The sequence below is a fragment of the Cryobacterium sp. TMT2-18-2 genome, from assembly GCF_004402245.1.
GTDB lineage: Bacteria > Actinomycetota > Actinomycetes > Actinomycetales > Microbacteriaceae > Cryobacterium > Cryobacterium sandaracinum.
The window spans coordinates 1-57,480 of record NZ_SOFU01000037.1 but is presented as its reverse complement, the minus strand read 5'-3'; the positions used below and the strand labels follow the sequence as shown (position 1 = coordinate 57,480).

At 68.5% G+C, this 57,480-nt stretch carries 55 protein-coding genes (1 of these 55 only partly in view); 45 read left to right on the top strand and 10 right to left on the bottom strand.

All coding sequences use genetic code 11. From position 1 onward, the window contains the following. Positions 1-518: the 3' portion of a 4-hydroxy-tetrahydrodipicolinate reductase gene (gene dapB / locus E3O22_RS13335; RefSeq protein ID WP_134394651.1), read on the top strand. It extends 265 nt beyond the left edge of the window; only the last 518 of its 783 coding nucleotides appear in the window; the start codon falls outside the window, past its left edge; its stop codon occupies positions 516-518. After that, positions 515-952, top strand: coding sequence for a tetratricopeptide repeat protein (locus tag E3O22_RS13330; protein ID WP_134394649.1), 438 nt, complete (start codon positions 515-517; stop codon positions 950-952). Before dapB ends, E3O22_RS13330 begins: the two co-directional genes overlap by 4 nt. Before the next feature lie 123 nt (positions 953-1,075). Here the strand turns inward: E3O22_RS13330 and E3O22_RS13325 are convergent, their stop codons facing one another. From E3O22_RS13325 to E3O22_RS13310, 4 genes are all read right to left on the bottom strand, one after another. Next, positions 1,076-1,966 (bottom strand): TIGR01777 family oxidoreductase, encoded by an 891-nt coding sequence (locus E3O22_RS13325; RefSeq protein ID WP_134394647.1) that lies wholly within the window; start codon positions 1,964-1,966, stop codon positions 1,076-1,078. 16 nt (positions 1,967-1,982) lie between these two features. Continuing rightward, entirely contained in the window at positions 1,983-2,408 is a 426-nt protein-coding gene (locus tag E3O22_RS13320) for an OsmC family peroxiredoxin (protein WP_134375124.1), read from the bottom strand. 99 nt (positions 2,409-2,507) lie between these two features. Next, positions 2,508-3,032 (bottom strand): DUF4395 domain-containing protein, encoded by a 525-nt coding sequence (locus tag E3O22_RS13315; RefSeq protein WP_134394646.1) that lies wholly within the window; start codon positions 3,030-3,032, stop codon positions 2,508-2,510. Continuing rightward, positions 3,013-3,486, bottom strand: a complete 474-nt coding sequence (locus tag E3O22_RS13310; protein WP_134394644.1) for a thioredoxin family protein — start codon at positions 3,484-3,486, stop codon at positions 3,013-3,015. Before E3O22_RS13310 ends, E3O22_RS13315 begins: the two co-directional genes overlap by 20 nt. 78 nt (positions 3,487-3,564) lie before the next feature. On the opposite strand from E3O22_RS13310, the gene thyX reads away from it, so the two are divergent. The 13 genes from thyX (at position 3,565) to dapF (ending at position 17,833) form a co-directional block, all read left to right on the top strand. After that, positions 3,565-4,302 carry an FAD-dependent thymidylate synthase gene (thyX, locus tag E3O22_RS13305; RefSeq protein ID WP_134394643.1) on the top strand — a complete coding sequence of 246 codons (738 nt, stop codon included), beginning with the start codon at positions 3,565-3,567 and terminating at the stop codon, positions 4,300-4,302. Positions 4,303-4,353: 51 nt separating this feature from the next. Continuing rightward, on the top strand, positions 4,354-5,331 hold the full coding sequence (dapA, locus tag E3O22_RS13300; RefSeq protein WP_134394641.1) for a 4-hydroxy-tetrahydrodipicolinate synthase: 978 nt from the start codon (positions 4,354-4,356) through the stop codon (positions 5,329-5,331). 61 nt (positions 5,332-5,392) lie between these two features. Further along, positions 5,393-7,036, top strand: coding sequence for a ribonuclease J (locus tag E3O22_RS13295; RefSeq protein WP_134394777.1), 1,644 nt, complete (start codon positions 5,393-5,395; stop codon positions 7,034-7,036). A 124-nt stretch (positions 7,037-7,160) separates the two neighbouring features. Further along, entirely contained in the window at positions 7,161-10,106 is a 2,946-nt protein-coding gene (locus tag E3O22_RS13290; protein WP_134394639.1) for a DNA translocase FtsK, read from the top strand. A 3-nt stretch (positions 10,107-10,109) separates the two neighbouring features. Then, a complete protein-coding gene (pgsA, locus tag E3O22_RS13285; protein WP_134394637.1) occupies positions 10,110-10,709 on the top strand; it encodes a CDP-diacylglycerol--glycerol-3-phosphate 3-phosphatidyltransferase in 600 nt (199 codons plus the stop codon). Continuing rightward, positions 10,702-11,259 (top strand): CinA family protein, encoded by a 558-nt coding sequence (locus E3O22_RS13280; protein ID WP_370448406.1) that lies wholly within the window; start codon positions 10,702-10,704, stop codon positions 11,257-11,259. Before pgsA ends, E3O22_RS13280 begins: the two co-directional genes overlap by 8 nt. 189 nt (positions 11,260-11,448) lie before the next feature. Then, a complete protein-coding gene (locus tag E3O22_RS13275) occupies positions 11,449-11,754 on the top strand; it encodes a helix-turn-helix domain-containing protein (RefSeq protein WP_134394636.1) in 306 nt (101 codons plus the stop codon). Between the two features lie 9 nt (positions 11,755-11,763). Further along, positions 11,764-11,985, top strand: a complete 222-nt coding sequence (locus tag E3O22_RS13270; RefSeq protein WP_134394634.1) for a DUF3046 domain-containing protein — start codon at positions 11,764-11,766, stop codon at positions 11,983-11,985. 259 nt (positions 11,986-12,244) lie between these two features. Next, on the top strand, positions 12,245-13,378 hold the full coding sequence (recA, locus tag E3O22_RS13265) for a recombinase RecA (protein WP_134394632.1): 1,134 nt from the start codon (positions 12,245-12,247) through the stop codon (positions 13,376-13,378). A gap of 3 nt (positions 13,379-13,381) precedes the next feature. Then, entirely contained in the window at positions 13,382-14,167 is a 786-nt protein-coding gene (locus tag E3O22_RS13260; protein WP_134394631.1) for a regulatory protein RecX, read from the top strand. Between the two features lie 61 nt (positions 14,168-14,228). Beyond that, on the top strand, positions 14,229-15,947 hold the full coding sequence (miaB, locus tag E3O22_RS13255; RefSeq protein ID WP_134394629.1) for a tRNA (N6-isopentenyl adenosine(37)-C2)-methylthiotransferase MiaB: 1,719 nt from the start codon (positions 14,229-14,231) through the stop codon (positions 15,945-15,947). A 4-nt stretch (positions 15,948-15,951) separates the two neighbouring features. After that, positions 15,952-16,941 (top strand): tRNA (adenosine(37)-N6)-dimethylallyltransferase MiaA, encoded by a 990-nt coding sequence (miaA, locus tag E3O22_RS13250; RefSeq protein WP_241976650.1) that lies wholly within the window; start codon positions 15,952-15,954, stop codon positions 16,939-16,941. A 10-nt stretch (positions 16,942-16,951) separates the two neighbouring features. Beyond that, positions 16,952-17,833 carry a diaminopimelate epimerase gene (gene dapF, locus E3O22_RS13245; RefSeq protein ID WP_134394627.1) on the top strand — a complete coding sequence of 294 codons (882 nt, stop codon included), beginning with the start codon at positions 16,952-16,954 and terminating at the stop codon, positions 17,831-17,833. Positions 17,834-17,866: 33 nt separating this feature from the next. Here the strand turns inward: dapF and E3O22_RS13240 are convergent, their stop codons facing one another. Further along, positions 17,867-18,478, bottom strand: a complete 612-nt coding sequence (locus tag E3O22_RS13240; RefSeq protein ID WP_134394625.1) for a class I SAM-dependent methyltransferase — start codon at positions 18,476-18,478, stop codon at positions 17,867-17,869. 41 nt (positions 18,479-18,519) lie between these two features. Here E3O22_RS13240 and hflX point away from each other — a divergent pair, with 41 nt between their 5' ends. From hflX to metE, 3 genes are all read left to right on the top strand, one after another. After that, a complete protein-coding gene (hflX, locus tag E3O22_RS13235; protein ID WP_134394623.1) occupies positions 18,520-20,058 on the top strand; it encodes a GTPase HflX in 1,539 nt (512 codons plus the stop codon). A 215-nt stretch (positions 20,059-20,273) separates the two neighbouring features. Then, positions 20,274-21,269 (top strand): methylenetetrahydrofolate reductase, encoded by a 996-nt coding sequence (locus E3O22_RS13230; protein ID WP_134394621.1) that lies wholly within the window; start codon positions 20,274-20,276, stop codon positions 21,267-21,269. Next, complete coding sequence (gene metE / locus E3O22_RS13225; protein ID WP_134394619.1) at positions 21,266-23,608, top strand: 5-methyltetrahydropteroyltriglutamate--homocysteine S-methyltransferase; 2,343 nt, start codon at positions 21,266-21,268, stop codon at positions 23,606-23,608. The genes E3O22_RS13230 and metE overlap by 4 nt, the downstream gene beginning before the upstream one ends. Before the next feature lie 207 nt (positions 23,609-23,815). Here metE and lexA read toward each other — a convergent pair whose 3' ends face one another. Further along, on the bottom strand, positions 23,816-24,520 hold the full coding sequence (lexA, locus tag E3O22_RS13220) for a transcriptional repressor LexA (RefSeq protein ID WP_104101199.1): 705 nt from the start codon (positions 24,518-24,520) through the stop codon (positions 23,816-23,818). A 283-nt stretch (positions 24,521-24,803) separates the two neighbouring features. Here lexA and E3O22_RS13215 point away from each other — a divergent pair, with 283 nt between their 5' ends. From E3O22_RS13215 to E3O22_RS13180, 8 genes are all read left to right on the top strand, one after another. Beyond that, a complete protein-coding gene (locus E3O22_RS13215; protein WP_134394617.1) occupies positions 24,804-25,160 on the top strand; it encodes a LysM peptidoglycan-binding domain-containing protein in 357 nt (118 codons plus the stop codon). Between the two features lie 40 nt (positions 25,161-25,200). After that, on the top strand, positions 25,201-26,289 hold the full coding sequence (locus E3O22_RS13210) for a histidinol-phosphate transaminase (protein WP_134394615.1): 1,089 nt from the start codon (positions 25,201-25,203) through the stop codon (positions 26,287-26,289). A gap of 26 nt (positions 26,290-26,315) precedes the next feature. Beyond that, entirely contained in the window at positions 26,316-26,939 is a 624-nt protein-coding gene (gene hisB / locus E3O22_RS13205) for an imidazoleglycerol-phosphate dehydratase HisB (protein ID WP_134394614.1), read from the top strand. Next, entirely contained in the window at positions 26,936-27,568 is a 633-nt protein-coding gene (gene hisH, locus E3O22_RS13200; protein WP_134394612.1) for an imidazole glycerol phosphate synthase subunit HisH, read from the top strand. The genes hisB and hisH overlap by 4 nt, the downstream gene beginning before the upstream one ends. 57 nt (positions 27,569-27,625) lie before the next feature. Continuing rightward, positions 27,626-28,372 carry a bifunctional 1-(5-phosphoribosyl)-5-((5-phosphoribosylamino)methylideneamino)imidazole-4-carboxamide isomerase/phosphoribosylanthranilate isomerase PriA gene (priA, locus tag E3O22_RS13195; protein WP_134394610.1) on the top strand — a complete coding sequence of 249 codons (747 nt, stop codon included), beginning with the start codon at positions 27,626-27,628 and terminating at the stop codon, positions 28,370-28,372. Continuing rightward, a complete protein-coding gene (locus E3O22_RS13190; RefSeq protein ID WP_134394608.1) occupies positions 28,356-29,156 on the top strand; it encodes an SseB family protein in 801 nt (266 codons plus the stop codon). The genes priA and E3O22_RS13190 overlap by 17 nt, the downstream gene beginning before the upstream one ends. A gap of 191 nt (positions 29,157-29,347) precedes the next feature. Continuing rightward, positions 29,348-34,048 carry an ATP-dependent helicase gene (locus E3O22_RS13185; RefSeq protein WP_134394606.1) on the top strand — a complete coding sequence of 1,567 codons (4,701 nt, stop codon included), beginning with the start codon at positions 29,348-29,350 and terminating at the stop codon, positions 34,046-34,048. Then, positions 34,041-34,820: a DNA-formamidopyrimidine glycosylase family protein gene (locus E3O22_RS13180; RefSeq protein ID WP_134394604.1), complete on the top strand. Its 780-nt coding sequence runs from the start codon at positions 34,041-34,043 to the stop codon at positions 34,818-34,820. Before E3O22_RS13185 ends, E3O22_RS13180 begins: the two co-directional genes overlap by 8 nt. A gap of 223 nt (positions 34,821-35,043) precedes the next feature. On the opposite strand, the gene E3O22_RS13175 is transcribed toward E3O22_RS13180, so the two are convergent. Together E3O22_RS13175 and E3O22_RS13170 are read right to left on the bottom strand one after the other, a co-directional pair. After that, complete coding sequence (locus tag E3O22_RS13175; RefSeq protein WP_134394602.1) at positions 35,044-35,313, bottom strand: hypothetical protein; 270 nt, start codon at positions 35,311-35,313, stop codon at positions 35,044-35,046. A gap of 25 nt (positions 35,314-35,338) precedes the next feature. Continuing rightward, positions 35,339-35,686 (bottom strand): DUF1844 domain-containing protein, encoded by a 348-nt coding sequence (locus E3O22_RS13170; RefSeq protein WP_134394600.1) that lies wholly within the window; start codon positions 35,684-35,686, stop codon positions 35,339-35,341. Positions 35,687-35,972: 286 nt separating this feature from the next. Between E3O22_RS13170 and infC the strand changes: the two genes are divergently transcribed. From infC to E3O22_RS13080, 18 genes are all read left to right on the top strand, one after another. After that, the gene (gene infC, locus E3O22_RS13165) at positions 35,973-36,599 is read left to right on the top strand and encodes a translation initiation factor IF-3 (RefSeq protein WP_104101226.1); all 627 of its coding nucleotides are present in this window, start codon (positions 35,973-35,975) and stop codon (positions 36,597-36,599) included. Next, positions 36,592-36,786, top strand: a complete 195-nt coding sequence (gene rpmI, locus E3O22_RS13160) for a 50S ribosomal protein L35 (protein WP_104101228.1) — start codon at positions 36,592-36,594, stop codon at positions 36,784-36,786. The genes infC and rpmI overlap by 8 nt, the downstream gene beginning before the upstream one ends. A gap of 27 nt (positions 36,787-36,813) precedes the next feature. After that, a complete protein-coding gene (gene rplT / locus E3O22_RS13155) occupies positions 36,814-37,200 on the top strand; it encodes a 50S ribosomal protein L20 (RefSeq protein WP_104101231.1) in 387 nt (128 codons plus the stop codon). A 152-nt stretch (positions 37,201-37,352) separates the two neighbouring features. Beyond that, on the top strand, positions 37,353-38,153 hold the full coding sequence (locus E3O22_RS13150; protein ID WP_134394598.1) for an RNA methyltransferase: 801 nt from the start codon (positions 37,353-37,355) through the stop codon (positions 38,151-38,153). Positions 38,154-38,220: 67 nt separating this feature from the next. After that, entirely contained in the window at positions 38,221-39,009 is a 789-nt protein-coding gene (locus E3O22_RS13145) for an amino acid ABC transporter ATP-binding protein (RefSeq protein ID WP_104101236.1), read from the top strand. Between the two features lie 37 nt (positions 39,010-39,046). Continuing rightward, positions 39,047-39,916 (top strand): glutamate ABC transporter substrate-binding protein, encoded by an 870-nt coding sequence (locus E3O22_RS13140; RefSeq protein WP_134394597.1) that lies wholly within the window; start codon positions 39,047-39,049, stop codon positions 39,914-39,916. Between the two features lie 133 nt (positions 39,917-40,049). Next, positions 40,050-40,697, top strand: a complete 648-nt coding sequence (locus E3O22_RS13135; RefSeq protein ID WP_134394595.1) for an amino acid ABC transporter permease — start codon at positions 40,050-40,052, stop codon at positions 40,695-40,697. Then, positions 40,694-41,617, top strand: a complete 924-nt coding sequence (locus tag E3O22_RS13130; RefSeq protein ID WP_134394593.1) for an amino acid ABC transporter permease — start codon at positions 40,694-40,696, stop codon at positions 41,615-41,617. Before E3O22_RS13135 ends, E3O22_RS13130 begins: the two co-directional genes overlap by 4 nt. Positions 41,618-41,637: 20 nt before the next feature. Next, positions 41,638-42,678 (top strand): phenylalanine--tRNA ligase subunit alpha, encoded by a 1,041-nt coding sequence (pheS, locus tag E3O22_RS13125; protein ID WP_134394591.1) that lies wholly within the window; start codon positions 41,638-41,640, stop codon positions 42,676-42,678. After that, positions 42,678-45,212, top strand: coding sequence for a phenylalanine--tRNA ligase subunit beta (gene pheT, locus E3O22_RS13120; protein ID WP_134394590.1), 2,535 nt, complete (start codon positions 42,678-42,680; stop codon positions 45,210-45,212). The genes pheS and pheT overlap by 1 nt, the downstream gene beginning before the upstream one ends. A 124-nt stretch (positions 45,213-45,336) precedes the next feature. Then, on the top strand, positions 45,337-46,380 hold the full coding sequence (argC, locus tag E3O22_RS13115; RefSeq protein ID WP_134394588.1) for an N-acetyl-gamma-glutamyl-phosphate reductase: 1,044 nt from the start codon (positions 45,337-45,339) through the stop codon (positions 46,378-46,380). Next, complete coding sequence (gene argJ, locus E3O22_RS13110; protein WP_134394586.1) at positions 46,377-47,549, top strand: bifunctional glutamate N-acetyltransferase/amino-acid acetyltransferase ArgJ; 1,173 nt, start codon at positions 46,377-46,379, stop codon at positions 47,547-47,549. The genes argC and argJ overlap by 4 nt, the downstream gene beginning before the upstream one ends. Before the next feature lie 86 nt (positions 47,550-47,635). Then, complete coding sequence (gene argB / locus E3O22_RS13105) at positions 47,636-48,481, top strand: acetylglutamate kinase (RefSeq protein ID WP_370448407.1); 846 nt, start codon at positions 47,636-47,638, stop codon at positions 48,479-48,481. Beyond that, positions 48,478-49,707: an acetylornithine transaminase gene (locus tag E3O22_RS13100; protein ID WP_134394582.1), complete on the top strand. Its 1,230-nt coding sequence runs from the start codon at positions 48,478-48,480 to the stop codon at positions 49,705-49,707. Before argB ends, E3O22_RS13100 begins: the two co-directional genes overlap by 4 nt. A 38-nt stretch (positions 49,708-49,745) precedes the next feature. Next, positions 49,746-50,675: an ornithine carbamoyltransferase gene (argF, locus tag E3O22_RS13095; RefSeq protein ID WP_134394581.1), complete on the top strand. Its 930-nt coding sequence runs from the start codon at positions 49,746-49,748 to the stop codon at positions 50,673-50,675. A 62-nt stretch (positions 50,676-50,737) separates the two neighbouring features. Then, the gene (locus tag E3O22_RS13090; RefSeq protein ID WP_134394580.1) at positions 50,738-51,937 is read left to right on the top strand and encodes an argininosuccinate synthase; all 1,200 of its coding nucleotides are present in this window, start codon (positions 50,738-50,740) and stop codon (positions 51,935-51,937) included. Positions 51,938-51,944: 7 nt separating this feature from the next. Further along, positions 51,945-53,387 (top strand): argininosuccinate lyase, encoded by a 1,443-nt coding sequence (gene argH, locus E3O22_RS13085; protein WP_134394579.1) that lies wholly within the window; start codon positions 51,945-51,947, stop codon positions 53,385-53,387. Next, positions 53,384-53,995 carry a DNA-3-methyladenine glycosylase gene (locus tag E3O22_RS13080; protein ID WP_134394578.1) on the top strand — a complete coding sequence of 204 codons (612 nt, stop codon included), beginning with the start codon at positions 53,384-53,386 and terminating at the stop codon, positions 53,993-53,995. Before argH ends, E3O22_RS13080 begins: the two co-directional genes overlap by 4 nt. A gap of 236 nt (positions 53,996-54,231) precedes the next feature. Here the strand turns inward: E3O22_RS13080 and E3O22_RS13075 are convergent, their stop codons facing one another. Next, complete coding sequence (locus tag E3O22_RS13075; RefSeq protein WP_134394577.1) at positions 54,232-54,927, bottom strand: hypothetical protein; 696 nt, start codon at positions 54,925-54,927, stop codon at positions 54,232-54,234. Beyond that, on the bottom strand, positions 54,924-55,574 hold the full coding sequence (locus E3O22_RS13070) for a DNA-binding protein (RefSeq protein ID WP_134394576.1): 651 nt from the start codon (positions 55,572-55,574) through the stop codon (positions 54,924-54,926). The genes E3O22_RS13075 and E3O22_RS13070 overlap by 4 nt, the downstream gene beginning before the upstream one ends. A 146-nt stretch (positions 55,575-55,720) precedes the next feature. Here E3O22_RS13070 and tyrS point away from each other — a divergent pair, with 146 nt between their 5' ends. Beyond that, on the top strand, positions 55,721-57,022 hold the full coding sequence (gene tyrS, locus E3O22_RS13065) for a tyrosine--tRNA ligase (RefSeq protein ID WP_134394575.1): 1,302 nt from the start codon (positions 55,721-55,723) through the stop codon (positions 57,020-57,022). Positions 57,023-57,480: the final 458 nt, after the last annotated feature.

Sequence of the window (57,480 nt, the reverse complement as noted above, 5' to 3'; positions counted from 1 at the left end):
CCCGCCTCGCCGGGCAGAATGAGATCGGCGTCGTCATCATCCCCAACTTCTCGATGGGGTCGGTCATCGCGACAGGCCTGTCGGTGCTCGTCGCCCGCTTCTTCGACTCGATCGAGATCGTCGAGGCCCACCGGGCCGGCAAGGTGGACTCTCCGTCGGGCACGGCCGTGCGCACAGCCGAACTGATCGGGCGGGCCAGGGCCGAAATCGGGCCGGTGTCGGCGCCGCACACCGACCAGCGCGCCCGTGGCCAGCAGGTCTCGAGCATCCCCGTGCACAGCCTGCGCCTCGACGGCATGCTCGCCCGCCAGGACGTGTTCTTCGGCGGTGCGGGGGAGACCCTCACGATCAGCCACAACACCCTGTCGGCCGCATCCTACGAACGTGGCATCCTGCTGGCCCTGGCGGCCACGCGCACGGCCGTCGGCGTCACAGTCGGGCTCGACCAGATCATCGATCTCGGACTGGGTGCGCCCACGACGGTCACGACTGCCCACCCGGGTGAGGCCGCCGAATGAAGGGCCGGCTTGCCGCCGGCCTGATGGCCCTGCTGCTGGTGTTCTACCTGGTCCTCGTCGGCTGGCGAGCGGTGTTGTTCCTGCAGAGCGGCGAAATCATCGGCATCGTGATCGGGGTGGCGCTTCTCGTACTCCCGTTGGTCGGAGTCTGGGCGCTGGTCGCCGAACTCCAGTTCGGGCGCAACTCCGAGCGGCTCGTGCGCCGACTGGAGGCCGAGGGCGGACTCCCCGTCGAAGAACTGCCGATCCGGCCGAGCGGACGCCCCATGCGGGACGAGGCCGACGCCGAATTCCCGATCTACAAGGCGGCCGTCGATGCCGCCCCCGACGACTGGCGCGCCTGGTTCAGGCTCGGCCTGGCCTACAACTCCTCGGGGGACCGCCGCCGCGCCCGCGGCGCCATCCGTACCGCGATCGCCCTCGAGCGCTCCTAGCCTCCGCCGGTGCGTGAGCCCGCCGAAACCCGGTGACCCGGCCCTCGAACCAGCTCACCCGCATCCATCACCGCGCGCTAAAGGGGTGGCGCCTCGGCCGTCCACGGCCGCGAACGGTCAGAACTACGGGCGGCTGAGCATCCAGGCCACGGCCTCGGCCGCGGTCGTGTGGGTGAAGACGAAACCGTCTGTGTGCAGCTTCTCCGGCACGATCTGCTGGTCGGCGAGCAGCAGTGCGCGAGCGGCATCCTGCAGTGCGAGCGTCAGCACGAATTCCGGCACCGGCACCAGGAACGGGCGGTGCAGCCCGGCCGAGACGGCCCGGATGACGTCGTTCGCGGTGGCCGGTGTCGGGCCGACCAGGTTGACCGGACCCGACAGCGTCGAGGTGAGCAGGTGCACGACGGCCGCGGCCTCATCGTGCAGGCTGATCCACGGCCAGTGCTGGGTGCCACGGCCGAGCGGGCCGCCCAGGCCGAGCTTGACGATCGGCAGAAGCGGCTTCAGGGCGCCGCCGCGGGCGATGACCAGCCCGGTGCGGAGGGTGACGACACGGGTCAACTCCGGCGCACGTTCGGCCTCGGCCTCCCAGTCTCGGGTGACCTTCGCCAGAAAATCGTTGCCGGCCGGGGAGTTTTCGGTGAGTACCTCACTCGGACGGTCGCCGTAGATGCCCACCGCCGACGCATTGAGCAGCACGGCCGGCGGTGTCGCCTGCCGGCCCATGGCATCCGTCAGCGTGCGTGTGGCCTGCACCCTCGAGTCACGGATCTCCCGGCGATAGGCCTTCGTCCATGGCAAACGGGCGATGGAAGCCCCCGACAGGTTGATCACGGCGTCGACGCCGTCGAGGGCGCCCTTGTCCAGGCTCAGCGCGGCCGGGTCCCAGCGGAATTCGTCGGCCCCGCGCGGGTCGCGGCGCACCAGGTGGGCCACGGTGTGGCCGGCCGCGCGCAACTGTGCGCTCAGCTCGGTGCCGATCAGTCCGGACGCGCCGGAGACGAGAACTCGCATTGTGTGCGGGCCGCGCCTACGCCAGCTCGGCTTCGATGGTGATCGGGATGCCCGCGAGCGCCTTCGAAATCGGGCAGTTGGCCTTGGCGTCCTCGGCGTAGACCGCGAACTCCTCTTCGGTCAGGCCGGGGATCTTGGCGCTGACCAGGAGGTGGCTGCCCACCACGCCGACGCCGGCTTCGAAGGTGACGGCCGCGGTGGTCTGGATGCTGTCGGGGGTGTGTCCGCCGGCGCTGAGGCCGTTGGCCAGGGCCATCGAGAAGCAGGCCGCGTGGGCGGCTCCGAGAAGCTCTTCCGGGTTGGTGGTGTTCGGGGTGCCGACGGACCGGGCCTGCCAGGTGACCGGGAACTCGGCGGTCTTGGAGGAGTCGAGGGTGACGGTACCGCTGCCGGACTTCAGATCGCCGGTCCAGACAGTTGTTGCTTCGCTGGTGAGTGCCATGGTGTTGCCTCCTGAAAGTGGAGCTTCAGCCTAACTGTCGCCTCGGCCCACAGGGGGTTCACTCTCAGCCAATGATCAGGGATGAAGCCGCGGCAGCCATCAGCTCCCGGCCACGGCCGTCGGCCCGCGTCCGAGGATGCCGGCACGCACCAGGAGCAGGTACAGCTGGCAGCCGAGGCAGTAATCGAACACGGCGTTCAGGAACGCCGCGACGAATGCGACGGCGGCAGCGACGCCCACAGCGGGCGTCAGCCCGGCCAGACCGAGCAGCACGCCGGTCACGGTGACCAGCAGCCCTACCCCCTGCGCAAACGTCGGCGCGGCCGATTTCTCCAGTGCGACGGGCGGGCCGAGCCGCGGCCGCACGACGGTCTTGAACAGCACGCCGTACGGGTGCCGCCCGGCGCCGGCGAAGGCACCCCAGGCAAAGAGGGCCGCGAGAATCGTGAGGAGGACGAAGGCGGCGACGGATGCCCCGGTCAGCGACAGGAACACCACCACCAGGAGCAGAACGGCCGTGATCGCGGCGCCGAAGCGTGGTCCGCGCGGGTCGAGGTCCGGGCGATCCAGGCGGACCCGGCGCGCGGAGGGCTGCGGCCGGGGTTCAGCGGGCGAGCTGGGCATGGCTGCTCCCGGTGAGGTCGTCGAGTTGCCGGAGGACGCCGGCCCGGTTCGGAACGCCGCCGATCCGGGCGCGCACCTGACCGGTTCCATCGAGGATGAGTGTGGTCGGGGTTTGCAGGATCCCGAACCGGTTCGCGAGGTCGCGGCGGTGGGTCAGGTCGACGTCCAGGTGCGCGACGCCGGGACGTGACCGGGCCAGGCCGGCGAGGAGCACCTGGGTGCCGGGGCAGCGGGTGCAGTGACTGGTGGAGAACTGCACGAGCGTGGCGTTCGCCCCGAACGGAACCCGGCTGCTGACATCCGCCGGCGTGAGCGCGTCCGGCACACCGAGCGCTTCCGGAGCCGCCGGGGCGACCACGATGGGGCGCCCCTGGCGGGACCGCCAGACGAGGCCCAGCACGGTGGCGCCCGAGACGAGAACCAGCACGAGAATCAGGGCGGAGATCGGACTCATGCTGCGACGATACAAGGATCTCGGACCGGTCGGGTCCGTGTGACGACAGGTTACGCGTGCAGCAGGTATCGTTTAGCCGTGTCTGAAATTGAGTTCCGCTCCGATGTAACCGTCGAACTGGTGCGCGCGAGCGCCCACGACTCCGATGTGCTGTTCGCCGCACGGGTGTCGACTCAGGGGGAGCAGACCCTGACTAAGGCCCTGCTCGAGGAATCGGACGGCGACGCCGCGAGCACGGGTGACGCCGGGCTGATCAACTACCTCATGCGCGACCGCCACGGCTCGCCGTTCGAGCACAACTCGATGACCTTTTACGTGCAGGCGCCGATCTTCGTGTTCCGCGAGTTCATGCGGCACCGCATCGCCTCCTATAACGAGGAATCGGGCCGCTACCGAGAGCTGAACCCGGTCTTCTACGTTCCGGCCCCGACCCGCAACCTCGTGCAGGTCGGCAAGCCCGGCGCCTACGACTTCCTGCCCGGCACGGCCGAGCAGGCCGCGCTGGTCGACCAGCTGACCCGCGAGGCCTCCGCGCACGCCTACGCGTCGTATCAACGGATGCTCGAAGCCGGCGTGGCCCGCGAGGTTGCCCGCATCGTGTTGCCGCTCAACATCTTCTCCTCGATGTACGTGACCATGAACGCCCGGTCGCTGATGAACTTTCTCAGTCTGCGCACCAAGCGCGAGGGAACCCACTTCCCGTCGTTCCCGCAGCGCGAGATCGAGATGTGCGCCGAGAAGATGGAAGACCAGTTCGCGGCCTTGATGCCGCTTACCTACGCCGCTTTCAACAAGAACGGTCGCGTCGCCCCGTAACGTGACGCCGCGGCGGTGCGGGGCCCCACGCTGACCGGTAGCCTGTCCCTCGTGTCTATGTCTCAGAATCCCTTCGGCCAGGTCCTCGTTGCCCTGGTGACTCCCTTCACCGCCGACGGCGAAGTCGACTGGGCGGGCGTGGCCCAGCACATCGACGACGTCATCAACGCCGGAGCGGACGGCATCGTCGTCACCGGCACCACCGGTGAGACGTCTACCCTCACCGACGCGGAGAAGATCCGCCTGGTCGAGGTCGGCAGGGATATCTCCGGCGGACGCGCGAAGATCATCACCGGCGGCGGGTCCAACGAGACCGCCCACGCCATGCAGCTTGCCAAGCAGAGCGAGAAGGCGGGCGCCGACGGCAACATGATCGTCACCCCGTACTACAACAAGCCCACCCAGGCCGGCGTGCTCACCCACTTCCGCATGATCGCGGATGCCACGGATCTGCCCGTGATCCTCTACGACATCCCCGGACGCACCGGTATCCCGATCGAATACAAGACGATCCTGCGGGCCGCGAAGCACCCGAACATCCTCGCCGTCAAAGACGCCAAGGGTGACCTGGCCCAGGTCAGCCGCGTGCTCAACCAGACCGACCTGATGTACTTCTCCGGCGACGACCCCAACGTTCTGCCGCACCTGTCGATCGGGGCGACCGGCCTGATCGGGGTCACGGCGAACATCGCCGCGACCCCGTATCGCCAGATGGTCGACGCCGTGAATGCGGGAGACCTGAAGGCGGCCACCGCCGCGCACCAGCAGCTCGAACCGCTGGTGCGGGCCTGCATGACGCACGTTCCGGGTACGGTCGCGGTCAAGTACATCCTGCACGGCCTCGGCCGAATCAACAGCCCGCGCGTGCGCCTGCCCCTCGTCGGCCCGGAGGAGTGGGAAGCCGCCCAGATCGAAGACGAAATAGACCTGGTCAAGAACATCCCCGGGGTCGACTTCTCCAACTTCCGCCCGGACCGCAATGCCGCGGCCGGCGGCGCCCTGCCGAAGGTCGCCGGAACGACACGCTAACCGCCCCACCGAACCCCGAGGAGGGCTTGTGCCCATCGATGTGTACGACCCGGCCCCGCTCATGGCGGGAACCCTCCGCATCACGCCGATCGGTGGCCTCGGCGAAATCGGCCGCAACATGACCACGTTCGAGATCGACGGCAAGCTGCTGATCGTCGACTGCGGGGTGCTGTTCCCCGAGGAGCACCAGCCGGGCGTCGACCTGATCCTGCCCGACTTCAGCCCCATCCGGGACCGCCTCGACGACATCCTCGCGGTCGTGCTCACGCACGGCCACGAGGACCACATCGGTGCCGTCCCCTACCTCTTGAAGCTGCGCGCGGACATCCCGCTGATCGGTTCGGGCCTGACCCTCGCCTTCATCGAGGCGAAGCTCAAGGAACATAAGATCATCCCGTACACGCTGCAGGTCCGGGAAGGCCAGAAGGAACGGCTCGGCCCGTTCAACCTCGAATTCGTCGCCGTGAACCACTCCATCCCCGACGCCCTGGCCGTGGCCATCAAGACCGTCGGCGGCACGGTGCTGCACACCGGCGACTTCAAGATGGACCAACTGCCGCTCGATGACCGCCTCACCGACCTGCGCGAATTCGCGCGCCTCGGCACCGAGGGCGTCGACCTGTTCCTGGTCGATTCCACCAACGCGGATGTCCCCGGCTTCACCCCCACGGAACGCTCCATCGGCCCCGTGCTCGACGATGTCATCGCCCGGGCTCCGCGGCGGGTGATCGTGGCCAGCTTCTCCAGCCACGTGCACCGGGTGCAGCAGGTACTCGACGCCGCCCACGCGAACGGACGCCGGGTCGCGCTCCTGGGCCGCTCGATGGTGCGCAACATGACCATCGCCGCGGACCTCGGCCACCTGCGGGTGCCGGAGGGCGTGCTGGTGGACTTCAAGAAGGCCGGCAACATCGCGGGTGACAAGATCGTCTACATGTCGACGGGCTCACAGGGTGAGCCGATGGCCGTGCTCAGCCGGATGGTGAACCAGGACCACCAGATCGAGGTCGGCCCCGGCGACACCGTCATCCTGGCCTCCAGCCTGATCCCCGGCAACGAGAACGCTGTCTACCGCATCATCGACGGCCTGACCAAGCTCGGCGCCACGGTCGTTCATAAGGGCAACGCGAAGGTGCACGTCTCCGGGCACGCCGCCGCCGGGGAACTGACCTACTGCTACAACATCCTGAAACCGAAGAACGTGCTGCCTGTGCACGGCGAATACCGGCACCTGGTCGCCAATGCCAAGCTCGCGGTGCAGACCGGCGTGCCGGAGGCGAACGTGCTCCTGGCCGAAGACGGCACGGTCATTGACCTCAAGGACGGTGTGGCCACCAAGGTCGGCCAGCTGGACCTCGGCTACGTCTACGTCGACGGCTCCACCGTCGGCGAGATCACCGAGGCCGACCTCAAGGACCGCCGCACCCTCGCCGAGGAGGGATTCATTTCGATCATCATCGTGGTCGACGCCGCCACCGGCAGGGTGATCGTCGGGCCGGAGATCCACGCGAAGGGCTTCGCCGAAGACGCCTCCGTGTTCGACGCCGTGCGCCCGAAAATCGAGGCGGCCCTGGCGGAAGCCGCCGAGCACGGGGTGCGCGACCCGTTCGCGCTGCAGCAGATCGTGCGCCGCACGGTCGGCCGCTGGGTGAATACCGCCTTCCGCCGCCGCCCGATGATCGTCCCCCTGGTGATCGAGGCCTGATCCCGCCGAGGGCGACGGATGCCGCGCGTCCGCCCGCCCCTGATGTCGCAGTCACTGATCGCCGCCCGCAGGCGTTGTGGCGTGCCTAAGCCCCAATGTCGGGGGATCGAAGTACCGTAGGTGCATGGCTACGAGCACTAAGTCGAACGGTCGCGCCCGCAGCACGCCTGCGCGCGGCACCCCGGCGCGCAAGCCCGCAGCCCGCACTGCCGCTCAGAAGACGGTCAAGTTCACCGCGGTCGAGGTCAAGCCGAGCCTGTTCGTGCGGTCGTGGATGGCCCTGGCCCACGTGACCGGCGGGGCCGCCCGGGCGCTCGGCCCGGAGAAGCTTTCCAAAGAAGAACGCCGCGACGGCCTGCCCTTCTTCCTCGTGCTGCTGTCGGTCGCCGGTGCCGTGATCGAGTGGTTCCTGATCAACAACGCGGTCGCCCAGACCCTCGACGCCTGGACCTTCGGCGGCCTGTTCGGCCGCGTCGCGTTCGCCCTGCCCGTGATCATGCTGCTCTTCTCCGTCTGGCTGTTCCGCAAACCCAGTTCGGTGCACGACAACGGCCGCATCGGCATCGGACTATCCGTGCTGCTCGTTTCGGTGTCGGGGCTCTGCCACATCTTCGGTGGCCAGCCTGCCCCCAGCGACGGCATGGAGACCCTCGCACTGGCCGGCGGCGTCATCGGCTGGATGATCGCTGCCCCCCTGATCTACCTGACCACGGCGATCGGTGCCACCATCGTCGTCATCCTGCTTCTCGCCCTGAGCCTCTTCATCATCACCAAGACCCCGCCCAACCGCATCGGTGAACGCAGCCGGGAGCTCTATGCCTGGCTGTTCGGGGCCCAGCTCCCCGATCCCGAGGAGCGCGCCGCCGCCCGGGAAGCGAAGCATGAGAAGGCCGTTCAGGTCGAACTGGACGGGGTCGACGACGACGACGCAGATGCCGGAGCGCTGCCCTGGTGGCGGCGCAACACGAGTAAGCGCGAGGAGGACCCTGACTTCGGCGGGCCGCTCGGCCCGAACGGTGCCGGTACCCCCGCCGACGATCCGAGCGCCGCCGGCCCGCACGGCGCCGACCCGCTGCGCACCCTGCTCGGCGGCGACAAACGAGGCAGCTTCGACACCGCGCTGGAGACGACGCCGACGACCCCGGGTCCCAACCAGGACCATTACGGCACCGAGGTGCTCGAAGACCTGCTCCGAGCCGAAGACGCCCTCAAACGCTTCACGGGCGCGATCGACCTGCCGCACGGCTCCTCGACCGGGCTCCAGGCCGACGACCAGACGGGCCTGACCGAGGTTCTTCCCGGATTGACCGGATCAGGATTCGACGCCCTCGACCCGGCCGCGGCCGGTGGGGCCGTCGGTTCCACCGACACGCCCCTGCCGCTGGTACCGGCCCCGATTCCGCCGGCATCAGACCAGCCCGCCGCGCCCTACCTGCTGCCCTCGGACACGACCCTCACCAAGGGCCCGCCGGCCAAGGCCCGCTCGGCGGCCAACGACGAGATCGTCAAGTCCATCACTGAGGTGCTGAGCCAGTTCCAGGTCGACGCGAAGGTGACCGGGTTCTCCCGCGGCCCCACCGTCACCCAGTACGAGATCCAGCTCGGCCCCGGAGTCAAGGTGGAGCGCGTCACCGCGCTGAGCAAAAACCTCTCCTACGCCGTCGCCTCCAACGAGGTGCGCATCCTGTCGCCGATCCCGGGCAAGAGCGCGATCGGCATCGAGATCCCCAACACCGACCGCGAAATCGTCACCCTCGGTGACGTGCTCCGCTCCCCGGCGGCCTCGAACAGCACCCACCCGATGACCATCGGCGTCGGGAAAGACGTCGGCGGCGGCTTCGTGCTCGCCAACCTCGCCAAGATGCCTCACCTCCTGGTCGCCGGTTCCACTGGTTCCGGCAAGTCCAGCTTCGTCAACTCCATGATCACGAGCCTGCTCATGCGGGCCAAGCCGAGCGACGTGCGCATGGTGCTGATCGACCCGAAGCGGGTCGAACTGGCCGCCTACGCCGGGGTCCCTCACCTGATCACCCCCATCATCACCAGCCCGAAAAAGGCCGCCGAGGCGCTGCAGTGGGTGGTGAAAGAGATGGACATGCGATACGACGATCTGGCCAGCTTCGGATTCCGCCACATCGACGACTTCAACAAGGCCGTCGTCAACAACGAGATCGTGCTGCCCGCCGGCAGCCTGCGCAGCCTCAAGCCGTACCCCTACCTCCTGGTCGTCGTCGACGAGCTCGCCGACCTGATGATGGTCGCACCGCGCGACGTCGAAGACTCGATCGTGCGCATCACCCAGCTGGCCCGCGCTTCGGGCATCCATCTCGTGCTCGCCACCCAGCGCCCCAGCGTCGACGTCGTCACGGGCCTGATCAAGGCCAACGTGCCCTCCCGCCTCGCCTTCGCCGTGACCAGCGTCACCGATTCCCGGGTCATCCTCGACCAGCCGGGCGCCGACAAGCTGATCGGGCAGGGCGACGCCCTGTTCCTGCCGATGGGAGCCTCCAAGGCCATCCGCGTGCAGGGGGCCTGGGTGAACGAGGCCGAGATCGAACGCGTCGTCAAGCACGTCACTCTGCAGGCCCGCCCCGACTACCGGCCGGATGTCTCCATGGTCGCCCCCCGCAAAGAGATCGACTCCGACATCGGAGACGACCTCGAGGTGCTCCTGGCCGCGGCGGAACTGGTCGTGTCGACCCAGTTCGGGTCCACCTCGATGCTGCAGCGCAAGCTCCGGGTCGGCTTCGCCAAGGCGGGTCGCCTGATGGACCTGCTCGAGTCCCGCGAAATCGTCGGTCCCTCCGAGGGATCGAAGGCGCGCGACGTGCTCGTCTCCGTGGAGCAGCTGCCCGGCGTGCTGGCCCTGCTGCGCGGCTCCGACGCCGAACATCACGCCGCCACAGCCACCGCTCAGGCCGCCGCGGCTCACCAGTCCGCGGCCCAGCACACGCCCGGCCCGCCCGATCCGCGCTACGCCGACGACCCGGTCGCCAAAATGTCGGAGGGGTACCTTGAAGAAGATGCATCTCCCGATGAAGACGCCTGGCAACTGACCGACAGGGACTGACCCATGGCCACACCATCCACGCCGGTCGTACGGCCCAGCAACTGGAATCTCCCGAATCTGATCACGATCGTGCGCATCCTGCTCGCGCCGGTGTTCATCTATCTGCTCCTCGCCGACGCCGGCCAGGACGGCGCGCTGCGCTGGTGGGCGGCCGCCCTGTTCATCGTGGCCATCGCCACCGACGGGATCGACGGGGCCATCGCCCGCCGGCGCAACCTGGTCACCGACCTGGGCAAGATCCTCGATCCGATCGCCGACAAGGTGCTCACCGGCGGAGCCCTGGTCTGCCTCTCCCTCCTCGGCGAGCTGTGGTGGTGGGTGACCATCGTCATCCTCGTGCGCGAAGTCGGCATCACGGTGTTCCGGTTCGTCATGCTGAAGGACCGGGTCATCCCGGCCTCACGGGGGGGCAAGCTCAAGACCGTGTTGCAGTCCGTGGCGATCTCGCTCGCCCTCGTGCCCCTCTGGCTGCTACTGGGCGACTGGATCTACTGGGTCAACTGGACGGCCATGGCCCTCGCCCTCATCGTTACCGTCGTCACCGGCTTCGACTACCTCGTGGCGGCGCGGCGCGAGAACCGGCTCCAGCACGACCGTGGCTGATCCGATTCCCCCGGCATTCGCCGAGAGCCTGTCACCCGCTGACACACCCGGAGCGACGGATGCCACCGCGCGCCTCGTCGCCGAACTCAGCCGCCGCGGCCTCACTATCGCCGTGGCCGAGTCCCTTACCGGCGGGGCGCTGACAGCCGAACTCGTCCGCATCCCCGGCGCATCCGTCGTCGTCAACGGGGGAGTGGTGGCGTACCAGAGTGCGCTCAAGCACACCCTCCTCGGCGTCGACGCGGCTCTGCTCGAGGAGCACGGTGCGGTGCACCCGCAGGTTGCCCTGCAGATGGCAGAGGGCGTGCGTACGCGCCTCGCCGTCGACGGCCGGCCCGCCGACATCGGCATCGCCACGACGGGCGTGGCAGGGCCGGACGGCCAGGGCGGCCACGAGCCGGGGACGGTGTTCCTCGGGCTGGCTCGTAGAGGAGAAATATCGGTCATCCCGCTCCGGCTGCACGGAGACCGTGCTCTCATTCGAGCAGCCTCCGTGGCCGCGGCCATCGAAGCTGTGTGGCAGCTGTTAGCCCGTGACGCGGTGGAATAGTTCCCCGAATTCCGTGGTTACAACGAGCGTATTCACAAGAAAAGCCCAGTCGATATCGGTAGTGTCAGGGTGTTCAAGGTTGTAGTACTCTTGCGATCCAACACACGAAACCACCCGGTTGAGTGGGCGCCAGAAGTATCAAACGGTACTCGATAAGCAACACATAATCAGTACGAGAAGGAGGTTCCGATGATTCTTGTTCGACAGGAAATCGGCGATGTGCTCAGGGACTTCCGCCTGCAGAAAGGGCGCACACTCCGTCAGGTAGCCAGCAGGGCCAGCGTGGCCCTCGGGTATCTGAGCGAGGTGGAGCGTGGCCAGAAAGAAGCGTCTTCCGAGATTCTGGCTTCCGTTGCAGAAGCGTTGGAGACCCCGATCTCGGTCATCATGCGGGAAGTCGGCGACCGACTGGCCATCATCGAGGGAATCGACAGGTTCCCCGACACTGTGCCCGACGAGCTCGTGGCCACCTACGACGACATGATGGTGCGCTAGTTCCATCCCATGCGACTCGGTGAGTTCCGTCAGGCTCTGAGCGACGAGTTCGGCGATGGCTACGGCCGCGTTCTCACTCGCGATCTCATTCTGACCCCGTTTGGCTGCACCGCCGACCAGGCTCTGGCCGGCGGTGCTTCGGCGCGCGACGTCTGGCTGGCCCTCTGCGCCGAGACGGATGTCCCGAAGGCCCGTTGGTACGGTGCGGGCCTCCCCGCCGCCCGCAGCTAGGTTTCGCTCGACACGCGCCGGATTTCGGGGAATTCTCGAATGCGTGTTCGCATTTTGATATGCTCCTCCACAGCAGGAGTCGAAGACGGCTTGTCCACTGCCGCTCCCCGCTCCCGGCTCTGTCGGACGTGCCGCGTACAGTCGGTTTGTGTCAGCGACAGAGAGCACATGCCTTGTTGAAAGCGGGTGTCGGGGTCTTCCCGGTAGCCAAACGCAACAGCCTATAGGCGCCGAAATGCACGACCGAAGGAGACCCCTCATGGCATCATCAGCAGATCGCGAAAAAGCGCTTGACACCGCTCTCGCAGCAATCGACCGCCAGTTCGGCAAGGGTTCGATCATGCGTTTGGGCAGCGACGAGCGCGCCCCCGTCGAGACGATCTCCACGGGGTCGATCGCGCTGGACGTGGCCCTCGGCATAGGTGGCCTGCCCCGAGGTCGCATCGTGGAGATCTACGGTCCGGAATCGTCGGGAAAGACCACGCTCACCCTGCACGCCATCGCGAACGCGCAGAAGAACGGCGGCATCGCCGCCTTCATCGACGCCGAGCACGCTCTGGACCCTGAGTACGCCCGCAAGCTCGGAGTCGACATCGACGCGCTCCTCGTCTCCCAGCCCGATACGGGTGAGCAGGCGCTGGAAATCGCCGACATGCTCGTGCGAAGCGGATCCATCGACCTGATCGTGATCGACTCCGTCGCCGCGCTGGTTCCCCGCGCCGAGATCGAGGGCGAGATGGGTGACTCGCACGTGGGCCTGCAGGCCCGTCTGATGTCCCAGGCCTTGCGCAAGCTCACCGGTGGCCTCAGTCAGACCAACACCACCATGATCTTCATCAACCAGTTGCGCGAGAAGATCGGGGTCTTCTTCGGCAGCCCCGAGACCACCGCCGGGGGCAAGGCGCTCAAGTTCTACGCGTCGGTGCGCCTCGACATCCGCCGTATCGAGACCCTGAAAGACGGCACCGAGGCCGTCGGTAACCGCACGCGGGTCAAGGTCGTCAAGAACAAGATGGCACCGCCCTTCAAGCAGGCGGAATTCGACATCATCTACGGCATCGGCATCTCCCGGGAAGGCAGCCTGATCGACTTCGGTGTCGAGCACGGCATCGTCAAGAAGTCCGGCGCCTGGTACACCTACGACGGCGACCAGCTGGGCCAGGGCAAGGAGAACTCGCGCAACTTCCTGCTGCGCGAAGCGGAGATGGCCAACGAGATCGAGAACAAGATCCTCTTCAAGCTCGGGATCAGCCCCGAGGGTGCGGCCGCCAAGAAGGCTCAGGCCGCAATCGACGCCGCAGCCGCCCTGGTCACCGCAGCCGCAGCCAAGGAGGCCGCAGCCGCCAAGGCGGAGTCCCTCCAGGCCAAGCTCGCCGCCCGCAAGGGGGCGTAGCGCATGGTCCACTTCGAGCCGGCCGACGAGGTCGCGTCGCTGAGTGCGGCACGTCGCAAGAGCGCGGCCCGCGGCACCGCCGCGATCCGGCCGGTTGAGCTCGAGGCGGCGCCGATCGCCGACGAACGACTGGCGCCCGTCTCGTATCTCGGCGACGGTGGTCCGGCGGCGTCGAGCGGCCCCGCAGTCGACAGCGTTGCCGGTGCCGGTGCCGGTGCCGGTGCCGGTGTCGGTGCCGGTGCCGACGACGGTGCCGACGACGGGGACGACACCCCCGAGGGAGTGGCCTCCCGGGCCGCCGTCGATCGCGAGCACGCCGAAGGGGTGCTGCGCCAGCGGCTGCGCGGCCGGTCCCTGTCGGCGGCCGAGGCCCGCACAATTCTTGGCGGTACGGAGGTCGCTGAGCACGAGATCGAAGAGATCATCGAGCGCTTCATCGAGTTGTCCTACATCGACGAGGGCCGCCTCGCCGATCAGATCGTGCACAGCCACCACGAGCGCAAAGGCCTGGGACGCTCCGGCGTGCAGGCGGAGATGCGCCGCCGCGGGCTCGATCAGGACCTCATCCTGGAAAAGCTCGACGAAATGCCCGACGACGAGACGGAACGGGCCATCGAAATAGCCGTCAAGCGGGTGGGGCAGCTCGGGCGGCTCGACGACCAGACCATCGACCGTCGACTCAACGCGTTCCTGATGCGCAAGGGCTATTCCTCGTCCATCGTGCGCGTGGCGGTGAAGGCCGCCCTTGCCTCCCGCGGTGGTTCGCCATCGCGGGTGCGGTTCCAGTAGGGAGCGGGTCGGGGCAACCCGGCCCGGTTTCGGAGGTGCCACGCGTAAGCTGGTACCCACTATGACCAGCAGCACCGCTACGCCCCCATTCTCCAGCGCCGAGACGCTGGACCCGCAGCAGTCGGCCCTGCGTACCGCGGCCCTGCGCACCTCGGCCCTGCGCACCTCGGCCCTGAGCGCGCCGACTCTGATTGCTCCAAGCCAGGCCTCGCACGACGCTGAGGGCCGGGCCCGCACCTACGAGGTGCGCACCTTCGGCTGCCAGATGAACGTGCACGACTCCGAACGGCTCAGCGGGTCGCTCGAAGCGGCCGGCTACGTGACGGCCGACGGGGAGGAAGCCGACATCGTCGTGCTCAACACGTGTGCCGTGCGCGAGAACGCCGACAACAAGCTCTACGGCAACCTGGGGCAGCTGGCCTCGGTCAAGCGCCGCCACGACGGCATGCAGATTGCCGTCGGCGGGTGCCTGGCCCAGAAAGACAAGGACGTCATCCTCAAGAAGGCACCCTGGGTCGACGTCGTCTTCGGGACGCACAACATGGGGTCACTGCCGAGCATGCTCGAGCGTGCGCGGCACAACGGCGAGGCCCAGCTCGAAATCCTCGACTCCCTCGAGACCTTCCCCTCGACCCTGCCCACGAAGCGCGATTCGAGCTACAGCGGCTGGGTCTCCATCTCCGTCGGCTGCAACAACACCTGCACGTTCTGCATCGTGCCCGCGCTGCGCGGTAAGGAGAAGGACCGCCGTCCCGGCGAGATCCTCGCCGAAATCCAGGCCCTCGTCGACGACGGGGCAATCGAGGTCACCCTGCTCGGCCAAAACGTCAACTCCTACGGGGTTGAGTTCGGCGACCGTCTCGCCTTCGGCAAACTGCTGCGCGCGGCCGGCAAGATCGAGGGGCTGGAACGCATCCGTTTCACCAGCCCGCACCCAGCTGCTTTCACCGATGACGTGATCGACGCCATGGCCGAGACGCCGTCGGTCATGCCGCAGTTGCACATGCCGTTGCAGTCCGGCTCGGACCGTATCCTCAAGGCCATGCGCCGCTCCTACCGTTCGGCGCGATTCCTCGGCATCCTCGACCGCGTCCGAGCGCAGATGCCGCACGCGGCCATCAGCACGGACGTCATCGTCGGCTTCCCCGGCGAGACCGAGGAGGACTTCCAGGAGACCCTGAGGGTCGTGGAGTTGGCCCGGTTCGCCACCGCCTTCACCTTCCAGTACTCCATCCGGCCCGGGACCCCCGCCGCGACGCTGCCCGACCAGGTCCCCAAGGAGATCGTCCAGGATCGTTACGAGCGCCTCGCCGCCCTGCAGGAGCGCATCTCCTGGGAGGAGAACCAGGCCGTGGTCGGTCGCGAGGTCGAACTGCTCGTCGCCAACGGCGAGGGCCGCAAGGACGCCGACACCCGTCGACTCAGCGGCCGCGCGCTTGACAGCCGGCTCGTGCACTTCGACGTGCCGGAGGGCTCGGAACTGCCCCGTCCGGGCGACCTCGTGACCGTCACGGTCACCCAGGCGGCCCCCTTCCACCTGATCGCCGACTCCGTCGACGGGGCTCCGCTGCGCATCCGGCGCACCATCGCCGGCGACGCCTGGGACCGCCTCGAAGTCGAGTCCTGCGGCGTGCCCAGTCACGGCGGAGTCGCCGGCGGGTCTGGCTCGGTCTCCCTCGGCCTGCCGACCCTGCGCCTACCCGACCGAGCCGTGGGCTCGCCCGCGGTGACCAGTTCCAGCACCACGCCGATCTACGACGTCACCGACGGGGAGCGCTAGGCAGGTGCCTGGCCCGAACCCGGTGACCGGCACCGACCCGACACTGATCGTTGTCGTCGGACCCACCGGCACCGGCAAGTCCGACCTCTCGCTCGACCTCGCCGAACGCCTGGCTGAGGCCGGTCGGGGGGCGGAGATCGTCAACGCCGACGCCATGCAGCTGTACCGCGGCATGGACATCGGCACCGCCAAGCTCACCGTGCTGGAGCGCCGCGGCATCCCGCACCACCTGCTCGACGTGCTTTCGGTCACCGACGACGCCACCGTCGCCCGTTACCAGACGGAGGCCCGCGCCGCGATCACCGACATCGTGGCGCGCGGCAACGTGCCCATCCTGGTCGGCGGCTCCGGGCTCTACGTGTCCGCCGTGGTCTACGACTTCCAGTTCCCCGGCACGGATGCCGTGCTGCGCGCCCGACTCGAAGCCGAGCTGACCGAGCAGGGGCCCGGCGCCCTGTACACCCGGTTGAAGGCCGTGGACCCCGTCGCCGCCGCCCGCATCGGCGCCGGCAACGGTCGGCGCCTCGTGCGCGCCCTCGAGGTCGTGGAGCTGACCGGGGGGCCGCACACCGCCGCCCTGCCCGACGAGCCGGTCTACTGGATGCCCGCGGTCACAGTGGGACTCCGCGCCCAGCGTGCCGAGCTCACCCCCCGCCTCGACGCCCGGGTGGAGGGCATGTGGGCCCGCGGACTCGTCGAGGAGGTGCGCGGGCTGATTCCGAGTGGAATCGAGACCGGTGTCACGGCCAGCCGGGCCATCGGCTACGCCCAGGCCCTTGGGCAGCTGACGGGCAGCCTCAGCCGGGCGGAGGCCATCCAGGAGACGCAGCAGTTCACCCGCCGGTACGCGAGACGGCAGGTGAGCTGGTTCAAGCGTTCCCCGCACACCCACTGGATCGACTTCGACGCGCCGGATCGGGTTGACCGGGCGCTGACCCGCCTGGCCGACCCGGAGCAGCCGGCCGAGCACTGGGCGATCGAGCCGGCCTCCTAAACTGGACGGCATGGGTATTGATCTGAACTTCACCAAGGGCCACGGCACCGGGAACGACTTCGTGCTTTTCTCTGATCCCGACGGGCAGATCGACCTCACCCCGAGCCAGATCCGGGCCATCTGCGACCGCCGATTCGGCATCGGTGCCGACGGCATCATCCGCGCGGTGCGCTCCACGAGCCTGGCCGCCGGCGCGATCGCCCTCGCCGAGGACGACGCGGCCGAATGGTTCATGGACTACTGGAACGCCGACGGCACGGTGTCCGAGATGTGCGGCAACGGCATCCGCGTCTACACCCGCTTCCTGGTGGAGCAGGGCCTGACCACGCTCGACCGCGGCGACACGCTCTGCATCGGCACCCGCGGGGGAGTGCGCGACGTTCAGCGCGGCGCAACCGGCTACCAGGTCGACCTCGGCCGGTGGCGCCTCGACGGCGGTGAACCGCTCGTTCGGGCGAAGGACCTGCCCGTGGCCCGCCCCGGTCTCGGCATCAACGTGGGTAACCCGCACGTGGTCGTGGCCCTGGCCGACGACGACGAGCTCGCAGGCGTCGACCTCACCTTCGTGCCGCAGCTCGACCCTGACCCGGCGGCCGGGGCGAACATCGAGCTCGTGCTGCCGGGCGATCCGCTCGTCGTGAACGGTGTCGGCCGCATCCGGATGCGCGTGCACGAGCGCGGCAGCGGCGAAACACTCTCCTGCGGTACGGGGGCGGCCGCGGCGGCCCTCGCCACCCGGCACTGGGCCGGCGCGGGTGCCCCGAACCAGTGGCAGGTCGAGGTCACCGGCGGCACGCTCGGCGTGCGCATGTTCCCGACCGAGGACGGCGAACACGTCTCACTGTCGGGTCCGGCGGAACTCGTGTACGACGGGGTCTTCCGCCTCGGCTGAGTACTCGCTCGAGGCGATGGGCCGCGACGCGGCCTAGTCCTGGCGTTTCACCCGCAGGACCCGGAAGCCCTTGCTGATGGAGTGCCGTGAGGTGCTGAATTCGGCGGGCAGGTCGCCGTCGAGCCAGCGCTGCAGGGAGTCAGAGCCGAGGTTGCGCTGCACGACGAGCCAGGCATCCGAACCCGGCTCCAGGCGCGGCAGCCAGGTACGCAGCATGGTGTGCAGTTCGGTTTTGCCGACCCGGATCGGGGGATTCGACCAGATGGTGCGGAACGTCACGTGGGCGGGCATCTGATCGGGCAGCACCGCGGTGATGTTAGTGAGGCCGAGCTTCTGCGCGTTCAGCCGCACCAGGTCGAGCGCCCGCTCGTTGACGTCGACGGCCCAGATCGTGGCGCGGGGTGAGGCGAGGGCCAAGTGCAGGCTGATCGGACCCCAGCCGCAGCCCAGGTCGAGGAAATCGCCGCCGGGCGGCGGAGTCGGCGCGTTGTTCAAGAGCACCTGGGTACCGGTGTCGATGTGCTCCGGGCTGAAGACCGAATTGGCTGTGGTCAGCTCGCGTTCTTGGCCTCCCAATCGAACGGTCACCTGGCGGAGTTTCAGGGTGCTGTCGGGTGCCGGGGTGAAGTAGTGGTCGGAAGGCATAGAGGGAACTTACCGTGCATCGAGGAACTATTGTTAAAGGAATGACTGAGTCACATCTGCCCGACGACACCGACGACGTGGTCGCCCGCGTTCTTGCCAGCGCTGACAGCAAGGCTGCCGGCTATTCACTGTTCCGCAGCGGGTCGGCGCAGGCTTTGCAGGCCGAATCCGGCCCGTCGCACGACGACGAGGGTCACGACGGCGTGCAGCAGGACCGCGAGGACCGCAACGCGCTGCGCCGCGTGCCCAGCCTCTCCACCGAACTCGAGGACGTCACCGAGGTCGAGTACCGCCAGCTCCGGCTGGAGAACGTTGTTCTGATCGGCCTGTACACGCACGGGACCGTCGCGGACGCCGAGAACTCCATGCGCGAACTCGCCGCTCTGGCCGAGACCGCCGGCGCCACCGTTCTCGACGGCCTCATGCAGCGCCGGGCGAAGCCGGACGCCAGCACCTACCTCGGCAAGGGCAAGGCCGAAGAGGTGGCCGGCATCGTCAAGGCGATGGGCGCCGACACCGTCATCGCCGACACCGAGCTGGCGCCCAGCCAGCGGCGCGCACTCGAGGACGTCGTCAAGGTGAAGGTCATCGACCGCACCGCCGTGATCCTCGACATCTTCAGTCAGCACGCCAAGAGCCGCGAGGGAAAGGCCCAGGTCGAACTCGCCCAGCTCGAATACCTGCTTCCCCGCCTGCGCGGCTGGGGCGACTCGATGTCCCGCCAGGCCGGAGGCCAGGTGGGCGGCGCCGGTGCAGGCATGGGTTCGCGCGGCCCCGGCGAGACCAAGATCGAGCTGGACCGCCGGCGCATCCACACCCGGATGTCTCGCCTCCGCAAGCAGATCCTCGAGATGAAACCCGCCCGCGAGGCCAAGCGGGCCAACCGCAAGCGCAACGCCGTGCCATCCGTCGCCATCGTCGGTTACACCAACGCCGGCAAGTCGAGCCTGCTCAACCGCATCACCCGGGCCGGCGTACTCGTCGAGAACTCCCTGTTCGCCACCCTGGACGCCACGGTGCGCAAGTCCACGACGGCCGACGGGCTGCTCTACACGCTGACGGACACCGTCGGGTTCGTGCGGAACCTGCCCCACCAGCTGGTGGAGGCGTTCCGGTCCACCCTCGAGGAGGTCGCCGACGCCAACGTGATCGTGCACGTCGTCGACGGCTCGCATCCTGACCCGGCGAGCCAGCTTGCCACAGTGCGCGAGGTCATCGCCGAGGTCGGTGCCCGGGAGATCCCGGAGGTCGTCGTCTTCAACAAGAGCGACCTGATCAGCGATGATGACGGGCTCGTGCTGCGCGGACTCTGGCCGAAGGGCATTTTCGTCTCGGCCCGCACCGGCGAGGGCATCGAGGAACTGCTCGCGACCATCTCGGACCTGCTGCCGCGGCCGTCGATCAGGCTTGAGTTACTCGTCCCCTACGAGCGGGGCGACCTGATCGCGGTGCTGCACGATCAGGGCACGGTGCTGTCCACCGTATACGCCGAGACCGGCACCCGGGTTACGGCTCTGGTGACTGATGAGATCCGGTCGCTGTTCGAGCCGTTCGCCGTGCCGCCGGCCGTCACCGGCTGACCGCCGCCGGCTGACGACATATTCGGTCACGGACCTGCCGGGCATCGGGCGTGCTTGTTAGAGTCTTCTCAATCGTTGCCTCCGGTCTCCTGGCCGGCGGCATGGAGCGACAGCCGAGCCCGGCACCCGCCCGCGAACGCCCGCCTGGCTTGCCGGGCGGTCCGCGGCCGCCCGGCCCCCAGTGCCTGACACTGGCAACTGTCGAATGAGGAGCAATGCCCCACACCTCGGACCCTGCGTGCCGGAAGATCCCGTTCTCATTCGAGTTGTATCCGCCCACATCGGATGCCGCCACCTCCGTGCTGCACGCCACCATCGAGCGGCTGGCCGCGGCCGGCCCGGAATTCATCGCGGTCACCTACGGTGCGAACGGCTCCTCCCGGCGCTCCTCCCTGGACGTGCTCACCCACATCCTGCGCACCACCACCGTGGACCCGCTGGCCCACCTCACCTGCGTGGGCTCGTCCAACGCGGAAGCCAGTCAGCTGATCCGGGAGTTTCTGGACGCCGGGGTGCGGAGCTTCCTGGCCCTGCGCGGCGACCCGCCGGAAGGCATTCGGGAGGGTGAGGCCTTCCTCGGCGACCTGGGCAGCGCCGCGGAACTGGTGCAGCTGATCCACCGGGTGCAGGCCGAGCGGGTGCCGTACCGCGAGGCCGTGATCCCGGGACTCCCTGCCGCCCGCACAATCAAGCGGGAACGGGAGAAGGTACGCATCGCCGTGGCCGCCTTCCCGAACGGCCACCCGCGCTCCCGGTCCGCCACCCAGGACATCGACACGCTGCTGGCCAAGCAGGCCGCCGGCGCCAACCTGGCGATCACGCAACTCTTCTTTCACGCCGACCACTACCTCAGCTTCATCCTGCGAGCCCGTGCCGCCGGGGTCGAATTCCCGATCCTGCCCGGGATCATGCCGGTCACGAGCCCGGCCCGCCTGCGCCGCATCCTCGAGTTGTCCGGCGAGGAACTGCCGTCCGAGCTGGCGATCGCGCTCGAGGTGGAGCCGACGAAGGAAGGCCAACGTGAGATCGGCATCCGTCAGGCCACCGAACTTGCCCGGGAACTCATCTCCGGCGGTGCCCCCGGGCTGCACCTCTACGCCTTCAACCAGCACGAGACCGTGCTCGCCGTGCTCGACGGCTGCGGTCTGCTCACCCCCACCCTGCCATCGTCCGCACTGCCTGCCCCTCACCCCGTCAAGGAGAACCCATGACCAACTCTTCCACGTTTCCCGACTTTCCCGCCGGCACCATCCTGGGCTACCCGCGCATCGGGCCGCGCCGCCAACTGAAGAAGGCCGTCGAAGCGTTCTGGGCCGGATCGGTCAGCGCCGACGAGCTCGAGGCGACCGCGGCCGTCCTGCGCCAGGGCACCCGAGAGCGCCTCGTGCAGCTAGGACTCGGCCGGGACGACTCGTCCATCCCGGAATCGTTTTCCTACTACGACCAGATGTTGGATGCCCTGTGCACGGTGGGCGCCGTCCCCGCCCGGTTCGCGCATCTCCGGGGCGAGGACGGCCACCTCGACCTGGCCGGCTACTTCACCCTCGCCCGCGGTGAAGGTGAGCATCCGCCGCTGGAGATGACCAAATGGTTCGACACCAACTACCACTACCTGGTGCCGGAGATCGGCCCCGAGACCGAGTTCACCCTCGCCGGCACCCGGCTGGTGCGCGAGTTCGAGGAGGCGAAGGCGGCCGGATTCCTGACCCGGCCGGTCATCGTCGGCCCGGTCACCTTCCTGCTGCTGAGCAAGCCCAGCAACGAGGCCCCGACCGGATTCAGTCCGCTTGACCGCCTCGACGACCTTGTGCCGGTCTACGCCGCCCTCCTGCAGCGGCTGCGCGCCGCCGGAGCCGAATGGGTGCAGCTCGACGAGCCTGCCCTGGTCAGTGAGAGCATCGACACCCCGAGAACGGATGCCCTCGCCGGCCTCCGCTTCGCCTACAACACCCTCGGCGCCCTCGCCGAGCGCCCCGCATTGTTCGTCGCCGCGCCGTACGGCAGCCTCGACGACGCCCTACCCGTTCTTGCCATCACCCCGGTGGAAGCCATCGGGCTCGACCTCGTGCGGGGAAGCGTGCCGGCGGAGACCCCCGGACTGGACACGACCACTCTCGTAGCCGGCATCATTGACGGCCACAATATCTGGCGCGGCGACCTGGCCGCCGCCTTCGACACGGCGGCCGGCCTGGTCCGCCTCTCGCCGCGGATCTCGGTTTCCACCTCAACCTCGCTGCTGCACGTTCCCCACGACATCGACGACGAATCGGCGCTGGACGACGACCTGAAGAGTTGGCTCGCCTTTGCGGACCAGAAGGTCGCGCAGGTTGCCACACTCGCCCGCGGCCTCAGTCTGGGTCGCCGTGCCATCGAGACCGACCTCTCTGCGGCGTCCGCGGCCCTCGACGCGCGGAGGGTGGCTCCCGGAGTCCGCGATGGCGCCGTTCGGGTTCGCGCCGACGCGCTCACTTCGGGCGACTTCACCCGGGACGCCTACGCAGCCCGAGTGGCAGCCCAGGAGATTGCCCTCGGGCTGCCGTTCCTGCCGACAACCACGATCGGATCCTTCCCGCAGACCGGGGACATCCGTCGGGCCAGGGCGCAGCTGGTACGGGGGGTGCTGAGCACCGCGGACTACCGGGACCTGATGCGCGCCGAAATCCGTCGCGTCGTCGCGCTGCAGGAGGACATCGGCCTCGACGTGATCGTGCACGGGGAGCCGGAACGCAACGACATGGTGCAGTACTTCGCCGAGAACCTTGACGGATTCGCGGTCACCGAGAACGGTTGGGTGCAGTCCTACGGCAGCCGGTGCGTGCGCCCGTCGATCCTCTGGGGTGACGTGTCCCGACCGCGGCCCATCACGGTCGAGTGGTCAGCGTTCACGCAGGGTCTGACGCCCAAGCCCGTCAAGGGGATGCTCACCGGTCCGGTCACGATCCTCGCGTGGTCGTTCGTGCGCGACGACCAGCCGCTCGGCGAGACGGCCAGGCAGGTGGCCCTGGCCCTGCGGGACGAGATCGCCGACCTGGAGACGGCCGGCATTCAGATCGTCCAGGTCGACGAGCCCGCGCTGCGGGAGCTGCTGCCGCTGAAGCAGAAGGACCAGGCGGAATACCTCGACTGGTCGGTGGGGTCCTTCCGCCTGGCGACGGCCGGTGCGGCCGCGGCCACCCAGATCCACACCCACCTCTGCTACTCGGAGTTCGGGGTGGTCATCGACGCGATCCGCAACCTGGACGCGGATGTGACCAGCATCGAGGCGGCACGCTCCCGCATGGAGGTGGTGGGCGATATCCGGTCCCAGGGCTTCGATCACGGTATCGGCCCGGGAGTGTGGGACATCCACTCGCCGCGTGTGCCGAGCGTGGCCGAACTCACCGACCTGCTCGAGCGCGCCGCGGCGGCCATCCCGGCCATCCGGCTCTGGGTGAACCCCGACTGCGGCCTCAAAACCCGCGGCTACGCCGAAACCGTCCAGTCCCTGCACAACATGCTCGCTGCGACCCGCATCCTCCGCGCCCGCCTGACCTCCTCCGTTTCCGCCTGACCCTGCCTCCACCCACACAAAAGCCGGGCACGACACCAAAACCAGTGTTCGTGCCCGGCCCACAAGACCCGGCCCACAAGACCCGGCCCATAAGGCCCGACCGAAACAACCATGGCGACTCAACACACGCGCGTCACCACGACGTTGGTCGAAACCGTCGAGACCAAGAGTCGGCCTGAAGTGCTAATGAACTTCAGTGCTGTTGCCCTAAACCGACCGCAGCACGGCCACAACCTTCCCCAGAATCTCGGCGTGATCGCCGACGATGGGTTCGAAGTTGGTGTTGCGGGGCAGTAGCCAGGTGTGCCCGTCGCGCTGGCGGAAGACCTTGACGGTTGCCTCGTTGTCGAGCATGGCAGCAACGATTTCACCGTTTTCGGCGGTCTTCTGCTGCCGCACGACGACCCAGTCGCCGTCCATGATGGCGGCGTCGATCATCGATTCGCCCGACACCTTGAGCATGAACAGGTCGCCCTTCCCCACCAGCTGGCGGGGCAGCGGGAAAATCTCGTCGATCTGCTGTTCGGCGGTGATCGGGATGCCGGCGGCGATGCGACCGACGAGCGGAACCATGGCGGCGTCGCCGACCTGCACTCCGGTGTGGAAACTTTCCGAGGCTCCGGCCGTCGTGTCTTCGGGCGACTGCGGAATCTCGATGAGCACCTCCAGCGCTCGGGGGCGGTTCGGGTCGCGGCGGAGGTAACCGCTCAGTTCCAACTGGTTGAGCTGGTGGGTGACGCTCGACAGTGACGACAGGCCGACGGCGTCGCCGATCTCCCGCATGCTCGGCGGATAGCCGCGTTGGCTGACCGAGCGTTGGATGACGTCAAGGATGGCGAGCTGCTTCTCGCTGAGGCTCTTGCGCCGTCTGGTGCCGCCCTTGTCGCGGGGACCGCTGGTGTTCTGTGCCACGTTCGTCGCTCCTCGTTGTGATTGATGCGCTGGCGGCACGCATCGAATGCCGCCGATTCACGCGAATGTCGGGGGTGCCTGATTGAGTGTCAATCAACAATCGAAACTGTATCCGCGTTGAGGCCATTAAACAAACATGTATTCGATTGGGTCGGGATGAATATTTCAGAAACTACCGAAAAAAGCTTGATTGTTCGAATAATCGAATATACATTCGGAACATAAGTTCGCATCCGGCTCTCCCGGCCGAGAGTCGGATGCGGCTTCTCACAGGAGGTATGACATGAGCACTGCACTTGAACGAGGCGTCCCCATCACGACCGGACGCACCCGGCTCCGACTCACCCGGCGCGGTCGCGTCGTTTTCACGTGCCTGGCTGCCTTTCCGCTCGTGGCCGTGGCTCTGGCCGTCGCCCTCAACGGAGGCATTGCCGCCGCCGAGAACTCGACCGTCGGTCGCGTGGCCACGGCCTTCGACTACGTCACCATCAAGTCGGGGCAGTCGCTCTGGCAACTTGCCGAGACAATTGCGCCCACGGCCGATCCGCGCGAGGTGATCGCCGAGATTGTGAGCCTCAACCAGCTGCCGTCCGACAGCGTGCAGCCCGGTCAGCGGCTGGCACTTCCGAACGACCTGTGAACTACCCGCAACGAGTCCCCGCCGGTCTCACCCCGGTAACATGGGGGGAGTGACCAGTCTCAACGATCTGCCCCTTCGCGATAATCTGCGCGGACTCACCCCCTACGGGGCGCCGCAGTTGCACGTGCCGGTGGCTCTCAACGTGAACGAGAACACCCACGGCATCCCGGCTGAGGTGGCGCAGGACATCGTGGCGGCATTGGCTGTGGCGGTCACGACCGTGAACCGATACCCCGATCGGGAGTTCACCGAGCTGCGGGATTCCCTCGCCCGATATCTCGGTCACGGCCTCACTCGAAAGAACATCTGGGCCGCCAACGGATCCAACGAGGTTCTTCAGCAAGTGCTGCAGGCCTTCGGCGGCCCGGGTCGGTCCGTTCTCGGCTTCGCACCGACCTACTCCATGTACCCTTTGCTCGCCTCCGGCACCGGTACCCGCTGGATCGCGGGCGGTCGTGACGCCGAGTTCGAACTCTCCCCGGCAACGGCGGTGGAGTGGGTCGACCGGGTTGCCCCTGACCTCGTCTTCCTCTGCTCGCCGAACAACCCCACCGGCACGCCCCTGTCCCTGGAAACGATCGCGGCCGTCTACGACGCGACCGACGGCATCGTCGTCGTCGACGAGGCATACGCCGAGTTCGGGACGGATGACGCGCCGACCGCCCTGAGCCTGCTGCCCGGCCGGGAGCGCCTGCTGGTGTCCCGCACCATGAGCAAGGCGTTCGCCTTCGCGGGTGTGCGCGTCGGCTATCTGGCCGCCGATCCCGCCGTGACGGATGCCCTCCGCCTGGTTCGTCTGCCCTACCACCTGTCCGCGCTCACCCAGGCTGCCGCGGTCGCCGCCCTCGTCCACACGCCCGCGATGCTCGCCATGGTCGACGACATCCGCGGGCAGCGGGACCGCATCGTGAGCGAACTGGCCCGGCTTGGCTACTCTCCGCTGCGCAGTGCGAGCAACTTCGTGTTGTTCGGCGGCGTCGAGGACCCTCGGGCCACCTTCGAGGCGCTGCTGGCGGAAGGCATCCTCGTGCGCGACGTCGGAATCCCGGGCCACCTGCGGGTCAGCGCCGGCACCGAGTCCGAGACGACGGCGTTCCTCGACGCTCTCGAGGCGCTTGGGCGGCCGTGAACGGCTCGGGCCAATAAACTAGCCGTATGAGCTTCTCTTTCGCGACCACCTCGCCCCGTTTTGCCCACCTGCAGCGCGAGACCAGCGAGTCGAGCATCGACCTGTCGCTCAATCTCGACGGCACCGGTGAGTCGGACATCCAGACGTCGGTCCCGTTCTTCGATCACCTGCTCACGGCCTTCGCGAAACACTCGTTGACCGACCTCACCGTGCGCGCCCGCGGTGATATCGAGATCGATGTGCACCACACGGTCGAGGACGTCGGTATCCTGCTCGGCCAGGCGATCAAGCAGGCTCTCGGGGACAAATCCGGCATCTCCCGCTACGGTGACGCCCTCGTGCCGCTCGACGAGGCCCTCGTGCAGGCCGTCGTCGACATTTCCGGGCGCCCCTACCTCGTGCACCAGGGCGAGCCGGCCGGTTTCGAGTTCCACCTGATCGGCGGCCACTTCACCGGCTCCATGGTGCGCCACGTATTTGAGGCTATCGCCCTCAACGGTGGCCTCACGGTGCACGTCACCGTGCAGGGCGGCCGCGACCCCCACCACATCGCCGAAGCCGAATTCAAGGCCTTTGCCCGAGCGTTCCGCCAGGCGAAGGCGCTCGACCCCCTGGTGTCCGGCGTGCCCTCGACCAAGGGTGCGCTGTGACCAGCGTCGTTGTCTTCGACTACGGCACCGGAAATGTGCACTCCGCCGTCAAGGCACTCGAACTTGCCGGGGCCGAGGTGACGCTGACCAGCGACCGCCGTCAGGCGCTTGAGGCCGACGGGCTCGTCGTGCCCGGCGTGGGCGCGTTCAGCGCCGTCATGCAGGCCCTGAAGGCGGTGCACGGCGACGAGATCATCGACCGCCGGATCGCGGGCGGACGCCCGGTGCTGGGCATCTGCGTGGGTATGCAGATCATGTTCGAGCACGGCGTCGAACGCGGCGTGGACACGGAGGGGCTGGGCGAGTGGCCCGGCACCGTGACGCAGCTGACGGCGCCGGTGCTGCCACACATGGGCTGGGACACGGTCACGCCGGGGGAGGGCTCGATGCTGTTCCATGGCCTTGAGCAGGAGCGCTTCTACTTCGTGCACTCCTACGCCGCCCAGGAATGGTCCCTCGACGTCATGCCGCCGTTCCCGAAGCCGATTCTCACCTGGTCCGAGCACGGACAACCTTTCCTGGCCGCCATCGAGAACGGACCGCTTACCGCCACCCAGTTCCACCCGGAGAAATCCGGTGAGGCAGGCATCCGTCTGCTCCATAACTGGCTCGGCACCGTCAAGAACTGACCGTGACTTTTCCCTGACTGACCTGGTCGCCGCGACCACTCCCAACCGAGGACACCCATGACTGTGAATACCCCTTCCCTCCGTCTCGTTCTGCTGCCCGCCGTGGATGTGGCCGACGGCAAGGCCGTTCGCTTGACCCAGGGCGAAGCCGGCACCGAGACCAACTACGGCGACCCCGTCGACGCGGCACTTGACTGGGCCCGCCAGGGCGCCGAGTGGATCCACCTCGTCGACCTCGACGCGGCCTTCGGTCGCGGCAACAACACGGATGTCATCCGCACCGTGATCCGCGAGGTCACGGGCGTGAAGATCGAGCTCTCCGGCGGGATCCGCGACGACGCGTCGCTGGACGCGGCCCTGAACGCGGGCGTCAGCCGGATCAACCTGGGCACCGCGGCACTGGAGAACCCGGAGTGGGCGGCGCAGGTCATCGCCCGGCACGGGGACGCCGTCGCCGTCGGGCTCGACGTGCGCGGAACCACCCTCGCCGCCCGCGGCTGGACCAGGGAGGGAGGGGACCTCTGGGAGGTGCTCGCCCGTCTCGAGGAGGCTGGCTGCTCGCGCTACGTCGTCACCGATGTGACCAAGGACGGCACACTGCAAGGCCCCAACATCGACCTGCTCCGCCAGATGATGGAGCGCACCGATCGACCGGTCGTCGCCTCCGGCGGCATCTCCAGCCTCGACGACCTCCGCGCATTGCGCGAACTCGTGCCGCTCGGACTCGAGGGCGCGATCGTCGGAAAAGCCCTCTACGCGGGGGCGTTCACCCTGGGCGAGGCGCTGGATGTCGCGGGCGCGTAACCTCGGCTCCACCGGCCTTCCCGGCGGACCCGGAGGGGGAGACTCCGCCGGGCAGCCGTGGGAGGGACGACAGTTTGAGCCCAACATGCACAGCGACGACGACGGGCTCGCGCCCGAGCCGCTCCTGGCGGCCGTGCGCCGCTTCCAGGCTCGGGAGGCCGGCGAAGAGACGGTGGTCGACGCCATCCGTGGCTCGCGGCTGCTCGTTCCCCTGGTGACCGAACTCGGCCAATCGGGCACCACCGAGGCCGGCCTCCGCGTCGACAAGACCCAGGAACTGTCGATCATCACCGTGGCCGGGCCCGACGGACGCACGGTGCTTCCCGTGTTCACCTCGGTCGCTGCGATGACGGCGTGGAACACGCAGGCCCGGCCGGTCCCGGCCGACGGCGTGCGCGTCGCGCTGGCCGCGGCTCAGGAGAACACCGATCTGGTCGTGCTCGATCCGACCGCGCCCACCGAGTTCGTGGTGCGGCGCCCGGCCCTGTGGGCCATCGCCCAGTCCCTGCCCTGGACCCCCAGCTATGCCAGTCGCGACGTCGCGGATGCCTTCGCCGACTCCGTGGCCACCGAACTGAGTGTGCTCGGGGTTGAACTGGCCCCCGGCGACCCGGCCGCCCGCCTCGCCGGACCGGAACTGATTGTACGTCTCGAGCTCATGGATGGCCTGACCCGCACCGAGCTCGACGCGACCCTCGCCCGGCTCGCGGCCCGCTGGTCATCGAGCGACGTCATCGCCACCCAGGTGGACTCTCTCACCGTGCAGCTGCTGCCCTCCGCCTAGGCGGTCTCTTCCATCGTCGGCGGTTCCGGGCCCCGCGTTCCGCACTCCGCCCCCGCGTCCGCCACGAACGAATACGACGGAGATTGTGGCCAAATCGGTTCTGGATGTCCGGGAGACCCCGGTTTAGATTCATAATCTCCGTCGAATTGGTTCGAGTGGCCCGGCTCAGGCGGATCGACGAGGATAGTCGTATGAACGAGGTTCTGCACCGATTCACCCCGGCCACCCGCGCCTGGTTCGCGCAGGCCTTCGCCGCACCCACCGAGGCCCAGCTCGGGGCGTGGGACGCCATCTCTCGGGGCTCACACGCGCTGGTGGTGGCCCCCACCGGATCAGGTAAGACCCTCGCCGCGTTCCTCTGGGCCATCGACCGCCTGGCCGCGGATACTGTAGAGGCCGCAGATGTCTCGGAAGCCTCGGCGCGTCCTGACCGGTTCACCGCGCCGGGAACCCGCGTGCTCTACATCTCGCCGCTCAAGGCGCTGGGCGTCGACGTGGAACGCAACCTGCGGGCCCCGCTGGTGGGCATCGTCCAGGCTGCCGAGCGCCTCGGGTTCGCCCCGCCCCGGGTGACCGTCGGCGTGCGATCGGGGGACACCCCGGCCACGGAACGCCGAAGCCTGGTCAAAACGCCGCCGGACATCCTGATCACCACGCCAGAATCGCTGTTCCTCATGCTCACCTCGGCGGCGCGGGAATCGCTGCGCGCCGTGGACACGGTCATCATCGACGAGGTGCACGCGGTCGCGGCGAGCAAGCGCGGCGCGCACCTGGCCGTCTCACTGGAACGGCTCGACGACCTGCTCGCCCGCCCGGCCCAGCGAATCGGACTGTCGGCTACCGTGCGACCGGCCGCCGAGGTCGCCCGGTTCCTCGGAGGTTCCGCACCGGTCGAGATCGTCGCACCGGTGTCGACCAAACGATTCGACCTCAGCGTGGTCGTTCCCGTCGACGACATGAGCCAGGTCGGCCCGGCACCGGTGCGGGAGGGTTCGACGTCCGCCGCCGCCCCACAGACCGGGTCCATCTGGCCGCATGTGGAAGAGGCAATCGTCGACGAGGTGCTGGCGCACACCTCCTCGATCGTGTTCGCCAACTCCCGCCGGCTGGCCGAACGGCTGACCGCGCGCTTCAACGAGATCTACGCCCAACGCCTCGAGGACGAGCCCGTGCCCGCGATGCCGGCCGTGATGACCGAGCGGATGCCTGCCCTCGTGCCCGTCGGCACTGCGGCACCCGGCCCGCCGGCCGCGCTCATGGGCGCCAGCGGCCAGAGCGCCGGGGCCGAGCCGCTGCTTGCCCGCGCGCACCACGGCTCCGTCAGCAAGGAGCAGCGCGCACTGATCGAAGACGACCTCAAAGCCGGGCGGCTGCGCTGCGTGGTGGCGACGTCCAGCCTCGAACTCGGCATCGACATGGGCGCCGTCGACCTGGTCGTGCAGGTGGAATCGCCGCCGTCCGTGGCCAGCGGGCTGCAGCGGATCGGCCGGGCCGGGCACCAGGTGGGGGAGGTCTCCCGGGGCGTGATCTTCCCCAAGCACCGGGCCGATCTCATCCACGCGGCCGTTGCCGCCGAGCGCATGGCCGCCGGACTGATCGAATCACTGCAGGTGCCGTCCAACCCGCTCGACATCCTCGCCCAGCAGACCGTGGCGGCGACCGCCCTTGAACCCATCCACGCGGAGGAGTGGTTCGACACCGTGCGCCGCAGCGCCCCCTTCCACGCCCTCCCGCGGTCGGCCTACGAGGCCACCCTCGACCTGCTTGCCGGCCGGTATCCCTCCGACCAGTTCGCCGAGCTGCGCCCCCGCATCGTCTGGGACCGGGAGACGGGCATCCTCACCGGGCGCCCGGGCGCGCAACGGCTCGCGGTGACCAGTGGCGGCACGATCCCCGACCGCGGCCTGTTCGGCGTCTTCATGGTCGGCGGCGACCAGGCCACCGGCCGCCGGGTGGGGGAGCTCGACGAGGAGATGGTCTACGAGTCCCGGGTCGGCGATGTCTTCGCCCTCGGCACGACGAGCTGGCGTATCCAGGAGATCACCCACGACCGGGTGCTCGTGCTGCCCGCCTTCGGTGAACCGGGGCGGCTGCCGTTCTGGAAGGGCGACGGCCTCGGCCGGCCCGCCGAGCTCGGTGAGGCGATCGGCGCGTTCCTGCGCGAGGTCTCGGCGCTCCCCGACCCGGAGGCCCGGGTGCGCTGCCGGGCCGGCGGCCTCGACGAGCGCGCCGTCGACAACCTCCTGGCCTTCCTCGCCGAGCAGCGCGCCGCGACCGGTCAGGTCCCGACCGACCGCACCCTCCTCGTCGAGCGGTTCCGAGACGAGCTCGGCGACTGGCGGGTGGTGCTGCACTCCCCGTTCGGCCTGCAGGTGCACGCGCCCTGGGCCCTCGCCGTGGGCGCCCGGGTGCGGGAGCGCTACGGGCTCGACGGGGCCTGCGTGGCCAGTGACGACGGCATCGTCGTGCGCATCCCCGACACCGAGTCCGACCCACCCGGAAGCTCCCTCTTTGTCTTCGACCCGACCGAGCTCGAACAGATGGTCACCGACGAAGTCGGCGGGTCGGCCCTGTTCGCCGCCCGGTTCCGCGAGTGCGCCGCGCGGGCCCTGCTGCTCCCGCGCTACAACCCGGGTCGGCGGTCGCCGCTCTGGCAGCAGCGCCAGAAGGCCGCGCAGCTGCTCGACGTGGCCCGCACCTTTCCGACCTTCCCGATCATCCTCGAAACCGTGCGCGAGTGCCTGCAGGACGTCTACGATCTGCCCGCTCTCCTGGCCCTCACCCGCCGCATCGACAGTCGCGCCCTGCGCCTGGTCGAGACCCAGACGGATGCCGCGAGCCCGTTCGCGAGCACCCTCCTCTTCGGCTACGTGGCCGCGTTCATGTACGAGGGAGATTCCCCGCTCGCCGAGCGGCGCGCCACCGCCCTCTCGCTCGATTCCAGCCTGCTGGCCGAGTTGCTCGGTCGGGTGGAGCTGCGCGAGCTGCTCGACCCGGCCGTGATCCTGCAGACCGACCTGGAACTGCAGCGGCTGCCGGCCGACCGGAAGGCGCGCGGAGTCGAGGGCATCGCGGACCTGCTCCGCGGCCTCGGTCCGCTCACCACGGCGGAGGTGGCCGCCCGCCTCGACCCCGCCGTGTCACCGGGCGCCGCCGAGGGCCTGCAGGTGCTTTTCGACGCGCGGCGCATCATCCCGGTCGGTTTCGCCGGGCAGCAGTGGTGGGCGGCCATCGAAGACGCCGCCCGGCTTCGCGACGCCCTCGGCGTCCCCCTGCCGCAGGGGGTCCCGGCCGTGTTCACCGAGCCGGTGCCGGACCCGCTCGGCGACCTGGTCAGCCGGTACGCACGCACCCACGGCCCGTTCACTCTCACCGACGTGGCCGCGCGCTTCGGGCTCGGCCCGGCCGTGGCGCTCGTCGCCCTCCGGCGCCTGGCCGGGGCCCGCCGCCTCCTCGAGGGCGAGTTCCGGCCGCACGGCACCGGCAGCGAGTGGTGCGACGCCGAGGTGCTGAGGCGCCTGCGCCGCCGCTCCCTGGCCGCGCTCCGGCACGAGGTCGAGCCGGTCGACCAGGTCACAATGGGCCGGTTCCTGCCGGCCTGGCAGCATGTGGGCGGGCGCCTGCGCGGGATCGACGGGGTCGCATCCGTGATCGAACAGTTGGAGGGGGCGCGCATCCCGGCATCCGCCTGGGAGACGCTTGTGCTGCCCTCCCGCGTCGCAGACTACCGGCCGGGCATGCTCGACGAGCTCACCAACACGGGCGAGGTGCTCTGGGCCGGCGCCGGCACGCTGGCCGGTAATGACGGCTGGATCAGCCTGCACCTGCGCGACACCGCGCCGCTCACCCTGCCGCTGCCCACCCCGCTGGAGACGACTGCGCTCCAGCAGGAGATTCTGACCACCCTGGCCGGCGGCGGGGCCTTCTTCTTCCGTCAACTCGCGGATGCCGTCGGCAGCCAGGACGACGCCGGCCTCGCCGCCGCCCTCTGGGACCTGGTCTGGGCTGGACTGGTGGGCAACGACACCTTCGCCCCCGTACGCGCCCTGCTCTCCGGCGGGCGCGCGGCGCACAGCACCCGCCGGGCCAACCCGCGAGCCCGGCTGCACGGCGGCCGCATCCCCGCGCGTGGCACCCTCCCGTCCCGCACCGGGCCACCGACCGTCTCCGGGCGCTGGTCGATCGTTCCGGTCGCCGATGACTCGCCCACCCGCCGGGCGCACGCCCTTGGCGAAACCCTGCTCGAACGCTACGGCATCGTCACCCGGGGCGCGGTGATGGGGGAGGGCGTGACGGGCGGCTTCGCCCTCGTCTACCGCACCCTCAGCGGCTTCGAGGAGATGGGGCGGTGCCGGCGCGGCTACTTCATCGAGGGTCTCGGGGCCGCCCAGTTCGCCACGGTCGGCACGATCGACCGGCTGCGCTCCTACGTCGCCGAGGCACAGCATCCGAAACCGGAGGCGATCACCCTCGCCGCTACCGACCCGGCCAACCCCTACGGCTCCGTGTTGCCCTGGCCTCCGCTGCCCGAGGGCACCGGGCACCGCCCCGGACGGAAGGCCGGCGCGCTGGTCGTGCTCGTCGATGGGGCCCTGGTGCTCTACGTCGAACGCGGCGGCAAGACCGTGCTCGCGTTCGACGGAGCGGCCGGGAACGGAGCGGCCGGGAACGGTGCCGACGGGAACCGTGAACCCGCCGTCGAACATTGCGAACCGACTGCGGTCCTGACCCTCGCCGCCGCGACCCTTGCCGGCACGGTCACCGCGGGGCGGGTTCCGAAGCTCGGCGTGGAGACCGTCAACGGCGTGTTCGTGATCGGAACAGCGGTGGGCACCGCCCTGCTCGCGGCCGGATTCGGCGTCACCCCGCGGGGAGTGAAGCTGCATGCCTGAGGGTGACACCGTCTACCGCACCGCGTGGAACCTCGACCAGGCCCTGCACGGCGCCCGGCTCACCCGCTGCGACGTGCGGGTGCCGGCGTTCGCCACCGTCGACCTGACCGGGCAGATCGTGCACGAGGTTCTCAGTCGCGGGAAGCACCTGCTGATGCGCGTGGGGGAGGCCAGCATCCACTCTCACCTGAAAATGGAGGGGTCGTGGCACCTCTACCGTCATGGGAGCGCCTGGCGCCGGCCCGCGTTCCAGGCGCGCATCGTTCTCGAGACGGTGGACTGGGTGGCTGTAGGCTTCGAACTCGGGCTGCTCGAGGTGGTGCCGCTCAATCAGGAGGCCGCCCTGCTCGACTACCTCGGGCCTGACCTGCTCGGCCCCGACTGGGATGCGGCCGAAGCCGTGCGCCGCCTCCAATCACGCCCCGCGCAACCCATCGCCGTCGCGCTCGCCGACCAGGGCAACCTTGCCGGGCTCGGCAACGTTTACGTGAACGAACTGGGCTTCCTTCGCGGCCTGCTGCCGACCCGGCCGGTGGCCGAGGTGACGGATGTCCCTGGTCTCGTCGCTCTCGCTCGCCGCCTGATCCTGGCGAACCGTGACCGCACGGAGCGGATCACGACCGGCAATGCCCGGCGCGGCATGCAGAGCTGGGTCTACGGCCGCGCCGGCCAGCCCTGCCGGCGCTGCGGTACCGCGGTCGAGCAGGGCCGGCTCGGCCGCACCGAGCTCGAACTGCGGGTCACCTACTGGTGCCCGCGCTGCCAGACCTAGGGGCGTGTGTGTCCGAACGACCGTGGACGTGGCCAACTCAGGACATCCGTCGTCATCGGTCACCGGCCGCCACGGACCAGTGCGGAACCGGCGCCGATGCCCGGCCGAACCGGACGGATCTCCTGAGTTAGCCACGACGTCCGGCGGACGCGCAGCAGCGGTCGTGCGGTCCGGGTACCCACCACTCGCTGCGCCCGGCCAGGACACGGTGCCGGGACACGCCCTACGGCATCGGGTTGTCGCCGACGTCGTCCTCGTCCAACGCCGCGAGGGCGTCCTGGCCTGCCCAGACGTTGCTGAGCACCGTGACCAGCAGAAAGACGGCCACGAGAAGCGGCCACAGCACCCACCGGGGGATCACGTCTATCCAGGTGAGAACAAGCGTGATCGCATAGGGCACCATCACGCCCCACATGAATCGCCGACGGGCCGGTGTGGCCCGTTGCGCGACACCGGCATCCTTTCGAAACGGAAACAGCAGTCTCAGATCCATGGCGATCCCCCCGCAGCCGTTCGCGCTAGTTGACCGGCCCGGTGAACTTTTCGCCCGGACCCTGGCCGATCGCGTCGGGGATGGCCGAGGCCTCTCGGAACGCCAGCTGCAGCGACCGCAGACCGTCGCGCAGGCTGCGCGCGTGCATGTCGGCGATGTCGGGGGCCGCGGCGGTGATCAGGCCGGCGAGGGCCGTGATCAGCTTGCGTGCCTCGTCGAGGTCGGTCTGGTTCTTCGGGTCGTCGGCCAAGCCCACCTTGACCGCGGCGGCGCTCATCAGGTGAACGGATGCCGTCGTGATGATCTCCACGGCCGGCACGTCGGCGATATCGCGTGTTGCCTGGGCTGCATCCTGCTCATTGCTGTTGGTCACTGCATTCCTCTGTTAGACTCGACCGGGCTCCGAGATGCAAGTCTCGGTACGAAAGTGGATAATCTCCCACCCGCGCATACCGCTTCATCAAGGTTACCGGGTAGTTGCACTCCGCCTTCGCGGCGCTGGACTCCGACAGGAATCCGCTCCACGAGGGTAGACAGGGTGTCGTCTGTGATGTTCGGGCAGTTTTCTCCGACAATCCAGACGCGGTTTTCCTCTCTTCGTCTCCGGGCGACATCCGTCTCCTGGCTGTAGCCACGATGCATGAGAAGAGGAGAGACGCATCAGCGATCCCCGTACAAATGACCGTATCCGCGTCCCCGAAGTCCGTCTCGTTGGTCCTAACGGCGAGCAGGTAGGGGTCGTGGCCATTGATGTTGCGCTGCGCCTTGCACAGGAGGCCGATCTTGACCTCGTCGAGGTTGCACCGACCTCGAAGCCGCCCGTTGCCAAGATCATGGACTACGGCAAGTTCAAGTACGAGGCTGCGCAGAAGGCCAAGGAGGCCCGGCGCAACCAGGCGAACACGATCCTGAAAGAGGTTCGTTTCCGTCTCAAGATTGATAAGCACGACTACGAGACCAAGCGCAAGCGCGCCGAGGGCTTCCTGAAGGCCGGTGACAAGGTCAAGGCCATGATTCTGTTCCGTGGCCGTGAACAGTCCCGTCCCGACCAGGGCGTACGTCTGCTCCAAAAATTTGCCGAGGATGTCGCCGAGTTCGGTTCCGTGGAATCGAGCCCGACCATCGACGGTCGAAACATGGTCATGGTCGTTGGCCCGCTGAAGAACAAAGCGGAAGCCAAGGCCGAGATCAACGCACACAAGGCTGCCGATCGGGCAGAAAAGGTTGCCGACAAGGCTGACAAAGTTGCTGATAAGGCAGCGAAACTGGAGGAAAAAGATGCCTAAGATGAAGACCCACTCCGGGACGAAGAAACGCTTCAAGGTCACCGGCTCCGGCAAGATCATGAAGCAGCAGGCCGGCCTGCGCCACAACCTCGAGGTCAAGAGCACCCAGCGCAAGTCCCGCCTCAACCACGACCAGGTGCTGGCCAAGGCCGACACCAAGGTCATCAAGAAGCTTCTCGGTCGCTAGACCCGTACCCCGTAAGGAACTAAGAAAATGGCAAGAGTCAAGAGGGCCGTAAACGCCCATAAGAGCCGTCGCGTTATTCTCGAGCGCGCCAAGGGTTACCGCGGTCAGCGCTCGCGTCTGGTCACCAAGGCCAAGGAGCAGCTCACTCACTCCTTTACGTATAGCTACCGTGACCGTCGTGCACGCAAGGGTGACTTCCGTCGCCTGTGGATCCAGCGGATTAACGCTGCGTCCCGCGCGAACGGCCTGACCTACAACCGTCTGATCCAGGGTCTCGCCCTGGCCGGCATCCAGGTCGACCGTCGCATCCTGGCCGAGCTGGCCGTCAACGAGCCCGCCACGTTCGCGGCCATCGTCGAGAGCGCCAAGGCAGCACTGCCCGCCGACACGTCGGCACCCCGGGTCGCCGCGTAGCGTTCAGCCGGCACCAGCACCATCACGCACTCTTCACGGGAGCGGGCCCCGCGCCCGCTCCCGTTTTGCGTGCCCGGGGCCGGTTCGCGGGGTCACCGTGTGCACCCCGAGCGGGAACACAGCCGCCCCGCCCCGGCAAGTAAGCTGGAGGCATGTTAGATAATCCCCGTTCTCCGCGCGTGCGGGCTGTCGCGAAACTGGCGAATCGAGCCGCTCGCTCCGAGACGGGGCTGTTCCTCCTGGAAGGCCCCCAGTCGGTCTCCGAGGCCCTCAACTTCCGGCCCGAGCTCGTTGTGGAGCTCTTCGTGACCCCCACCGCCCTCGAGCGGCACCCCGAGATCGCCCAGGTTGCCCAAGAGGTGGGCACCGAGCTCGAATTCGTCACCGAGCAGGTGCTCGAAACGATGGCCGACACGGTCACGCCGCAGGGTTTCATCGCGGTGTGCCGTCAGTTCCCCACCTCGGTCAAGGACATCTTCGCCAACGAGCCCAAGCTCATCGCCATCCTCGAAGAGGTGCGCGACCCCGGAAACGCCGGCACCATCATCCGTGCCGCGGATGCCGCCGGCGCCGACGCCGTGATCCTCACCGGCCGCAGCGTGGACCTGTACAACCCGAAGGTCGTGCGCTCCTCGACCGGCTCGATCTTCCACCTCCCCGTCGCCGTCAGCGCGACGCTCTCCGACGTGCGCGAACGGGCCCGGTTCGCGGGCCTGCAGATCTTCGCCGCCGACGTCAAGGGCACCGATTTGCTCGCTGCCCGCACCGAGGGGCTTCTGGTCGCGCCGACGGCGTGGCTGTTCGGCAACGAAGCCCGTGGACTGACCGACGAAGATCTCGCCGTGGTCGACCGGTCCATTTCCGTTCCCATCTACGGTCACGCCGAATCGATGAACCTGGCGACGGCCGCCAGTGTTTGCCTGTATGAAAGCGCGTTTGCGCAGCGCAGCTGATCATCACAGCTCGGTAACCACCGGCTTGGTGGTTCTCTGAGACCCTGTTCTAGCCTAGGTTTGGGACATGGAGCCTACAGAATCTGCGCCGGCGACGTCCAACATCACGGTGTTGCGCGGTGAGCCTCTCGTCGTGATCAGCGACGTGGACAAGCACTACGGTGACCTTCACGTGCTGAAGAAGATCAACGCCGTGGTGAACCGTGGCGAGGTCGTGGTGGTGATCGGGCCGAGTGGCTCAGGCAAGTCCACCCTCTGCCGAGCCATCAACCGGCTTGAGACCATCGACGCGGGCGTCATCACGATCGACGGCGTCAAGCTGCCGGCCGAGGGCAAGGCGCTGGCCAAGCTGCGCGCGGACGTCGGAATGGTGTTCCAAGCGTTCAACCTCTTTGCCCACAAAACCGTCCTTGAGAACGTCACCCTCGGTCCGATCAAGGTGCGCGGCCTGTCGAAGGCCGAGGCCGAGAAAAAGGCCATGGTCCTCCTCGAGCGCGTCGGTGTGGCCAACCAAGCCAAGAAGATGCCTGCCCAGCTTTCCGGTGGACAGCAGCAGCGGGTCGCGATCGCACGGGCCCTCGCCATGGACCCGAAGGTCATCCTGCTCGACGAGCCCACCAGTGCGCTCGACCCCGAGATGATCAACGAGGTGCTCGAAGTCATGATCAACCTGGCCAACGACGGCATGACCATGATCGTCGTCACGCATGAGATGGGCTTCGCCCGCCGCGCCGCCGACCGGGTCATCTTCATGGCCGAGGGCGAGATCGTCGAGGAGACCACGCCCGAGCAGTTCTTCACCAACCCCCAGAGCTCGAGAGCGAAGGACTTCCTCTCCAAAATACTTGCCCACTAACCGGTGTGCAGGACGACACAGCAATCAGGAGATACCCATGAGACTCAGTAAAGGTCTAATGATTTCGGCCATTGCCCTCGCGAGCGTTCTCACGTTGAGCGGATGTACCGATTCCGCCCAGACGCCCGAGGCCGCACCGGTCGAGGAAACGGTCGAGTTCGAAGCCGGCACCGCCATGGCCGCATTGAACGAGGCCGGGACGATCACCATCGGCACCAAGTTCGACCAGCCGCTGTTCGGCCTCAAAGGCCCGGACAACAACCCGGTCGGCTTCGACGTCGAGATCGGCAAGCTCATCGCCGCGAAACTCGGCATCCCCGCCGACAAGATCAAGTGGACCGAGACCGTCTCGGCCAACCGCGAGCCCTTCCTCCAGAACGGCCAGGTTGACCTCGTCGTCGCGACCTACACGATCAACGACACCCGCAAGGAGGTCGTCGACTTCGCCGGACCGTACTACCAAGCCGGCCAGGACCTGCTTGTGCTCGCCGGCAACCCCGACAAGATCACCGGCCCGGAAGATCTCGCCGGCAAGCCCGTCTGCACCGTAAGCGGCTCGACGTCGGAGAAGAACATCGCCGCGTACACGGACAACGTGATCGCGACCGACACGTACTCCAACTGCTTGGGCCCGCTCCGCAGCGGCGAGGTTGTCGCCGTGACCACGGACAACGTCATCCTGGCCGGCCTCGCCGACCAGAACGCCGGTGAGTTCGAGGTTGTCGACAACCCCTTCACCAAGGAGCCCTACGGCATCGGCCTGAAGAAGGACGACACCGAATTCCGCACCTTCATCAACGATGTGCTCGATGAGGCGTACGAGGATGGCACGTGGGCCGAAGCCTGGGAAGCGACCGCCGGTACCGTGCTCGAGACCCCGACCCCGCCGGCAGTCGACCGGTACTAGTCGCCGAAAGCAGCACCTGCTGATCGGGGCGGCCGCGCCGCACGCGGCCGCCTCGACCAGCACCTTTCCCCGGGCACCCGCACGACCCACCCGCACGACATTCAGATAGTCACTACAGAAGAGGAGGTGAGTTGTGGACGCAGTCATCGAAAACCTGCCCCTGTTTCTGGAGGGCTTCAGAAATACGTTGGGCCTTCTGCTTCTGGCCGGCACGGGAGCGCTCGTGCTCGGCATCATCATCGCTGCCATGCGCATCTCGCCCGTCGCATCCCTGCGCGGATTCGCCACCGTCTACACCGAGATTGTGCGTAACACCCCGCTCACGCTGGTGCTGTTCTTCTGCGCCTACATCCTGCCCTACCTCCAGTTCAGCCCAGGCTACTTCGTGCTCGCCACGATCGGACTGACCGTCTACACCTCGCCGTTCGTCGCCGAAGCCCTGCGCTCGGGCGTCAACGGTGTGCACGTGGGTCAGGCCGAGGCCGCCCGCAGCGTGGGTCTGACCTTCACGCAGACCCTCTCGTTCGTCGTCATGCCCCAGGCGGTGCGCATGGTCATCCCGCCGCTCATCAATGTGTTCATCGCCCTGACGAAGAACACCTCGGTCGCCGGCGCCTTCTTCGTCTTCGAACTTTTCGGCGCCGCCCGTAAGATCACCAACGATCGCGGCGATGAGGTGCTCGCGATCTTGCTCGCCGTGGCAGTCTTCTACCTCCTGGTCACCATCTCGCTCGGCCTGATCGCCGGGCGGGTCGAGAAGAAGGTGGCGGTTCTCCGATGACTTCCGTGCTCTACGACGCTCCGGGCCCCAAGGCCATCTTCCGTTCCCGGCTGTTCTCCGTGGTGGCCGGCCTCGTCATCGCCGCCGGCCTGGTCTGGCTGATCCTGGCGCTGGGTGCGCCCAAAACCAGCGCCAACGGCGCCGTTCAGCCGGGCCTTTGGGACGTCTCCCGGTGGGACGTCTTCGCCGACCGCGAGGTCTGGCGCACGCTCGGCCGCGGAGCGCTGAACACTCTCCGAATGGCCGGCGTCGCCGCCGCATTCGCCCTGGTGCTCGGTGTGCTGTTCTCTTTCGGGCGCGTCTCCGACACTAAATGGATTCGGATCCCGACCACGGTCCTGCTCGAATTCGTGCGCGGCATGCCCGTGCTGCTGATGATGCTTTTCATCCTCCTCGTCTTCTCCACCGGCTCCTTCTGGGCCGGTGTCGCCGCCCTCTCCGTCTATAACGGCGCGATCATCGGCGAGGCGCTGCGGGCCGGTATCAAAAGCCTGCCTCGCGGCCAGCGCGAGGCCGGGCTGGCCATCGGGCTCACCCCCGTGGCGACCCGGTTCCGGATCGAGTTCCCCCAGGCGTTCCGGCAGATGCTGCCGATCATCATCGCGCAACTCGTCGTGCTCCTCAAGGACACGTCCCTGGCGTTCGTGGTCGGCTACGAGGAGCTCCTCCGCAGCGGGCTGTACAACCTGACGAACTTCTTCGGCAGCCGGTACTCCTTCTCCTTCTTCCTCGTCGTGCTCGCGATCTACCTGACGATGAACCTGCTGCTCTCCTGGCTGGCCCGCGTCATCGCCCGCCGCACCGGCTCCAAGTCCGGCGGCGTCACCACGGACACGAAGGCGCCACCTGAGAAGCCCCTCGATCCCGAGGTCGTCTACCCCGCTGCGCTCGGCAACCAGATGGGCGCCCGGGGGCTCTAGCGGCACTAAACTTGTGCCTTGTGTCTGACCCCACTGAGATCTCCGAACCAGTCGTGAGCGCGGCCGTCGACGCCGCACTCGCCGCCATTGACGCCGCGAACGACTCCGCGGCCCTGAAAACCGTGCGCACCGCGCACACCGGCGAGGCCTCCCCGCTGGCCCGGCTCAACGCGCTGATGCGCAGCGTGCCGGGCAACCAGAAGGCCACCGCCGGCAAGCTCCTCGGCCAGGCCCGCGGTGCCGTCGCCCAGGCGTTCGCCGCCCGCGAGGCCGCGATCACCGAGGCTGAGGCAACCGCTCAGCTTGCGGCCGAAACGGTCGACGTGACCGCGGCGGCCTCCACTTGGAGGCCCGGCGCGCGGCATCCGCTCACCCTGTTGCAGGAGCGCGTCGCGGATGTCTTCGTCGGCATGGGCTGGGAGGTCGCCGAGGGCCCCGAGCTCGAGAGCGAGTGGTTCAACTTCGACGCCCTCAATTTCGACGAGGACCACCCGGCCCGCGCCATGCAGGACACCTTCTTCATCGACCCGCCCGAGGCGCACCTGGTGCTGCGCACCCACACCTCTCCGGTGCAGCTGCGTGCCCTGTTGTCGCGCGAACTGCCCGTCTACGTCGTCGCGCCCGGCCGGGTGTTCCGCACCGACGAGCTTGACGCCACGCACACGCCCGTGTTCCACCAGATCGAGGGCATCGCCGTTGACAAGGGTCTGACCATGGCGCACCTGCGCGGCACCCTCAACCACTTCGTGCAGGCCATGTTCGGCCCCGAGGCGAAGGTGCGCCTGCGCCCCAACTACTTCCCGTTCACCGAGCCGAGCGCCGAACTCGACCTGTGGCACCCGACCTTCAAGGACGGCCCCCGCTGGATCGAGTGGGGCGGCTGCGGCATGGTCAACGCCAATGTGTTGCGTTCCGCCGGGATCGACCCGGAGGTCTACTCCGGATTCGCGTTCGGCGTCGGCGTCGAACGGGCCCTGATGTTCCGAAACGATGTGAAGGATATGCACGACATGGTCGAAGGCGACGTCCGGTTCAGCCAGCAGTACGGGATGACCGTCTGATGCGCGTTCCACTGAGCTGGCTGGGCGAGTTCGTCGACCTGGCCCCGGGCGCCACGCCCGAAGACGTGCACGCGGCCCTGGTGAGCGTGGGACTCGAAGAGGAGGAGATCCACCGCTTCGAGCTGACCGGTCCGATCGTGGTCGGCCAGGTGCTCGAGTTCGTCGGCGAAGAGCAGACCAATGGCAAGACCATCAACTGGTGCCAGGTGCGCGTGGCACCGGGGGATGAACTCGCGGCCGATGGCGGCCCGGCCGTGCACGGCATCGTCTGCGGCGCCCACAACTTCGTCGTCGGTGACAAGGTCGTCGTGACCCTGCCCGGCGCCGTGCTGCCCGGCCCGTTCCCGATCGCGCCGCGCACGACCTACGGCCACGTGTCCGACGGCATGATCGCCTCGGCGCGCGAGCTCGGCCTCGGCGACGAGCACGACGGCATCCTGGTGCTCGGCAGCCTCGGGCTCGACCCCGCGATCGGCACGGATGCGATCGCCCTCCTCGGCCTGGACGACACCGCCGTCGAGATCAACGTCACGCCCGACCGGGGCTACGCCTTCTCGATCCGTGGCGTCGCCCGCGAGTACGCGCACGCCACCGGGGCTGCCTTCCGTGACCCGGCGCTCTCCGTCACCGCGGACGCGTCCACGGTCGCCTTCCCGGTCACCATCGCCGATCAGGCCCCGGTCCGCGGTCGCGTCGGAGCGAGCGTGTTCGTCACCCGCGCGGTGCGCGGCGTGGACCCCACCCGGCCGTCTCCGGCCTGGTTGATCGCCCGGCTGAAGCTGGCCGGCATCCGTTCGATTTCGTTGATCGTCGACGTCACGAACTACGTGATGATCGAGCTCGGCCAGCCGATCCACGGCTACGACCTGGACAAGCTGACCGGCGGCATCACCGTGCGCCGCGCGCAGCCGGGCGAGAAGCTCGCCACCCTCGACGACGTCACCCGCACCCTGAACGCCGAAGACTTGCTGATCACCGACGAGTCCGGGCCGATCGGTCTGGCCGGCGTGATGGGCGGTCAGAGTACCGAGATCGGCTCCGCCACCACGAATGTTCTGATCGAGGCCGCGAACTTCGACCCGGTATCGATCGCTCGCACGGCCCGCCGGCACAAGCTTCCCAGCGAGGCATCCCGCAGGTTCGAGCGCGGGGTGGACCCGGCCGTGGCCGCGGTCGCCGCCGCCCGCGTCGTTCAGCTGCTGGTCGAGCTCGCCGGGGGAGAGGCCGACGGCCTCGGCTCCCTGCACGACGCCACGCCTGATGCCGAGCCGATCTTCCTGCCGACCGGCTTCATCTCCGGCCTGATCGGACTCGATTACACCCGGGACGAGGTGCGCACCTCGCTGGCCGAGATCGGCGCCTCGCTCGAGGAGACCGAGACCGGGCTGAACGTCACCGCCCCGAGCTGGCGCCCCGACCTGACCGACAAGTGGACCCTGGCCGAGGAGGTCGCCCGCATCGTCGGCTACGACCGGATCCCCTCGGTGCTGCCCGTCGCCCCGCCCGGGCGCGGCCTCACCCACGCACAGACCCTGCGCCGCCAAGTGGCGCAGACCCTCGCCGCCACCGGCCACACCGAGGTGCTCGCGTACCCGTTCGTGGCGGAGAAGTCGAACAACTCGTTCGGGCGGCCCGTCGGCCCGAATGTGCCGCAGATCCGGGTCGCCAACCCCCTCGACGGAGAGTCGCCGTTCCTGCGCACGTCGATCCTGCCCGGGCTGCTGCAGATCGCACACCGCAACCGCTCGCGCGGCCTCACCGACCTGGCCGTCTTCGAACTGGGCCTGGTGTTCCGGCCGGTGGCGGACATCCGTTACGGCGGCTCAGTCGTGCCGCCCGGCGCGGTGCGCCCGAGCGTGCAGTTGGAGGCCGAGCTCAACGCGGGCATCCCCCCGCAGCCCCTGTCGGTGGCGGTGGTGCTGACCGGCTCCGTCGTGCGGCACCAGCCGGGGCAGCCCGCCGTGGCCGCAGGGTGGCAGCACGCCCTCGCCGCGGTGCAGCAGGTCGCGCTGGCCGCCGGCGTTCCGATCATGGTTCGCCAGGGTTCGCACCAGGCGATGCACCCCGGCCGCACCGCCGAGCTGTTCGTGACGACGGATGCCGGCATGACCTCGGTCGGCTACGCCGGCGAACTGCTGCCCAGCATCGCCCACGACGCGGACCTGCCCGCGGTCGTCGCGGTTGCCGAGATCGACCTGACCGCCGTGTTCGCTGAGGCCGGCGCCGAGCTGCGCGCCACCCCGATCGCCACGATGCCGGCCGCCACACAGGACCTGTCCCTCGTGGTCGACGCCGGCGTGCCGGCCGCTGACGTGCTCCGCACGGTGCTCGAGGGCTGCGGGCCGCTGCTCGACCACGCCGAACTCGTCGACGACTACCGCGGCACGGGCGTGCCGTCCGGGCGCAAGTCACTGACGTTCGCGCTGCGGTTCCGGGCGCCGGAGCGCACCCTCACCGCCAAGGAGGCCAGCGACGCCAAGCTCGCCGGCGTCGCGGTGGCCGCCGCCCGCTTCGGGGCCACTCTCCGCGAGTAGCGCGGGCTGGCGCCCGCTCCGCGCGCCGAGTGTCGCCCGTTCTGCCGAGAGTCACCGCCCGGGCGGCGATTATCTGCGCGAACGGCGATTCTCGGCGCGCGGGACGGCGCGCTAAGTTGGGAACATGTCTTTTTCGGTGGCGGTGGCAGGTGCGAGTGGCTACGCGGGCGGTGAATTGTTGCGTCTGCTCGCCGGGCACCCCGACTTCGAGGTGCGCACGGTCACGGCGCACAGCACTGCCGGGCGGCGTCTGATCGACGCCCAGCCGCACCTGCGCTCGCTCGCGCACCTCACCCTGGTCGACACGACGCCCGAAACCCTCGCCGGGCACGATGTGGTGTTCCTCGCCCTGCCCCATGGGGCATCCGGTGCCCTCACCGCGCACCTTTCCGCCGACACGCTCGTCGTGGACTGCGGTGCCGACCACCGGCTCGAAAGTGAGAGCGACTGGGCGGCGTTCTACGGGGGCGACTACTTCGGCGCCTGGACCTACGGCGTGCCCGAGCTCCCGGTGGCCGGCGGCACGCAGCGCTCCCGGTTGGCCGGCTCCCGGCGCGTCGCCGCCCCCGGCTGCAACGCGAGCACGGTGGCGTTGGCGCTGGCGCCGGGCATCCGTGCCGGGGTGATCGAGCCCGAAGACTTGGCCGCAGTGCTCGCGGTCGGACCCTCCGGCGCCGGCAAGAGCCTGACGCTGCCGAACCTCGCAAGCGAGATCCTCGGCTCCGCGAACCCCTACGCGGTCGGCGGCGTGCACCGCCATATCCCCGAAATCCAGCAGAGCCTGCGCTGGGCCGGGGCCTCGAACCCGACCATCTCATTCACCCCGGTGATCGTGCCGATGTCGCGGGGCATCCTCTGCACCGCGACGGCCCGTCTCGTGCCCGGTACATCCGGCGCCGCGGTGCGCGCCGCCTGGGAAGCGACCTACGCCGACGAACCGTTCGTGCATGTGCTGCCGGAGGGCCGATTCCCGCGCACGAGCGATGTGCTCGGCGCCAACACCGCGCTGATCGGCCTCGCCGTCGACGAGGCCGTGGGCCGCGTCGTGACGATCACCGCCGTCGACAATCTCACCAAGGGCACCGCCGGTGCCGCCATCCAGTCCGCCAACCTGGCGCTGGGACTGCCCGAAACCACGGGCCTGAGCACGAATGGAGTTGCCCCATGAGTGTCACCGCCCCCGCCGGGTTTGCCGCTGCCGGAGTCACGGCCGGCCTGAAACAGTCCGGCGGGCTCGACCTCGCCGTCGTGCAGAACCTCGGCCCGCTCACCAGCGCGGCCAGCGTTTTCACCAGTAACCGGTGCAAGGCGAACCCGGTGCTCTGGAGCGAGCAGGTCATGAAGGGCGGCCGGGTCAAGGCCGTCGTGCTCAACTCGGGCGGCGCGAACTGCTACACCGGCAGCATCGGCTTCCAGACCACGCACGCCACCGCCGAGGCCATCGCCGACCGCTTGGAGATCTCCGCCGGCGAGGTGCTGGTCTGTTCCACCGGCCTGATCGGCGAACAGCTCGACCTCGGCACGATCACCGCCGGCGTGTGGGACGCGACCCTCGCGCTGCAGGGTGAGAAGGCCACCTCCGACGCCGCCGGCCTGGCCGCGGCTCAGGCGATCATGACCACCGACACCACACCCAAGCAGACCGTGCTCGTTTCCGACACCGGCTGGACCATCGGCGGCATGGCCAAGGGCGCCGGCATGCTCGCGCCTGGCCTGGCCACCATGCTCGTGGTGCTGACCACCGACGCCGTGCTCGACTCCGAGCAGCTGGACGTGGCCCTCCGTCAGGCCACCCGGGTCACGTTCGACCGCCTCGACTCAGACGGCTGCATGTCCACCAACGACACTGTCACCCTCCTCGGCTCCGGGGCGAGCGGGGTCACCGCCGACCTGGCCGAATTCACGGATGCCCTCATCGCCATCTGCCAGGACCTCACCCTGCAGCTGCAGGCCGACGCCGAAGGGTCCGCCCACGACGTCGCCATCACGGTGCGGCACGCCGGCACCGAGGCCGACGCCGTCATGGTCGCCCGCGCGGTCTCCCGCAGCAACTTGTTCAAGACCGCGATCTTCGGCAACGACCCGAATTGGGGCCGCGTGCTCGCGGCGGTCGGTACGACGGATGCCGCCTTCGACCCCTACGGCATCGACGTCGCCATCAACGGCGTGCAGGTCTGCACCGCGGGGGAACCCGATCAGCCGCGCGAGCTCGTCGACCTGACCCCCCGCTCGGTCTCCGTACTGATCGACCTGCACGAGGGCGACGAGACGGCCACCATCTGGACCAACGACCTCACCCACGCCTACGTCGAAGAGAACAGCGCGTACTCGAGTTGAACCCGGTCCACGAAACCCCCGGCGACGAGACGACCCCCGGCGACGCGAGGAACAGCCGGGCGGCGGCAGCCGTCAAGGCCGCCACGCTGATTGAGTCGCTGCCCTGGCTCAAGCGGTTCCACGACCAGATCATCGTGGTCAAGTTCGGCGGCAACGCCATGGTCAGCGAGGCGCTGCAGCGCGCGTTCGCCGAAGACATGGTGTACCTGCGTTATGCCGGCATCCGCCCCGTCGTCGTGCACGGCGGCGGCCCGCAGATCTCCGCGATGCTCGACCGCCTCGGCATCGAGAGCGAGTTCCGCGGCGGCTACCGGGTGACCACGCCCGAGGCGATGGACGTCGTGCGGATGGTGCTCACCGGCCAGATCAACCGTGAGCTCGTCAGCCGCATCAACCAGCACGGCCCGCTCTCCGCCGGGCTGTCCGGCGAGGACGCCGGGCTGTTTCAGGGCCGTCGCCGCGGCACCGTCATCGACGGCGACGAGGTCGACCTCGGCCTCGTCGGCGACGTGATCGGCGTCGACCCCGAGGCCGTGCTCGCCCAGCTCGCCGCCGGCCGCATACCGGTCGTCTCCTCGATCGCACCCGACACGGATGTCCCGGGCCAGTCCCTGAACATCAACGCCGACGCCGCCGCCGCCGCCCTCGCGGTCGCGCTCGGCGCCGCCAAACTGGTCATCCTGACCGATGTCGCGGGGCTGTACAGCGACTGGCCCAACCGCGACTCGCTGGTGTCGGTCATCGACGTGGACTCGCTTCGCTCCCTGCTGCCGGGCCTCGAGTCGGGAATGATCCCCAAGATGACGGCCTGCCTCGACGCGGTCGAGGGTGGCGTCGCGAAGGCGGCCATCATCGACGGCCGGGTACCACACTCGATCCTGCTCGAGGTCTTCACCGGCAGCGGGATTGGAACCGAAGTGGTCCCGGCATGAGCGACACGCACCCAGAATCGAGCACTGCACAGATGGCCGACTCCGGCACCCCCGACTGGCGCGAGCGTTTCAGTGCCGCCATGATGCACACGATCGCACCGCCGCTGGCGATGCTCGTGCGCGGGAAGGGGTGCTACGTCTGGGACGACGAGGGAACGAAGTACCTCGACTTCCTCGCCGGAATCGCCGTGAACTCGCTCGGCCACGCGCATCCGGCTCTCGTCGCCGCGGTCACCGACCAGGTCGGCCGGCTTGCCCACGTCTCGAACTACTTCGCGTCGCCACCGCAGCTGGAACTGGCCGAACGGCTCAAGCGCCTCACCGGTGCGGGACAGGCCGGCCGGGTCTACTTCTGCAATTCCGGCGCCGAGGCCAACGAGGCCGCATTCAAGCTGGCCCGACTGAACACCGACGGTGGCAGCCGGACCCGCATCCTCTCCCTGCACGACTCGTTCCACGGCCGCACGATGGGGGCTCTCGCCCTCTCCGGCAAGCCGGCCATGCGCGAGCCGTTCCTGCCGGTCCCCGAGGGGGTCGAGCACATCCACGCCACGCTCGAGGGGCTGGACGCCGCGATCGACGAGACCGTCGCCGCCCTCTTTCTCGAGCCCGTGCAGGGCGAGGCCGGGGTGGTCGACCTGCCCGCTGGGTTCCTGCGCCGCGCCCGCGAACTGTGCACCCGAAACGGCGTGCTGCTCATCCTCGACGAGGTGCAGACCGGCGCCGGCCGCACCGGCGAGTGGTTCGCCTACCAGTACGACGGAATCCAGCCGGATGCGCTCACGCTGGCGAAGGGGATCGGCGGCGGCCTGCCCATCGGCGCCCTCATCACCTTCGGGGCGGCGTCGGAGCTGTTCCAGCGCGGCCAGCACGGCTCGACCTATGCCGGCAACCCGCTCGTCACGGCCGCCGCCAACGCCGTGCTCGGCGCCATCGAGGCCGACGGCCTGGTCGCCAACGCCGCGCGGCGCGGCGAGCAGCTGCGGGAGATCCTCGCCGGTTTCGGTTCCCCCCTCATCGGCGAGGTGCGCGGCCGCGGGCTCCTGCTCGGTGTCGGGCTGACCGAACCGGTCGCCACCCGCCTGGCGGCCGCGGCCCAGAGCAACGGCTTGATCGTGAACGCCGCAAACGAGTCCACCATCCGTCTGGCCCCGCCCCTCATCGTCGGCGACGACGAACTGGCCGACTTCGAGCGCCGATTCGGGCTCGCTCTGACCAGCCTCTAGAGTTGAACGATCTATTCCCCAGAAGCGAAAGTGACACCGTGACCCGCCATTTCCTGCGCGACGACGACATCTCACCGGCCGAACAGGCCGAGATCCTCGACCTTGCCCTGGAACTCAAGCGTGACCGATTCGCGGTCAAGCCTCTGGCCGGCCCGCAGACCGTGGCTGTCATCTTCGACAAGTCATCGACCCGCACCCGGGTCTCCTTCGCCGTGGGGATCGCCGACCTCGGCGGCAGCCCGCTGATCATCAGCACGGCGAACAGCCAGCTCGGTGGCAAGGAAACCGCCTCCGACACGGCCCGCGTGCTCGAGCGCCAGGTGGCCGCGATCGTCTGGCGCACCTACGGCCAGGCCGGACTCGAGGAGATGGCCCTCGGCACCACGGTGCCCGTCGTCAATGCGCTGTCCGATGACTTCCACCCCTGCCAATTGCTCGCCGACCTGCTCACCATCCGTGAGCACCGCGGCGACCTGGCCGGTCAGACCCTCGCGTTCCTCGGCGACGGCGCCTGCAATATGGGCCAGTCCTACCTGCTCGCCGGCGCGACCGCGGGCATGCACGTGCGCATCGCCTCCCCGGTCGGGTACGCGCCCACCGATGCGGTCGTTGCGGACGCCGCGGCGATCGCCCTGCGCACCGGCGGCTCCGTGGAGCTCTTCACCGACCCGGGCGCGGCCGTCACCGGCGTCGACGTGGTCGTCACCGACACCTGGGTGTCGATGGGCAAGGAAGAGGAGAAGGCCACCCGCCTGGGTGACCTCAGTCGCTACCGTGTGGACACCGCCCTGATGGCGCTCGCGAAGCCCGACGCGCACTTCCTGCATTGTCTGCCGGCTGACCGAGGTTACGAGGTGACCGCCGACGTCATCGACGGCGAGCAGAGCATCATCTGGGACGAGGCAGAAAATCGCCTGCATGCCCAGAAGGCGCTGCTCGTCTGGCTGCTCACCCACAACAGCGCCTAACGCCCCGGCGGGCGTCAGAGCGTGACCGTAAACTTGAACAGATCGAATTTTTAGGGAGAACCATGGCTGAACGCGTTGTGCTGGCATATTCGGGCGGACTCGATACCTCGGTTGGCATCGGCTGGCTGAAGGACGCGACCGGCAAAGAGGTCGTGGCCCTCGCCATCGACGTGGGACAGAGCGGCGAGGATATGGACGTCATCCGCCAGCGCGCCCTGGACTGCGGTGCCGTCGAGTCCATCGTCGTCGACGCGAAGGACGAGTTCGCCAGCGATTACGTCGTGCCGGCCCTCAAGGCCAACGCGCTCTACCAGAAGCGTTATCCGCTGGTCTCCGCGCTCAGCCGCCCGCTGATCGCCAAGTACCTCGCCTCCACGGCCAAGGAGCTCGGCGCGAACAGCGTCGCGCACGGCTGCACCGGCAAGGGCAACGACCAGGTGCGCTTCGAGGCCGCCGTCGCCGCCCTCGCGCCCGAGCTCACCTCGCTCGCCCCGGTGCGCGACTTCGCCCTCACCCGGGACAAAGCCATCGAATACGCGGCGCTGCACAACCTGCCCATCGCACAGTCGAAGAAGAGCCCCTACTCGATCGACCAGAACGTCTACGGCCGTGCGGTCGAGACCGGCTTCCTCGAAGACCCGTGGAACGCCCCGATCGAAGACCTCTACACCTACACGCAGGACCCGGCCGTGACTCGCGAGCCCACCGAGGTCGTCATCAGCTTCGACCAGGGTGTTCCCGTCGCGATCGACGGCGTCGCCGTCACGCCGCTGCGGGCCATCGAAATGATGAACCTCCTCGCCGGCAACCAGGGCGTCGGACGCATCGACATCGTCGAGGACCGCCTCGTCGGCATCAAGAGCCGCGAGGTCTACGAGGCCCCCGCCGGCATCGCCCTGATCGCCGCGCACGAAGAGCTCGAGAACATGACCGTCGAACGCGACCTGGCCCGCTACAAGCGCTCGGTCGAATCGAAGTGGGCGGAACTCGTCTACGACGGCCTCTGGTTCTCCGGCCTCAAGCGGGCCCTCGACGTGTTCATCGATGAGACGCAGAAGCACGTGACCGGCGACATCCGTTTGAAGATGCACGCCGGCTCCGCCGTCGTCACCGGGCGGAAGTCGTCGAAGAGCCTCTACGACTTCAACCTCGCCACCTACGACACCGGGGACACTTTCGACCAGTCCATGGCCAAGGGTTTTATCGAGCTGTGGTCGCTGCCGAGCAAGATCTCGGCTCGCCGCGACCTCGCCGGCAAGTAGGGTCGACGTGGCTGGCGACAAGGACACGACCGAGAACCGCGCGGGCAAGGCGGGCGCCCTCTGGGGCGGCCGCTTCGCCGGGGGACCGTCACCGGAATTGGCGAAGCTGAGCAAGTCGACCCAGTTCGACTGGCCGCTGGCTCCCTACGACATCCGCGGCTCCCAGGCCCACGCGCGGGCCCTGGCCGCGGCCGGTTACCTGACGGAACCGGAACTTGTCGCCATGATCGCCGGCCTCGACACCCTGATGCAGGCCGTGCTCGACGAGGGCTTCCTGCCGGAAGAATCCGACGAGGATGTGCATTCGGCCCTGGAACGAGGCCTGATCGACATCGTCGGCGTCGAACTCGGCGGCAAGCTGCGCGCCGGCCGCAGCCGCAACGACCAGGTCGCCACCCTGGTGCGGATGCTGCTCCGCGACAAGGCGCAGGGGATCTCCGCCCACGTGATCGACCTGATCGACGCCCTGGCGTCGCAGGCCGAGGCGAACGCCGACGCCATCATGCCGGGCCGCACGCACCTGCAGCACGCCCAACCGGTGCTGCTTGCCCATCACCTGTTCGCGCACTGCTGGCCGCTCGTGCGCGACCTCGAGCGGTTCACCGACTGGAACACGCGCGCCGACTTCTCGCCCTATGGGTCGGGTGCCCTGGCCGGCAACACGCTCGGCCTCGACGCCAACCTGGTGGCGGCCGACCTCGGCTTCAGCGCCGTGGTCGAGAACTCGATCGACGGCACCGCGAGCCGCGACCTGGTCGCCGAGTTCGCGTACATCACCGCCCAGATCGGTATCGACCTGTCCCGTCTGGCCGAGGAGATCATCCTCTGGAATACCCGCGAGTTCGGTTTCGTCACCCTCGACGACTCCTACTCCACCGGCTCGTCGATCATGCCGCAGAAGAAGAACCCGGACATCGCCGAGCTGGCCCGCGGCAAGTCGGGGCGCCTGATCGGCAACCTGACCGGTCTGCTGACCACTCTCAAGGGGTTGCCGCTCGCCTACAACCGCGACCTGCAGGAAGACAAGGAGCCCGTCTTCGACTCGATCGAGACGCTCGAGGTGCTCCTGCCGGCCTTCAGCGGAATGATCGCGACCCTGACCTTCCACACCGAACGGATGGCCGAGCTCGCCCCCCAGGGATTCTCCCTGGCCACCGACGTCGCCGAGTGGCTCGTCAAGCAGCAGGTCACGTTCCGGGACGCGCACGAAATCACGGGTTCGCTGGTGAAGTTCGCGGAGCGGAACGGGCTCGACCTGCACGAGGTGGACGACGTCGCGCTGCTCGCGCTGTCGCCGCACCTCACGCCGGACGTGCGCGAGGTACTCACCATCACCGGTTCGGTGTCCCGCCGCGACGGCCAGGGCGGGACCGCCCCGGTGCGCGTGGCCGAGCAGCGCGCGGCGCTCGTCACCCGGGTGCGCGCGCTGGCAGCTGCGCTCGGCAGGTGACACTCGCCGACGGCATCCTGGCGCGACCGGCGGTTGAGGTCGGGCCACGGTTGTTGGGCGCGCTGCTCGGCCGCGCCGGGGTGCGGCTGCGCATCACCGAGGTGGAGGCCTACCTCGGGCCGGGGCTCGACCCCGGCTCGCACGCCTTCCGTGGCCAGACCCGGAGGAACGCGTCGATGTTCGGCGCGAGCGGCCACCTCTACGCGTACTTCAGCTACGGCATGCACGTCTGTGCGAACATCGTCTGCTCGCCGGGCGGCGAGGCGTCCGCCGTGCTGCTGCGCGCCGGCGAGATCGTCGACGGTGTCGCCGAGGCACGGATGCGCCGCCCCACCTCACGCAGCGACCGCGACCTGGCGCGCGGCCCGGCCCGGCTCACGCTGGCGCTCGGCATCGGGCTGGGAGACGACGGTGCGAACCTCGGTGAGGCACCGTTCACGCTGACCCTGCCTCCCCAACCGGTCGCTTTCCGCAGCGGACCCCGCACCGGGGTGGGCGGAGCCGGCGGGGGAGCGGAGTATCCGTGGCGATTCTGGATCCCGGGCGACGCGTCGGTGTCGCCGTACCGGCGGCATCCGAAGCTGGGCGCTGAGCCCGACTCTCGCTAGCCCCGCGTCGTCGACAGGCGCGGGCCGTCACCGGGGCCCGCGCTGCGGCATCCGGCGTCACGCAATCACGGAGATTTTCGGGAAACGCGGGCTTCGGTGGCGTGCCGACCGGCGTGGCGCGAAAAACTCCGAGGTAACGTCAGCGCGATCGGCAGGGATGTCCCGGGTCGCGCGGGAGGTTCGGGTCTCCGGGGCCCGTCAAGCTCGACCGCCGACCGCCGACCGCCGACCGGCGCCTACGTCAGGGCGATCTGCACCAGGGCGGCGCACGCGCACGCCCAGATCAGGCTCGCCAGCGTGCCGATGATGAACCGCTCCCGGGCCTCGGCCGTGGCCAGCTCGGTGAACCGACCGACGCCCTTGATCGCCACGACGACCGCGATGGCTTCCGGGAAGCCCGCCAGGATCGCTCCGGCCACGGCGAGGCGCTCCAGGATTCCGATCATCAATCCACCGCGCAGCACCTCGTGCACGAAAGCGCCGTGCGTTCCGGCCGTCCCCTCAGCATCGGGTGCACCCGTGGCAGCCGGTGCAGCCGGTGCATCCGGCGCGCCGGCATCAACCCCGGACGCGCGGCCCGGCTCCGGCGTCACGGGCGCACCGCCGTTCTCGACCAGGATCCCGCCATGCTGGCCCTGGGGCACGGAGTTGTTCGTGGCCAGCCTCAGCGTAAGCAGCGCCGCCGGGCCGCCGCCGACCACGGCGAGACCGAGGGCCACCATGCCGAGGAGCACGCCCGACACGGTCGCGCCTCCGGGCGAGGGGAGGGCGGCGATCATCAGGGCCGCAGCGAGGGCGCCGCCGGAGATTGCGGCGAACTGAGGCTTCCGGCGCCGGAACGCGAGAATGGCGAAGACCAGCGATCCGGTGGTGACGACCAGAAGGGACAACCAGTAGAGGTAGGCAACGATCGGGAAGGACGAGGAGATCATGCGGCAGGGTCCGTTTCGGTCGTGGCGTGCTCGAGGTTCTCCAGCAGCCTAACGAGTGCGGGCTGGGCGGACTGGTCGACCCTCCAGAGGGCGACTCGGATGCGCTGGCTGACGGCGGCGGGGGAAACGCCGAGCTCGGCGGCGATCTCGACCTGGGACATCCCGCTCGCCAGCAGGTCGATGGCCGCCCAACCCTCCTGCGAGCGACGCTGGCGAAGGAGCAGCAGATTGGTGATGAGCGCTTCCACCCCGTCGGCGTCGAGCAGCGGAGCAGTACGGCCAGCAGTACGGCCAGCGGCCGGATCAACCTCGAGACTGAACCGGGCCTCGGCCTTCTTTGCCCGCGTCACGGCCGCGCGCGCCGCGACGAACGCACCGCCGGAGGCCTGCCGGGTTGTTTCTGGAAGAGGGGTGCGCACCTCGCCGATGCCGAGCCCGATGCTCCAATGGCCCGCGCGATGCAGTGAGAGAACGGCGGCAAGGGCCGAGCCGGCGTCGGGCAGCAGTAGCTGGATCTCATCGCCGGAGGTCTGGTCGGGCGGCAGCGTGAACGCCGGGCCGTACGCGGCCACGAGCTCGGCGATCATCTCGCCGGCCCGATCGCGATCGTTGCGGCTGTCGACCTGATCGGCTGTGATGACGAACATGGGCGGGTCCTCCGACGGAATTGGCGGGCTGATATGAAGCTTCCACGGTGAATCTACATTAATTCACCCTATAGGCTTAATATCTTCCGATCAAGGTGTGGTCCCGAATTCCCGGGCAGCGAGTCGGGCGCTGATATCCTTGACTCGTGTCAGATCCAGCCATCCTCACCCTGCAAGCCAACGACCCGACCTTTGACGACGTCTGGGAGGAGATCTCCTGGCGAGGCCTGGTGCAGGTGTCCACCGACACCACCGAACTGCGTGAGCTGCTCGCCGGCCCGCCGGTCACGTTCTACTGCGGCTTCGACCCGACCGCCCCGAGCCTGCACCTCGGCAACCTCGTGCAGCTGCTGCTCATGCGCCGGCTGCAACTGGCCGGGCATAAGCCCCTCGGCCTGGTCGGCGGGTCCACCGGACTGATCGGTGACCCGCGCCCCACGGCCGAACGTACCCTGAACTCTCGGGATGTCGTCGGCGAGTGGGTGGGCTACCTCCAGGCCCAGGTCTCGCGCTTTCTGAGCTCGGAGGGCGACAACGCCGTCACCCTGGTGAACAACCTGGACTGGACCGCCCCGCTCAGCGCCATCGACTTCCTGCGCGACATCGGCAAGTACTTCCGGGTCGGCAGCATGCTCAAGAAGGATGCCGTGAGCGCCCGGCTGAATTCCGACGCCGGCATCAGCTACACCGAGTTCAGTTACCAGGTACTGCAGGGGATGGACTTCCTCGAGCTCTTCCGCACGTCCGGCTGCGTGCTGCAGACCGGAGGTAGCGACCAGTGGGGCAACCTCACCAGCGGTATCGACCTCATCCGCAAGGCGGAGGGGAAGGGCGCCCACGCCATCGGCACCCCGTTGATCACCAACAGTGACGGCACCAAATTCGGCAAGAGCGAGGGCAACGCGGTCTGGCTCGACCCCACCCTCACCAGCCCGTACGCGTTCTACCAGTTCTGGCTCAACACCGACGATGCCGATGTCATCAACCGGCTGAAGGTGTTCACCTTCCTCACCCGGGCCGACATCGAGGAGCTCGAGAGTGCCGTGGCGACCGAACCGTTCAAACGCCTCGCCCAGCGCACGCTCGCCGTGTCGGTGACAAGCCTCGTTCACGGGCGTGCCGCAACGGATGCCGCCATCCAGGCCGCGCATGCCCTCTTCGGCCAGGGTGAACTCTCCGATCTCGACGAAGCCACCCTCGAAGCCGCCCTGCGGGAACTCCCGAACACCACCACCGCCCCGCACGCCCCCGTGGTGCAGCTGCTGGTCGACACCGGACTCAGCATGAGTCTGAGCGAAGCCCGCCGTGCCATCAGCCAGGGTGGGGTCTACCTCAACAACGTGAAGGTGCTGAGCGACGACCAAACCATCGAGGGGGCCGTTCTTCCCGGGGGAGTCGCCGTGCTCCGCCGCGGGAAGAAGACCCTGGCCGGCGTTTTCGTCGTCTGATTCAGAGCCGGATACCGCCCGGTCGTTCCGCCCANCGCCCGGGCGGTTGCTGGTTTTGACGGCCCGGTGTGACGGCCGTAATGTATTCAAACGTACCCCACAGGTGCGGAAAGCCGCAGAGCTTCCCGGCCTCATGTGGAACCACAGTTTTAGCTTCGTCTCATGCTTGTTCCTGTTTCAGGTGAGTGTGGGGGAGGCCTAAGATGGTAACTCTCTCCGGCTGCGTGTCTGGTCTGGTGGGTGGTTGTTCGAGTCGCTTTGGCGCACTCGGAATCGGCTGCTTTCCGTGATTTGACAGGGTGTGGCCGGGCAGCTAAGTTATACAAGTTGCCTCGAAGCGACAGCCCGTTATGGGGCTTGAAGTCGAGTGCGTCCGATCCTTGAGAACTCAACAGCGTGCACAATGTCAAATGCCAAAAACCTCGTGGTTTGGATCCGTTTCTAGCGGTGAAGGATCA

Coding starts and splice junctions, on each gene's coding strand:
- E3O22_RS13330 (WP_134394649.1), top strand. CDS start 515: ATGAAGGGCCGGCTTGCCGCCGGCCTGATGGCCCTGCTGCTGGTGTTC.
- E3O22_RS13325 (WP_134394647.1), bottom strand. CDS start 1,966: ATGCGAGTTCTCGTCTCCGGCGCGTCCGGACTGATCGGCACCGAGCTG.
- E3O22_RS13320 (WP_134375124.1), bottom strand. CDS start 2,408: ATGGCACTCACCAGCGAAGCAACAACTGTCTGGACCGGCGATCTGAAG.
- E3O22_RS13315 (WP_134394646.1), bottom strand. CDS start 3,032: ATGCCCAGCTCGCCCGCTGAACCCCGGCCGCAGCCCTCCGCGCGCCGG.
- E3O22_RS13310 (WP_134394644.1), bottom strand. CDS start 3,486: ATGAGTCCGATCTCCGCCCTGATTCTCGTGCTGGTTCTCGTCTCGGGC.
- E3O22_RS13295 (WP_134394777.1), top strand. CDS start 5,393: ATGGCGGGAACCCTCCGCATCACGCCGATCGGTGGCCTCGGCGAAATC.
- E3O22_RS13290 (WP_134394639.1), top strand. CDS start 7,161: ATGGCTACGAGCACTAAGTCGAACGGTCGCGCCCGCAGCACGCCTGCG.
- pgsA (WP_134394637.1), top strand. CDS start 10,110: ATGGCCACACCATCCACGCCGGTCGTACGGCCCAGCAACTGGAATCTC.
- E3O22_RS13275 (WP_134394636.1), top strand. CDS start 11,449: ATGATTCTTGTTCGACAGGAAATCGGCGATGTGCTCAGGGACTTCCGC.
- E3O22_RS13270 (WP_134394634.1), top strand. CDS start 11,764: ATGCGACTCGGTGAGTTCCGTCAGGCTCTGAGCGACGAGTTCGGCGAT.
- recA (WP_134394632.1), top strand. CDS start 12,245: ATGGCATCATCAGCAGATCGCGAAAAAGCGCTTGACACCGCTCTCGCA.
- E3O22_RS13260 (WP_134394631.1), top strand. CDS start 13,382: ATGGTCCACTTCGAGCCGGCCGACGAGGTCGCGTCGCTGAGTGCGGCA.
- miaB (WP_134394629.1), top strand. CDS start 14,229: ATGACCAGCAGCACCGCTACGCCCCCATTCTCCAGCGCCGAGACGCTG.
- dapF (WP_134394627.1), top strand. CDS start 16,952: ATGGGTATTGATCTGAACTTCACCAAGGGCCACGGCACCGGGAACGAC.
- E3O22_RS13240 (WP_134394625.1), bottom strand. CDS start 18,478: ATGCCTTCCGACCACTACTTCACCCCGGCACCCGACAGCACCCTGAAA.
- hflX (WP_134394623.1), top strand. CDS start 18,520: ATGACTGAGTCACATCTGCCCGACGACACCGACGACGTGGTCGCCCGC.
- E3O22_RS13230 (WP_134394621.1), top strand. CDS start 20,274: ATGCCCCACACCTCGGACCCTGCGTGCCGGAAGATCCCGTTCTCATTC.
- metE (WP_134394619.1), top strand. CDS start 21,266: ATGACCAACTCTTCCACGTTTCCCGACTTTCCCGCCGGCACCATCCTG.
- E3O22_RS13215 (WP_134394617.1), top strand. CDS start 24,804: ATGAGCACTGCACTTGAACGAGGCGTCCCCATCACGACCGGACGCACC.
- E3O22_RS13210 (WP_134394615.1), top strand. CDS start 25,201: ATGGGGGGAGTGACCAGTCTCAACGATCTGCCCCTTCGCGATAATCTG.
- hisB (WP_134394614.1), top strand. CDS start 26,316: ATGAGCTTCTCTTTCGCGACCACCTCGCCCCGTTTTGCCCACCTGCAG.
- priA (WP_134394610.1), top strand. CDS start 27,626: ATGACTGTGAATACCCCTTCCCTCCGTCTCGTTCTGCTGCCCGCCGTG.
- E3O22_RS13190 (WP_134394608.1), top strand. CDS start 28,356: ATGTCGCGGGCGCGTAACCTCGGCTCCACCGGCCTTCCCGGCGGACCC.
- E3O22_RS13185 (WP_134394606.1), top strand. CDS start 29,348: ATGAACGAGGTTCTGCACCGATTCACCCCGGCCACCCGCGCCTGGTTC.
- E3O22_RS13180 (WP_134394604.1), top strand. CDS start 34,041: ATGCCTGAGGGTGACACCGTCTACCGCACCGCGTGGAACCTCGACCAG.
- E3O22_RS13175 (WP_134394602.1), bottom strand. CDS start 35,313: ATGGATCTGAGACTGCTGTTTCCGTTTCGAAAGGATGCCGGTGTCGCG.
- rpmI (WP_104101228.1), top strand. CDS start 36,592: ATGCCTAAGATGAAGACCCACTCCGGGACGAAGAAACGCTTCAAGGTC.
- rplT (WP_104101231.1), top strand. CDS start 36,814: ATGGCAAGAGTCAAGAGGGCCGTAAACGCCCATAAGAGCCGTCGCGTT.
- E3O22_RS13150 (WP_134394598.1), top strand. CDS start 37,353: ATGTTAGATAATCCCCGTTCTCCGCGCGTGCGGGCTGTCGCGAAACTG.
- E3O22_RS13145 (WP_104101236.1), top strand. CDS start 38,221: ATGGAGCCTACAGAATCTGCGCCGGCGACGTCCAACATCACGGTGTTG.
- E3O22_RS13140 (WP_134394597.1), top strand. CDS start 39,047: ATGAGACTCAGTAAAGGTCTAATGATTTCGGCCATTGCCCTCGCGAGC.
- E3O22_RS13130 (WP_134394593.1), top strand. CDS start 40,694: ATGACTTCCGTGCTCTACGACGCTCCGGGCCCCAAGGCCATCTTCCGT.
- pheT (WP_134394590.1), top strand. CDS start 42,678: ATGCGCGTTCCACTGAGCTGGCTGGGCGAGTTCGTCGACCTGGCCCCG.
- argC (WP_134394588.1), top strand. CDS start 45,337: ATGTCTTTTTCGGTGGCGGTGGCAGGTGCGAGTGGCTACGCGGGCGGT.
- argJ (WP_134394586.1), top strand. CDS start 46,377: ATGAGTGTCACCGCCCCCGCCGGGTTTGCCGCTGCCGGAGTCACGGCC.
- E3O22_RS13100 (WP_134394582.1), top strand. CDS start 48,478: ATGAGCGACACGCACCCAGAATCGAGCACTGCACAGATGGCCGACTCC.
- E3O22_RS13090 (WP_134394580.1), top strand. CDS start 50,738: ATGGCTGAACGCGTTGTGCTGGCATATTCGGGCGGACTCGATACCTCG.
- E3O22_RS13075 (WP_134394577.1), bottom strand. CDS start 54,927: ATGATCTCCTCGTCCTTCCCGATCGTTGCCTACCTCTACTGGTTGTCC.
- E3O22_RS13070 (WP_134394576.1), bottom strand. CDS start 55,574: ATGTTCGTCATCACAGCCGATCAGGTCGACAGCCGCAACGATCGCGAT.